Origin of the sequence: Microbacterium sp. T32 (genome assembly GCF_001619615.1) — a bacterium.
In the GTDB taxonomy this organism is placed as follows: Bacteria; Actinomycetota; Actinomycetes; order Actinomycetales; family Microbacteriaceae; genus Microbacterium.
In genome coordinates this window covers 1-56,819 of sequence record NZ_LQQP01000067.1, presented here as the reverse complement: position 1 = coordinate 56,819, position 56,819 = coordinate 1, and the positions used below count along the sequence as shown (strand labels likewise).

General features: G+C 71.2%; 52 protein-coding genes and 2 pseudogenes (1 of these 54 running past the window's edge). 21 read left to right on the top strand and 33 right to left on the bottom strand.

What is annotated here, in order from left to right; all coding sequences use genetic code 11:
- Nucleotides 1-3,222, bottom strand: partial view of a S8 family serine peptidase gene (locus AVW09_RS15630; protein ID WP_156496137.1) — the 5' portion only. The gene continues 351 nt to the left of window position 1, outside the view; only the first 3,222 of its 3,573 coding nucleotides appear in the window; the start codon lies at nucleotides 3,220-3,222; its stop codon lies beyond the left edge, outside the window.
- A gap of 151 nt (nucleotides 3,223-3,373) precedes the next feature.
- Between AVW09_RS15630 and AVW09_RS15625 the strand changes: the two genes are divergently transcribed.
- Nucleotides 3,374-3,928: an ECF transporter S component gene (locus tag AVW09_RS15625; RefSeq protein WP_063258926.1), complete on the top strand. Its 555-nt coding sequence runs from the start codon at nucleotides 3,374-3,376 to the stop codon at nucleotides 3,926-3,928.
- A 141-nt stretch (nucleotides 3,929-4,069) separates the two neighbouring features.
- Here the strand turns inward: AVW09_RS15625 and AVW09_RS17400 are convergent, their stop codons facing one another.
- From AVW09_RS17400 to AVW09_RS15605, 4 genes are read right to left on the bottom strand one after another with little or no spacing between them, the layout of a single operon-like run.
- Nucleotides 4,070-4,654 (bottom strand): hypothetical protein, encoded by a 585-nt coding sequence (locus tag AVW09_RS17400; protein WP_082823029.1) that lies wholly within the window; start codon nucleotides 4,652-4,654, stop codon nucleotides 4,070-4,072.
- A gap of 9 nt (nucleotides 4,655-4,663) precedes the next feature.
- Nucleotides 4,664-5,233 carry a hypothetical protein gene (locus AVW09_RS15615; protein ID WP_156496136.1) on the bottom strand — a complete coding sequence of 190 codons (570 nt, stop codon included), beginning with the start codon at nucleotides 5,231-5,233 and terminating at the stop codon, nucleotides 4,664-4,666.
- A complete protein-coding gene (locus AVW09_RS15610; protein WP_063258923.1) occupies nucleotides 5,230-5,577 on the bottom strand; it encodes a hypothetical protein in 348 nt (115 codons plus the stop codon). The genes AVW09_RS15615 and AVW09_RS15610 overlap by 4 nt, the downstream gene beginning before the upstream one ends.
- Nucleotides 5,574-7,355 carry a TIGR03767 family metallophosphoesterase gene (locus AVW09_RS15605; protein ID WP_063258922.1) on the bottom strand — a complete coding sequence of 594 codons (1,782 nt, stop codon included), beginning with the start codon at nucleotides 7,353-7,355 and terminating at the stop codon, nucleotides 5,574-5,576. Before AVW09_RS15605 ends, AVW09_RS15610 begins: the two co-directional genes overlap by 4 nt.
- Nucleotides 7,356-7,653: 298 nt before the next feature.
- Between AVW09_RS15605 and AVW09_RS15600 the strand changes: the two genes are divergently transcribed.
- Nucleotides 7,654-9,399: an ABC transporter ATP-binding protein gene (locus tag AVW09_RS15600; RefSeq protein ID WP_063258921.1), complete on the top strand. Its 1,746-nt coding sequence runs from the start codon at nucleotides 7,654-7,656 to the stop codon at nucleotides 9,397-9,399.
- Nucleotides 9,396-10,151 (top strand): energy-coupling factor transporter transmembrane component T, encoded by a 756-nt coding sequence (locus AVW09_RS15595; RefSeq protein WP_063258920.1) that lies wholly within the window; start codon nucleotides 9,396-9,398, stop codon nucleotides 10,149-10,151. Before AVW09_RS15600 ends, AVW09_RS15595 begins: the two co-directional genes overlap by 4 nt.
- Nucleotides 10,152-10,157: 6 nt before the next feature.
- Here the strand turns inward: AVW09_RS15595 and AVW09_RS15590 are convergent, their stop codons facing one another.
- Nucleotides 10,158-11,243, bottom strand: a complete 1,086-nt coding sequence (locus tag AVW09_RS15590; protein WP_063258919.1) for a M15 family metallopeptidase — start codon at nucleotides 11,241-11,243, stop codon at nucleotides 10,158-10,160.
- A gap of 126 nt (nucleotides 11,244-11,369) precedes the next feature.
- On the opposite strand from AVW09_RS15590, the gene AVW09_RS15585 reads away from it, so the two are divergent.
- A complete protein-coding gene (locus AVW09_RS15585; RefSeq protein WP_063258918.1) occupies nucleotides 11,370-12,752 on the top strand; it encodes an AAA family ATPase in 1,383 nt (460 codons plus the stop codon).
- Between the two features lie 47 nt (nucleotides 12,753-12,799).
- A complete protein-coding gene (locus AVW09_RS15580; protein WP_156496135.1) occupies nucleotides 12,800-14,935 on the top strand; it encodes an intein-containing Rv2578c family radical SAM protein in 2,136 nt (711 codons plus the stop codon).
- A 50-nt stretch (nucleotides 14,936-14,985) separates the two neighbouring features.
- Here AVW09_RS15580 and AVW09_RS15575 read toward each other — a convergent pair whose 3' ends face one another.
- On the bottom strand, nucleotides 14,986-17,148 hold the full coding sequence (locus AVW09_RS15575; RefSeq protein WP_063258917.1) for a DEAD/DEAH box helicase: 2,163 nt from the start codon (nucleotides 17,146-17,148) through the stop codon (nucleotides 14,986-14,988).
- 339 nt (nucleotides 17,149-17,487) lie between these two features.
- Here AVW09_RS15575 and AVW09_RS15570 point away from each other — a divergent pair, with 339 nt between their 5' ends.
- The 3 genes and pseudogenes from AVW09_RS15570 to AVW09_RS18290 form a co-directional block, all read left to right on the top strand.
- Complete coding sequence (locus tag AVW09_RS15570; protein WP_063258916.1) at nucleotides 17,488-18,111, top strand: antibiotic biosynthesis monooxygenase; 624 nt, start codon at nucleotides 17,488-17,490, stop codon at nucleotides 18,109-18,111.
- Nucleotides 18,108-19,013: an aldose 1-epimerase family protein gene (locus AVW09_RS15565; RefSeq protein ID WP_063258915.1), complete on the top strand. Its 906-nt coding sequence runs from the start codon at nucleotides 18,108-18,110 to the stop codon at nucleotides 19,011-19,013. Before AVW09_RS15570 ends, AVW09_RS15565 begins: the two co-directional genes overlap by 4 nt.
- A 163-nt stretch (nucleotides 19,014-19,176) precedes the next feature.
- Nucleotides 19,177-19,824: pseudogene (locus tag AVW09_RS18290) on the top strand (DUF998 domain-containing protein); the annotation flags it as partial.
- A 361-nt stretch (nucleotides 19,825-20,185) separates the two neighbouring features.
- On the opposite strand, the gene AVW09_RS15550 reads toward AVW09_RS18290, so the two are convergent.
- The 5 genes from AVW09_RS15550 to AVW09_RS15530 all read right to left on the bottom strand — a co-directional run bounded on the left by AVW09_RS15550 (nucleotide 20,186) and on the right by AVW09_RS15530 (nucleotide 26,011).
- Entirely contained in the window at nucleotides 20,186-23,350 is a 3,165-nt protein-coding gene (locus tag AVW09_RS15550) for an efflux RND transporter permease subunit (protein WP_063258987.1), read from the bottom strand.
- A 128-nt stretch (nucleotides 23,351-23,478) separates the two neighbouring features.
- Nucleotides 23,479-23,844: a fluoride efflux transporter FluC gene (locus AVW09_RS15545; protein WP_063258912.1), complete on the bottom strand. Its 366-nt coding sequence runs from the start codon at nucleotides 23,842-23,844 to the stop codon at nucleotides 23,479-23,481.
- A gap of 47 nt (nucleotides 23,845-23,891) precedes the next feature.
- Nucleotides 23,892-24,116 carry a hypothetical protein gene (locus tag AVW09_RS15540; RefSeq protein ID WP_063258911.1) on the bottom strand — a complete coding sequence of 75 codons (225 nt, stop codon included), beginning with the start codon at nucleotides 24,114-24,116 and terminating at the stop codon, nucleotides 23,892-23,894.
- Between the two features lie 60 nt (nucleotides 24,117-24,176).
- Nucleotides 24,177-24,617 (bottom strand): hypothetical protein, encoded by a 441-nt coding sequence (locus AVW09_RS15535; protein WP_063258910.1) that lies wholly within the window; start codon nucleotides 24,615-24,617, stop codon nucleotides 24,177-24,179.
- Nucleotides 24,614-26,011 carry a flavin monoamine oxidase family protein gene (locus AVW09_RS15530; protein WP_063258986.1) on the bottom strand — a complete coding sequence of 466 codons (1,398 nt, stop codon included), beginning with the start codon at nucleotides 26,009-26,011 and terminating at the stop codon, nucleotides 24,614-24,616. The genes AVW09_RS15535 and AVW09_RS15530 overlap by 4 nt, the downstream gene beginning before the upstream one ends.
- 68 nt (nucleotides 26,012-26,079) lie before the next feature.
- Here AVW09_RS15530 and AVW09_RS15525 point away from each other — a divergent pair, with 68 nt between their 5' ends.
- Both AVW09_RS15525 and AVW09_RS15520 read left to right on the top strand, forming a co-directional pair.
- Nucleotides 26,080-26,715 carry a TetR/AcrR family transcriptional regulator gene (locus AVW09_RS15525; protein ID WP_063258909.1) on the top strand — a complete coding sequence of 212 codons (636 nt, stop codon included), beginning with the start codon at nucleotides 26,080-26,082 and terminating at the stop codon, nucleotides 26,713-26,715.
- A 201-nt stretch (nucleotides 26,716-26,916) separates the two neighbouring features.
- Nucleotides 26,917-28,194, top strand: coding sequence for an MFS transporter (locus AVW09_RS15520; protein WP_063258908.1), 1,278 nt, complete (start codon nucleotides 26,917-26,919; stop codon nucleotides 28,192-28,194).
- A gap of 6 nt (nucleotides 28,195-28,200) precedes the next feature.
- Here the strand turns inward: AVW09_RS15520 and AVW09_RS15515 are convergent, their stop codons facing one another.
- From AVW09_RS15515 to AVW09_RS15490, 6 genes are all read right to left on the bottom strand, one after another.
- Nucleotides 28,201-29,658: an aldehyde dehydrogenase family protein gene (locus AVW09_RS15515; RefSeq protein ID WP_063258907.1), complete on the bottom strand. Its 1,458-nt coding sequence runs from the start codon at nucleotides 29,656-29,658 to the stop codon at nucleotides 28,201-28,203.
- A 10-nt stretch (nucleotides 29,659-29,668) separates the two neighbouring features.
- A complete protein-coding gene (locus AVW09_RS15510; RefSeq protein ID WP_231901863.1) occupies nucleotides 29,669-30,313 on the bottom strand; it encodes a class II aldolase/adducin family protein in 645 nt (214 codons plus the stop codon).
- Complete coding sequence (locus AVW09_RS15505; protein ID WP_063258905.1) at nucleotides 30,310-31,239, bottom strand: carbohydrate kinase family protein; 930 nt, start codon at nucleotides 31,237-31,239, stop codon at nucleotides 30,310-30,312. Before AVW09_RS15505 ends, AVW09_RS15510 begins: the two co-directional genes overlap by 4 nt.
- Before the next feature lie 114 nt (nucleotides 31,240-31,353).
- Entirely contained in the window at nucleotides 31,354-31,722 is a 369-nt protein-coding gene (locus AVW09_RS15500) for a fluoride efflux transporter FluC (protein WP_231901862.1), read from the bottom strand.
- Nucleotides 31,723-31,804: 82 nt separating this feature from the next.
- Nucleotides 31,805-32,770, bottom strand: coding sequence for a DNA topoisomerase IB (locus AVW09_RS15495; RefSeq protein ID WP_063258903.1), 966 nt, complete (start codon nucleotides 32,768-32,770; stop codon nucleotides 31,805-31,807).
- A gap of 2 nt (nucleotides 32,771-32,772) precedes the next feature.
- Nucleotides 32,773-33,042: a DUF7218 family protein gene (locus tag AVW09_RS15490; protein ID WP_063258902.1), complete on the bottom strand. Its 270-nt coding sequence runs from the start codon at nucleotides 33,040-33,042 to the stop codon at nucleotides 32,773-32,775.
- 219 nt (nucleotides 33,043-33,261) lie between these two features.
- On the opposite strand from AVW09_RS15490, the gene AVW09_RS18110 reads away from it, so the two are divergent.
- From AVW09_RS18110 to AVW09_RS15480, 3 genes are all read left to right on the top strand, one after another.
- Nucleotides 33,262-33,426, top strand: coding sequence for a hypothetical protein (locus AVW09_RS18110; protein WP_022878111.1), 165 nt, complete (start codon nucleotides 33,262-33,264; stop codon nucleotides 33,424-33,426).
- Nucleotides 33,427-33,779: 353 nt separating this feature from the next.
- On the top strand, nucleotides 33,780-34,631 hold the full coding sequence (locus AVW09_RS15485) for a DUF4097 family beta strand repeat-containing protein (protein WP_063258901.1): 852 nt from the start codon (nucleotides 33,780-33,782) through the stop codon (nucleotides 34,629-34,631).
- On the top strand, nucleotides 34,631-35,236 hold the full coding sequence (locus tag AVW09_RS15480) for a PadR family transcriptional regulator (RefSeq protein WP_063258900.1): 606 nt from the start codon (nucleotides 34,631-34,633) through the stop codon (nucleotides 35,234-35,236). The genes AVW09_RS15485 and AVW09_RS15480 overlap by 1 nt, the downstream gene beginning before the upstream one ends.
- Nucleotides 35,237-35,239: 3 nt before the next feature.
- Here AVW09_RS15480 and AVW09_RS15475 read toward each other — a convergent pair whose 3' ends face one another.
- Nucleotides 35,240-35,755, bottom strand: coding sequence for a universal stress protein (locus AVW09_RS15475; RefSeq protein ID WP_063258899.1), 516 nt, complete (start codon nucleotides 35,753-35,755; stop codon nucleotides 35,240-35,242).
- Nucleotides 35,756-35,918: 163 nt separating this feature from the next.
- On the opposite strand from AVW09_RS15475, the gene AVW09_RS15470 reads away from it, so the two are divergent.
- Nucleotides 35,919-36,101, top strand: a complete 183-nt coding sequence (locus tag AVW09_RS15470; RefSeq protein ID WP_022878118.1) for a DUF3073 domain-containing protein — start codon at nucleotides 35,919-35,921, stop codon at nucleotides 36,099-36,101.
- A 6-nt stretch (nucleotides 36,102-36,107) separates the two neighbouring features.
- On the opposite strand, the gene AVW09_RS15465 is transcribed toward AVW09_RS15470, so the two are convergent.
- From AVW09_RS15465 to AVW09_RS15450, 4 genes are all read right to left on the bottom strand, one after another.
- Nucleotides 36,108-37,325: an MFS transporter gene (locus AVW09_RS15465; RefSeq protein ID WP_063258898.1), complete on the bottom strand. Its 1,218-nt coding sequence runs from the start codon at nucleotides 37,323-37,325 to the stop codon at nucleotides 36,108-36,110.
- Nucleotides 37,322-38,788: an amidophosphoribosyltransferase gene (gene purF / locus AVW09_RS15460; protein WP_063258897.1), complete on the bottom strand. Its 1,467-nt coding sequence runs from the start codon at nucleotides 38,786-38,788 to the stop codon at nucleotides 37,322-37,324. The genes AVW09_RS15465 and purF overlap by 4 nt, the downstream gene beginning before the upstream one ends.
- Nucleotides 38,789-38,794: 6 nt before the next feature.
- Entirely contained in the window at nucleotides 38,795-39,937 is a 1,143-nt protein-coding gene (gene purM / locus AVW09_RS15455) for a phosphoribosylformylglycinamidine cyclo-ligase (protein WP_063258896.1), read from the bottom strand.
- 381 nt (nucleotides 39,938-40,318) lie between these two features.
- Complete coding sequence (locus AVW09_RS15450; RefSeq protein ID WP_063258985.1) at nucleotides 40,319-41,164, bottom strand: DUF559 domain-containing protein; 846 nt, start codon at nucleotides 41,162-41,164, stop codon at nucleotides 40,319-40,321.
- Between the two features lie 301 nt (nucleotides 41,165-41,465).
- Here AVW09_RS15450 and AVW09_RS15445 point away from each other — a divergent pair, with 301 nt between their 5' ends.
- Nucleotides 41,466-42,077 carry a hypothetical protein gene (locus tag AVW09_RS15445; RefSeq protein WP_063258895.1) on the top strand — a complete coding sequence of 204 codons (612 nt, stop codon included), beginning with the start codon at nucleotides 41,466-41,468 and terminating at the stop codon, nucleotides 42,075-42,077.
- 39 nt (nucleotides 42,078-42,116) lie between these two features.
- Here the strand turns inward: AVW09_RS15445 and AVW09_RS15440 are convergent, their stop codons facing one another.
- The gene (locus AVW09_RS15440) at nucleotides 42,117-42,452 is read right to left on the bottom strand and encodes a hypothetical protein (protein ID WP_063258894.1); all 336 of its coding nucleotides are present in this window, start codon (nucleotides 42,450-42,452) and stop codon (nucleotides 42,117-42,119) included.
- Nucleotides 42,453-42,525: 73 nt separating this feature from the next.
- Nucleotides 42,526-42,882, bottom strand: coding sequence for a sterol carrier family protein (locus AVW09_RS15435; protein ID WP_063258893.1), 357 nt, complete (start codon nucleotides 42,880-42,882; stop codon nucleotides 42,526-42,528).
- Nucleotides 42,883-43,076: 194 nt separating this feature from the next.
- On the opposite strand from AVW09_RS15435, the gene purD reads away from it, so the two are divergent.
- Nucleotides 43,077-44,348 carry a phosphoribosylamine--glycine ligase gene (gene purD / locus AVW09_RS15430; protein ID WP_063258892.1) on the top strand — a complete coding sequence of 424 codons (1,272 nt, stop codon included), beginning with the start codon at nucleotides 43,077-43,079 and terminating at the stop codon, nucleotides 44,346-44,348.
- 164 nt (nucleotides 44,349-44,512) lie between these two features.
- Nucleotides 44,513-44,851 (top strand): TfoX/Sxy family protein, encoded by a 339-nt coding sequence (locus AVW09_RS15425; protein WP_063258891.1) that lies wholly within the window; start codon nucleotides 44,513-44,515, stop codon nucleotides 44,849-44,851.
- Between the two features lie 89 nt (nucleotides 44,852-44,940).
- On the opposite strand, the gene AVW09_RS15420 is transcribed toward AVW09_RS15425, so the two are convergent.
- From AVW09_RS15420 to AVW09_RS15400, 5 genes and pseudogenes are all read right to left on the bottom strand, one after another.
- Nucleotides 44,941-45,429, bottom strand: a complete 489-nt coding sequence (locus AVW09_RS15420) for a putative Ig domain-containing protein (RefSeq protein WP_269454568.1) — start codon at nucleotides 45,427-45,429, stop codon at nucleotides 44,941-44,943.
- 66 nt (nucleotides 45,430-45,495) lie between these two features.
- Nucleotides 45,496-46,200: pseudogene (locus AVW09_RS15415) on the bottom strand (ice-binding family protein); the annotation flags it as partial.
- A gap of 247 nt (nucleotides 46,201-46,447) precedes the next feature.
- Nucleotides 46,448-47,983 (bottom strand): DHA2 family efflux MFS transporter permease subunit, encoded by a 1,536-nt coding sequence (locus AVW09_RS15410; RefSeq protein WP_063258888.1) that lies wholly within the window; start codon nucleotides 47,981-47,983, stop codon nucleotides 46,448-46,450.
- The gene (locus AVW09_RS15405; protein ID WP_063258887.1) at nucleotides 47,980-48,600 is read right to left on the bottom strand and encodes a PadR family transcriptional regulator; all 621 of its coding nucleotides are present in this window, start codon (nucleotides 48,598-48,600) and stop codon (nucleotides 47,980-47,982) included. Before AVW09_RS15405 ends, AVW09_RS15410 begins: the two co-directional genes overlap by 4 nt.
- Before the next feature lie 178 nt (nucleotides 48,601-48,778).
- Nucleotides 48,779-50,485: a BCCT family transporter gene (locus AVW09_RS15400; RefSeq protein WP_063258886.1), complete on the bottom strand. Its 1,707-nt coding sequence runs from the start codon at nucleotides 50,483-50,485 to the stop codon at nucleotides 48,779-48,781.
- A gap of 119 nt (nucleotides 50,486-50,604) precedes the next feature.
- Between AVW09_RS15400 and AVW09_RS15395 the strand changes: the two genes are divergently transcribed.
- From AVW09_RS15395 to nhaA, 3 genes are all read left to right on the top strand, one after another.
- Nucleotides 50,605-51,534 carry a phosphoribosylaminoimidazolesuccinocarboxamide synthase gene (locus AVW09_RS15395; protein ID WP_231901861.1) on the top strand — a complete coding sequence of 310 codons (930 nt, stop codon included), beginning with the start codon at nucleotides 50,605-50,607 and terminating at the stop codon, nucleotides 51,532-51,534.
- A gap of 151 nt (nucleotides 51,535-51,685) precedes the next feature.
- Entirely contained in the window at nucleotides 51,686-53,023 is a 1,338-nt protein-coding gene (locus AVW09_RS15390) for a uracil-xanthine permease family protein (RefSeq protein ID WP_063258885.1), read from the top strand.
- Between the two features lie 238 nt (nucleotides 53,024-53,261).
- Nucleotides 53,262-54,593 carry a Na+/H+ antiporter NhaA gene (gene nhaA, locus AVW09_RS15385; RefSeq protein WP_063258983.1) on the top strand — a complete coding sequence of 444 codons (1,332 nt, stop codon included), beginning with the start codon at nucleotides 53,262-53,264 and terminating at the stop codon, nucleotides 54,591-54,593.
- 35 nt (nucleotides 54,594-54,628) lie between these two features.
- Here nhaA and AVW09_RS15380 read toward each other — a convergent pair whose 3' ends face one another.
- Nucleotides 54,629-54,970, bottom strand: coding sequence for a hypothetical protein (locus AVW09_RS15380; RefSeq protein ID WP_156496134.1), 342 nt, complete (start codon nucleotides 54,968-54,970; stop codon nucleotides 54,629-54,631).
- 101 nt (nucleotides 54,971-55,071) lie between these two features.
- On the opposite strand from AVW09_RS15380, the gene AVW09_RS18105 reads away from it, so the two are divergent.
- Nucleotides 55,072-55,284: a hypothetical protein gene (locus tag AVW09_RS18105; RefSeq protein WP_063258883.1), complete on the top strand. Its 213-nt coding sequence runs from the start codon at nucleotides 55,072-55,074 to the stop codon at nucleotides 55,282-55,284.
- A gap of 21 nt (nucleotides 55,285-55,305) precedes the next feature.
- On the opposite strand, the gene AVW09_RS15370 is transcribed toward AVW09_RS18105, so the two are convergent.
- Both AVW09_RS15370 and AVW09_RS15365 read right to left on the bottom strand, forming a co-directional pair.
- Nucleotides 55,306-56,319: a LacI family DNA-binding transcriptional regulator gene (locus AVW09_RS15370; protein WP_063258882.1), complete on the bottom strand. Its 1,014-nt coding sequence runs from the start codon at nucleotides 56,317-56,319 to the stop codon at nucleotides 55,306-55,308.
- A 33-nt stretch (nucleotides 56,320-56,352) separates the two neighbouring features.
- Nucleotides 56,353-56,805, bottom strand: a complete 453-nt coding sequence (locus tag AVW09_RS15365; protein WP_063258881.1) for a helix-turn-helix domain-containing protein — start codon at nucleotides 56,803-56,805, stop codon at nucleotides 56,353-56,355.
- Between the last annotated feature and the right edge of the window lie 14 nt (nucleotides 56,806-56,819).

Below are 56,819 nucleotides of genomic sequence, written 5' to 3'. Positions count from 1 at the left end.
GACCGACAGCACGGTGCCCACGTCCTCGCGCTTCACGCGGTAGGTCGACGACGTCGCACCCGCGATCGGCTCACCGCCGCGCAGCCACTGGAACGCCGTGGTCACCTCGGCGGGATCCCACGTGCCGGGGGTCGCCGTGAGGGTGCGGCCGAGCTTCGGCGTGCCCGAGATCGTCGGCGCCTCCACGTTGACCGGAGCCGCCTGACCGGAATCGACCGTGAGCACGGTCTGTACGTTCGACTCGCCGTACTGCACGACGCCGAGGTACCGCGTCTGCGACTGCAGACCCTGCCACGACAGGTCGAACGTGGTGGCGACACCCTGCTCGGCCGGGATCGGGTTCGGCGTCGCGGTGAGCTGCCCCTCGCCGCCCGGAGTGACGTTCGCATAGGACATGTCCCACGTGAACGGCGCCGTGAACGAGTAGATGTTCGCCTCGACGAGGTAGGTGCCCGGCGTCGGGTTCGGGAGCGAGACGCGCTCGTCCGCCGAGCCGGTGGCCGAGGTGAACCGCTCGTAGTACCGCAGGTCGTCGGGGCTGACCACGCGCGACACGAACAGGTCGAGGTCGCTGCCGGTGTCGTCCGACGAGTCGAGGTCGAAGCGCGAGAGGGTCGTCCCCTCGGGCACGTCGACGACCCACCGGACGTAGCCGTCCGCGTCACCGGAGTCCTGGTTGCCCGAGTGCCCGTCGACCGGGTTGTCGGGGTCGGCCAGCAGCGTCTCCGCGGCGAGGCCCGACACCGTCAACGGCAGGTCACCGCTCACGCCCGGCAGGATCTCCACCGGGGTCGAACCCGACAGTCCGGCACCCGACACCTCGGCCGGAGCCTCGGCGGTCGTCGGGCGCACCGCGATCGGCGAGCGCACCTGGGTGTCGCCGCTCGTCCACGTCAAAAAGCCCGTCGTCCACTCCTCCGCCGCGGCGGTCGTGCGCGAGAACGTGACCGTGAAGTCCTGCGTCTCGCCCGCCGCGCCGAAGGTCAGCGTGGACGGCTCGACCGTGGCATCCAGGCCGGGAACGTCGATGGATGCCGTGAACGTCCCCGCCTGCGTGGACGTCACCGTGCGGGTGACGGTCTGGGGCTTCGCGAGCGATCCGATCGAGATGGACGCCAGGTTCAGATCGCTGCCGTCGATCGGCTCGACGCCGAAGTCCTCGAGGCCCTTGCCCTGCAGGAAGGCCGCCCAGTCGGCGGGTCCGTTGAGGTAGAGCAGGCCCGGGTCGAAGTACTTCGTCGGGTCGACGTGTCCCGCGCCCTGCGCGAACGGATCCTGCGCAGGAGCCCCGTCGACGTCGACCGTGTCGTACGCCGTGGTCATCATCGCGGACTTCACCTCGGCGGGCGTGGCCAGCGGCCGCTCCCCCAGGTACAGCGCCGCGAGACCCGCGATGTGCGGCGACGACATCGACGTTCCGGACAGGAACTCGAACGTCGGCGCGGCGCCCTCGGCGTTCGCGGCGGCGGCGAGAATCGCCACGCCCGGAGCCGAGATGTCGGGCTTCAGCACGTCGCTGCCGTCGGCGAGCATGGGGCCGCGGCTCGAGAAGCCGGCGACCTGCGGCGTCGGGGTCTCGACGCCGGTGACGTTCTCGCCGATCAGCGTGGCCGTGGCATCCGGAGTCCCCTGCACGTAGGCGAGCAGGTCGTCGCGGTACCGCGCGTCGATGTGCACGGTCGGCACCGCGTGGAAGTCGTTGTCGACCGAGGCCGGCGTGACGTTGACGAGGATCATGCCGACCCCGCCCGCCTCCTTGACCGCCTGCGACTTCTCGATGCGGGCGTTCTGCCCGCGGTCGCACACGACGATCTTGCCGGCAGCCTTCGCGGCGTCCAACGATCCGAGGAGGCACAGCGCGGCGTTCGCCGGATCCGCTCCGGATGCCGCGATGTCGCCGGCGTAGACGACCGGCGCGGTCACGTCCTCACCCGGGCGGACCGAGACGGACGCACCGGCCGCCTGGAAGCCGTTCGGGAGCTTGACGGTCCCCTCGTAGGTGGGGATCGTGGATGCCGCGACGGTGGTGTACCAGGGCGAGGCGTGGTCCGCGGTCGAGGCGTCCGGACCGGAGTTGCCGGCCGAGACCGACACGAAGATCCCCGCGGCGGCCGCGTTGAAGAACGCCGCATCCTCGAGCGCCAGCGTGGTGGTGGCCGCGCCGCCGCCGATCGAGTAGTTGATGACGTCGACGCCGTCGGCGACCGCGGCGTTGATCGCACCGAGCAGGTCGCTCAGGGCGCAGATGTCGTCGGTGGTGACGAGCGGGTCCGGGCCGGAGTAGCAGGCCTTGTACGCGGCGACCTTCGCGGCCGGCGCGACACCCGAGATCGCACCGAAGTCGATGCCCTCGACGCTGGCGTCGACGCCGTTGTTACCCGCGGCCGTGCTCGCCGTGTGGGAGCCGTGCGCGTCACCGTCGCGCGGCGACCGGTAGTCCGCCTCGAACGTGAAGCCGGTCGCGGCCGCACCCTGGTCGAAGTAGCGCGCACCGACGAGCTTCGTGGAGTAGTCGTCGACCGACCACCCGTTGCCCGTCGCGACGCGCGGCGAGCGGAAGTCGGTGCCGTCGGCCTTGCGGTACACGACGTCGTTGCCGTCGAGGTAGGGCTCGTCGCCCGGAGTCGTGCCGAGCGGGTCGCCCGCGAACGAGGGGTTCTCCGGCGCGATTCCGGTGTCGACGACACCGACGACGATGCCCTCACCGGCCGCGTCGATGCCGCCGACCTCTTGCCACACGCCGCCGTCACCCTCGAGACCGAGGAACTCGGTCGACGGCACGGCCGCGGGGTGGCGGATCTCGTCGGGGACGACCTTCTGCACGCCCTTGGTGGCGGCGAGCTTCGCGGCCTGGTTCGGGTCCATCGCGGCGCTGAAGCCGTTGACGGCGAGCGTGTACGAATAGTCGGCGTCCACCCCGGCCTCGGCCGCGACGTCCTTCTGGCGCTTCTCGAGGAACTCCGAGTACTCGCGGACCGCGTCGGAGCCGGTGTCGAGCCGCGCGTCGTCGGACTTCGTGGCGCGCAGGCCCGCTTCGCCGCCGTCGTAGGTGGCGACGGGCGCTTCATCGAGCACGACGATGTAGCGCCCGGTGGCGGATTCGATGGGTGTGGGAGGCGTCACCCCCTCGCCCACGACGGTGGCCTGCGCGGAGGTGACTCCGGCAGCGGTGAACAGCCCGGCCAATGCGATGACCGCGGCCGAACGCAGGGTACGACCCATGGTGCGCTCCAAACGGGGGGATGAATTGAGCGATGTGCGCGGCTTCGGTGGCGCGCGTCGCACAAACATAACTCACGGCAAATTCATCACCAACGTTTTCTTTTGGACGGCGTCCGGGAACCCGACGGCGCCGCCCCGATACGCTGACCCCGTGTCGTCGGCATCCCGTCTGTCCACCCGTGTCCTTCTCGTCTGCGCTGCGATCGGCGTGGGAACCGGGATCCTGGGGGGCGCCGCGGGCTGGTTGACCCTCGTCGTGCTGGCCACCGCCCCGTGGGCGTACGGCCTCGTGCTCGGCTCGCACGTGCTGCCCGGCATCATCGCGCAGCAGGTCGTTCGACGGCCGTGGGTCGCCCTGCTCACCCACGTACTCGCCGCCCTCGTCGCGAGCGCGATCGCGCCGCAGTGGACTTTCCGGTTCCTCGGCACGGCGATCCTGTTCGGCGGCATCCAGGAGGGCATCGCCGCGCTCACGCGCTACCGCGTGTGGGCGACGGCGCGCTTCTTCGTGTCGGCGGTGATCATCGGGCTGATCGTCGCGGCGGCCGTGTGGTTCGCGGCGCACCTCGGCGCCCTCGCGCCCTGGGCGCAGGCGACGTACCTGGTGATCAGCGTGCTGGGACCGGTCGCTTGGACGGCGGTCGGCATCGCAATCGGTTCGGGCCTGCGCGGCGCGGGCGTGGCGCGCGGGCTGGCGCGGCGCTAATCCATTCGGAGCCGCTGGCGCCGATCGTGTGGACAGGACCGCCGCGGGGGTGGCATACTGACTATGCCTCCCGTTACGACGGAGAAGGAAGAAGGCCTCAGAACCCAGCCGGACGACTGGATCTGAGGCTTTTCGCATGTGTCACAGCGACTGCGCCGTCCGAAGATGAACCAGGATGGTGTCACGCAGAGTGTCGAGATGTTCGGGACGGCCGCGCGCGGCGGCGTTCACAGCGCCGAGGAGAACATCGGCGATCCAGAGAAGTGGATCGTCCGCTCCCCGGACATGTCGAATGCGCAGCCTACGATCGAGGCCTTGGCCCTGCAAAGACACGATGTGGGCCCGATCACTCCTGTCCTGCGCCTCCGACCGTTGCTCGAGAACTGCGTCATGCACATGCATCGCGACGAGCTCGTGGTACAGCACCTCCAGACACTTCCGTCGACATCGTTCGGTCCTTCGCGCAGCCTCGCTCATCTGCGTCACAACGACGGTCATCGGCGCAAGCTCTGCGATTCGCCCGACGATCCACCGGCGCCGAGTCTCACTTTCATCCTTCCAATGCAGCTTGAGCTGCCCTGGAAGTGCGAGAGCCCGCAGGTGTCCTCGAACCTCATCGCTCGCGTCGTCGGCCACCAGGGCTGCTCCGATCAGGTACTCCTGCTGTCCGCGCGGACGCAGCGCCACGGACTCGTCGATATAGGCGCGCAGCAGTTCCGGGGGCATCCCTCCAAGCTATGGGTGCGCGTTTGACCCGGCCCGCCGCGGCGGCCGCGACGCGACCTGCGCCCAAGCCCGGGCGAGCACTGCGGCCACGGCGCCCACGACCACCCACGTCGCGAACGACCCGAGCCACCCCGTCACGAAGAAGCCGAACAGCAGCGCGGCGTCGGCGAGCACGACCAGCGCGACCGAGGTCACGACCGCGAGCAGGATCGCCCGGACCGGATGCCGCGCGAACGACCGCGGGCCGCTCCAGGCCGTGACATCCGGATTCCCGGCGGGTGAGACGAAGACGAAGGCGACCAGTGCGGCGGGGATGAGGGTGGCCGATGACAGCACCGCGAGCACGCCGACGATCACCAGCGCCAGAACCACGGCGGCGAGCGCGCGCCGCCACCGCGCACCGGCACCGCCCACCAGCACGACCACCGCCGTCGCCGCGGCGACGAGAGAGAGGACGGATGCCGCGAGCAGCGCGAGGAACAGCGGGGCCACGGAGGGCGTCACACCGGGGAGCACCCATAGAGCCTGCGCGACCGCGTTCGCCAGCACGACGGCGGCGAGGAGCAGCACCCGCCTCACGGGTTCACCCCCGCGGCCTGGTCGATCACGGCGCTGACGCTGCCGGTGAACACGGTGTCGGAGCCCACCGTCACGGTGAAGCTGTCGGGGTCGTCCGCGGGGGAAGCGGCAGTGACCGCGGCGCCGTCCGCCGTCGTCCCGGCGCAGGAGATCGCGCCGTCGGATGCGCGCGTGCACGTCGGCACCTCCTCGAGCGCGACGCCCTGCTGCTGCAGCACGTCGATGGTGGCGAAACGCACCTCGGTCAGGTGGTTTCCGCCGACGGGAGCGATCGCGGCGACCTGGGAGCAGCCGGCCAGGGCGCACACCGCGACCAACGGCAGCACGAAGAAGACCCGCCTCACAGTCCCCGCTCCTTCTCGTACGCGAGGATCCGCGCGCGCTCGGTGACGTGCTGCGCCTCGAGCTGCGCGTCGGTGATCACCGACAGGTCGAACGGCGCCGGCAGGAGCAGCTCGGTGTTGCGGTCCAGCGGCGATCCGCGCCGCATGAGCGGCGTCTCGGCCCAGTCGTTGGCGGCGAGCTCGCGGCTGCGCGCGGCGAGGTCGGCGACCGAACCCGAGTTCCCCGGGGCGGCGGGCGAGGCATGGTCGAGCACGGTCGTGAACAGCGACAGCGTGCCGTCGCGGTTGTCGACGATCTCCACGACCTGTTGCTGCTGCGGGAAGTCGATGCACGACGCGGTCGTGATCTCCCAGAACCCGCCGCCCGCGTTCGTGTGGGCGAGGATCTGGTTGAGGTGCGTGTGGCCGTTGAGCCACCCCACGACGACGGGGAACTCCAGCAGCATCGCGACGAACTCCTCCGCACCGTAGAGCTTCTCGTCGGCCCCGGGTCGGGTCGCGCGGTTCTCCAGCGTGAGGCTGTTGTGGTGGCTGAAGATCAGCGCGAGCACCTGGTCGCGCTGCGCGATCTCGAGCTGCGCGCGCAGCCACTGCATCTGCGACTCGGGCACCGCGCCGTCGGGACCGGCGACGGCGTTGCACGTGTCGAGTCCGAAGGCGCGCACCCGCGGGCTGAGGTCGGCCTGCCACCACGTCTCGCCCGACGTGAGGTTGTGGGTGGTGAAGCCGTGCCCGACGGGCCCAGGAGTCGGCTCGGTGCGGAAGTGTTCGGCCATGAAGTCGCGCTGCTCGAACAGGTAGCGCTCGGGGTTGGCCGTGACCTCCTTGAACCCCGGCCCCCCGGATGCCAGCCCCAGCGCCGCCAACACCTGCGCGAGGACGCTCGTCCCCGCGGCCCAGCCTTCGAGGGCCGTGGATGCCGTGGCATCCAGGGTGTACGACTTCCGGGCGCCGACGGCGAGCGCGCGCAGCTGCGGACTGATGTCGAACGTTCCGAGCAGGAGCGTGTCGTGGTTGCCGTACACGGCGTACCAGGGCGCCGGGAGGCCCACGGATTTCACGGGTTGCGCGATCGCCTGCGCGAGGAGGTCGGGGAGCCGCGGGAAGCCGTAGTCGCCGAAGTCGCCGCCGGTCGGGTCGCCGGGGCGGTACGCCCACGTGGCCTCGCTCCAGGCCTGGACACCCTGCCACTCGGGGCCGCCGGTGGCGGGGTCGACGGCGAGACCGTCCATGAGGTCGATGTACCAGCGCAGCTCGAGGTGCGAGTGCATGTCGGCGCTGTCGCCGGTGACGATCGCCGCGCTCATCGGTGCGCCCGTGAGGGGGCTGTAGCGCGCGTCCGAGAAGGCCTGCACCATCGCCGCCGTCGCGTGGGGGCTCAGCGGATCCTGCGGGTGGAAGGCCGAGCCCCAGGCCGAGTGGGCCTGCACGATCATCGGTTCGATGCGACCGGGCGACTGCGCCTCGATGACGTGCAGGTCGGACAGGTGCCCGAGGTACAGCAGCGAGCGGCGCGCGGTGGCGCGCGCGGGCGACGGCGAGCGCCGTAGGACGTCGATCCGCGGCAGGTACGGCTCTCCGGGCCCGGTCGTGAGCGTGCGGTACTTGCCCGACAGGATCGAGCCCTGTCGGATCGTCTGCAGCAGCGTCGACGGGATGTCGGCCGAGGGCGTGGCCGCGCGCGCGAGCTGCGGCGCGAGGAAGTCGAACCCGAGCCCCGTCGCGGCGGCAGCGGCGGCGGTGGCGTGCAGGAACTGACGGCGGGAAAGACCGGTCACGAGATCGTCCGTTCGGGCGGAGGAACCTCGAATGTACCGTTCGCGCAATTCGGCCGTCCAGAGCGCGCGGTCGCGCGTGAGGAGCGGAGGGCGAGGGACGGGCGGAGGAGCCCCGGCGGCGGGTCGGTCCTCCGCTCCTCACGGGCCCTCCCGCCCGCACACGGCCAGGGCCTCCCTCCGGCACAGGGCGGGCCGGACGCCATCGGCACACGCGCGGGCCATCGCCTCGACGTCGAGACGCCACCCGGCGGAGGTAAGGCCCGCCTAAATAGACTGAGGCTCTCGCCGAAGGACACCCGTGACCGCCCACCCGCACCCGACCGCCGCGGAGCCCCGCGCGGACGTCGACGCTCTCCTGCGCCTGCGGAACGTCGCCGTCACGCACCTCGAGGCCGACCGCCCGACGCCCGCCGACGTGAGTTTCGAGGTACGCCCAGGCGAAGTGGTGCTGCTGCTCGGGCCGAGCGGGTCGGGCAAATCGACCCTGGCGCTCACGATGAACGGGCTCCTCCCCCACGCCGTCCCGGGCGACGTCACCGGCGAGGTGATCGTCGGCGGGAGGGATGCCACGACCACTCCGGTCGCCGAGCTCGCCCGAACCGTCGCGATGGTGTTCCAGGACCCCGACGCGCAACTCATCACCGGCACCGTGCTCGACGAAGTCTGCTTCGGCCCCGAGAACCTGCGGATCCCCGTGGCCGAAGTGCTCGCGCGCGCCGAGTCGGCGCTGCGCCGCGTGGGGCTGTGGGATCGGCGCGACGACTCTCCCGACGTGCTGTCCGGTGGGGGCCGACAGCGTCTGGCGATCGCGTGCGCGCTGGCCATGGCATCCCCTCTCCTGGTTCTCGACGAGCCGACCGCGAGCCTGGATCCGGCCGGGGTCGCCGAGGTCTACGCGGCCCTGCGCGACGTCGTCGCCGCGGGAGACCGGGCGATCGTGCTGATCGAACACGACCTGGATGCCGCGGTCGAACTGGTCCACCGGGTCGTCGCGCTCGACGGCGAGGGGCGCGTCGTGGCGGACGGCGACGTGGACGAGGTGCTGCGCGGGCGGGCACGCGAGCTGCACGACCTCGGGGTGTGGCTGCCGACCGCGACGCTCGCGGCACTCCGGCTCCGGGCCCCCGGTTATGACCTCGGGCGACTGCCGCTCACCCCCGAGGAGCTGCGGGTGGCTCTGGAGAACGCGCCGCGGGGCGTGGCATCCCGCGCTCTTCCTGCCCCGCGGAGGCCCGGCGGTGAGCCGCTCCTTCGCGTGCGCGGGCTCGGGGCGAAGCGCGGGGGCGCGACGATCCTGCACGACGTGGACCTCGAGGTCGCGGCGGGCGAGTTCGTCGCCGTGGTCGGTCGGAACGGTGCCGGGAAGACGACCCTCGTGCAGGCGATCGCCGGCGTGCGGCGGCCGCCGCGCGGCACGGTGCGCATCGACGGGCTCGACATGCGGCGTCTGTCCGCGCGGGAGCTGTCCCGTCACGTCGGTTTCGTGTTCCAGAACCCTGAGCACCAGTTCATCGCGACCACCGTGGACGACGAGCTCGCCCACGGCCTGCGGCGATCACGGGTGCCCGAGGCGGAGATTCGGTCCCGCGTCGACGAGATGCTCGCGCGGTTCGGGCTCGCGGACCGCGCGGACGCGCACCCGTTCCTGCTCTCGGGCGGGCAGAAACGGCGCCTGTCCGTGGGCACGGCGCTCATCGGCGGGGCGCGCCTACTCGTGCTCGACGAGCCGACGTACGGGCAGGATCGCGCCCGCGCCGAGGAGATGCTGGCGATGCTCGACGACCTCCGCGCGAGCGGGACAACGATCGTCGTGGTCACGCACGACCTGCAGCTCGTCGCCGAGCACGCCGATCGGGTGATCGTGATGGATGCCGGCCGACTCGCCGCCGACGCACCCGTTGCAGACGTGTTCGCCGACGTGGCGCTGCTCGAGCGGACCGGACTGGGCGTCCCGCCCCTGCGTCGGGCGTTCGAGGGGCTCCGGCGGCATCCGGAGCTCGCGTCGATCACGCGGCTGCGCGACCTCCCGGGTGGTGACCGGTGACCGCCGTCGCGCCCGACACCGGTCGGGAGACGTACCTCGCGCGGCTGAACCCGCTCGCGAAGATCGCGGCGGCGCTTCCGGCGATGGTCGCGCTCGTGTTCACGCGCGACGTCGCGACCCCGGCGGCGTTCCTGGCCCTGGCTTATCTCGTGCTGCTCACCGGCGCCCGCTGGTCCGCGCGGCTCCTCGTGCTGCTCGGCGTCGTCGTGCCGCTCGCGGTCCTCGTCGTGACCGGCGGTTTCGCGCTCTGGGTCGATGCTTCGGGCGGATCCACGGTGGTGCGTGTGGGGTCGTGGGGCCTCACCGACAGCGCCCTCGCCATCGCGTGGGCGACCGGCCTGCGCCTCGCCGCCCTCATGACGCTCGCGTTCATCGGCGGCCTCACGACGACCGGCCCCGATTTGGTTCGGGCGCTCGTCCAGCAGCTGCGCGTGCCGTATCGGATCGGATACGCGGCCCTCGCGGCCATCCGCTTCGTCCCGCGCTTCGGCCGCGACCTCGAGACGATCCGGCAGGCCCACCGGGTCCGCGGGGTCGGCGGCTTCCCGCCGGCGCGATGGATGCGCACGGTCGTGCCGCTGCTCGCCGGCGGCATCCGTCACGCCGAACGCGTGGCCCTGGCCATGGACGCGCGCGCCTTCGGCGCCCACCCCGACCGCACCGAACGGCACGTCGTGCCCTGGCGACGCCGCGACACCGCGTTCGTGCTCGCGTTCTGGGCGGTGTCGGCAGCGGTGTTCGTGGTGGTATGACGCCGGTCAGTAGGTCGGGGCGGCGGGGAGGCCGAAGAACTCCTCGAGTGTCGTGTAACCGCCGTCTCGGTACGCCTTCGCCAGCTCGGGGCCGATGTAGCGCAGGTGCCAGGGCTCGGGCTCGTAGCCGGTGACGTCGATCCGCCCTTGCTCGTAGCGGGTGATGAAGCCGTACTCCCACGCGTGGTCGCGGACCCACGCGCCCTGGGTCGACCCGCCGACGTCGTCGAGCGTGCCGCACGACCGACTGCAGGGAACGATGTCGACCGCGAGCCCGGACTGGTGCTCGCTGAACCCGGCGCGCGCGCTCTCCTTGTCGGCCTCCGCGACGCCGCCGACCGCGACCCGCGCCGCGTACGTCTTCTGCTGCGTCTCGTACGAGCGGAACGCGCTGAGGTACCCGATCTCCCCGGCACCGGCATCCTCGGCCGCCTGCACGAGCTTCGACAGGGCGTCCGCCGCCCGTTGCCGCAGCGCCGAGTCCTCGAGCGCCCGCACGCCGTTCGGCATCACGAGGTCGTTCGGGCGGTAATTCGCCGGGTCGTAGGGGCGTTGCTTGTTGACGACGACCCATTGGCGGGTGGCATCCGCCAACGAGACGCACGGAGCTATCCCGGATGCCACGGCCGACCGGAACGCCTCCCCGCCACCGATCGCAGCGATCGTGGCTCCATCGTCGCCCGACGCCAGAGCGGAGGTGAACGCCGGATCGTCGCAGGGGCTCTTCGGAGCCGGCGCTTCGGCGATGACCGGGACGGGAAGCCCCTCGGCGGGCACGGCCGGCGGGCCGGCGATCGCCGCCGCAGCCTGTGGCTCCGTCGCCGGCGTCTGCCCGGAGGCGACCGCGGCTCCGATCGCCACAGCGCCGGACGCGACGACGACCAGGGCGATAGCGGCGACCGCGATGCGACGCCTGAGGAGGAGCGGGATCGCGCGGAGACGCGGACCGGAGTCGGCGCGGAGATTCCGCCGCGACGGCGGCTCCACGGCATCCGGCCCACCGTCGGGGAGGGTGATCGCCGCCGTCGCCCGTCGCTCGGCCTCCGCGCGCGCGGCGCGGCGGGGCGAGGTCTCGGGATCGTGGAACGTCACTCGCCCCATTGTCACCCGCGTCTCCGCCGAGGTCGAGCGGGGCGCACGGGCGTGGGGCGAATACCCGGTTGCCTCGCGGTCGCCGCAGCGGCACTCTGGAACGACGCATCGGACCGGGGGGCATCCATGATCGACGACGACCGCGAGATCCTGCGCACCGTCTACCGCTATCTGGAGCACGTGCATCGCGTGTCCGTCGACGACAGCGTGCACCGGCGCAGCGAACTGGCCGACGTCATCTCCGACCACCTGGGTGTGGATGTCACGACCGTCCCCGTCACCACGGAGGCGCTGTCGCTGCATCGCTACGTCGATGCCGACATCGCGCTCGACGAACTGAGCGCCTCGGGCGATGGCCGGGTGATCGGTGTCACGGGAGGCGACCAGCGGTGGCACCTCTCGGCATCCGACCTCCTCTCGTCCACGCACGGCCGCTTCGCGCCGGGACCCATCTCGTACGAGACGCGCGCGATCGGGCCCGGCGCCGAGCGACGTGTCGTCGCGTTCGGCGTGCGGCTCCTGACGTTCGACGGGCAGCCCCTCGCGGTGGTGCAACGAGCATCGTCACCCCACGCGATGCCGCCGACCGCGCGACTGGAGCTCTTCGGAACGGACGCGGATGCCACGGGCGCGGCACTCGCCGAGATCCGCCGCCTCATGGTCGAGAGGAGTGTCCTGCGGGGTCAGGTGCTCTCGTTCACGCCGACCGAGTACGGGTCGCACGCGGGCGCGACGTTCCTCCCCCGTCCCTCGGTGGATGCCGATGACGTGGTGCTCGCCGAGGGCGTGCTGCAGAAGATCGTCGATCACGTCGTCGGCATCGGCGACCAGCGCGACGTTCTGCGCGCCGCGGGACAGCACCTCAAGCGCGGGGTCCTGCTCTACGGTCCGCCGGGCACGGGGAAGACGCTGACGGTGCGCCACCTCCTGTCGCGCACTCCGGGGACCACCGCGGTCGTGCTCACCGGGTCGAGCATCCATCTCGTGCGCGCAGCCGTCGAGATCGCCCGGACCTTCGCTCCCGCACTGGTCGTTCTCGAGGACATCGACCTGGTCGCCGCCGACCGCTCGCATTCGAACGAACCCGTGCTGTTCGACGTCCTCGATGCCCTCGATGGACTCGAACCGGATGCCGATATCGCCTTCGTCATGACGACGAACCACGTCCAGATCCTCGAGGAAGCCCTCGCCGCCCGCCCGGGGCGCGTCGATCTCGGCGTCGAGATCGGGCTGCCGGACGTCGCGGCGCGGCGTCGCCTGTTCGAGCACTACGCCGGGACACTGCCCCTCTCCGCGGAAGCCCTGGACGCCGCCGCCGACCGGGCCGAGGGCACGACCGGCTCGTTCGCGAAGGAGCTCGTTCGCCGCACCGTTCTGCGGGCGGCGCTCCGCGGAGCGGATCAACCGACCGACGACGACCTCGAGGCCTCCCTCGATGATCTCCTGTCCTCCGGCGCCGCGCTGACCAGGCTGCTGCTCGGCGGGACAGAGTCACTTTCTTCTAACTGACGTACCCTCCGCTTGCCTTTTCTTCGAACGCATGTTCCCATGAAGAGATGAGGTGGCAGGGACAGAAGCTCGGAGTCGACGACACGGCGGCGCTCCCCGGTATGGAGCGCATGGACGGCCTCGTGCGCTCTGTCACCACCCCGGAGTTCGCCGGGATGACGTTCCACGAAGTGCTTGCCAAGACGGCACTCAACCGCGTGCCCGGCGCCTCCGCGATGCCGTTCGACTGGACGGTGAATCCGTATAGGGGATGCAGCCATTCGTGTACCTACTGCCTCTCGCCAGAAACGCTCATCCTGGCTGCGGACGGACGGCACATCCCCCTCGCGGACGTGAAGGTGGGCGACGAGATCATCGGCACCGAGCGGCGCGGCGCCTACCGGCGATTCGTGCGCACCGAAGTCCTCGCCAAGTGGCCTACACGCAAGCGAGCCTTCCGCGTGACCCTGGCCGACGGTACCGAGATCGTCGCGAGCGCGGACCATCGCTTCCTCGCGGAGCGTGGATGGAAGTTCGTTCGCGGCGCGATGCAGGGGCCGGACCAACGCCCTTATCTGACGACGTCGAATCGTCTGCAGGGCTTCGGCCTGGGAGAGCCGATGGCTCACCCCGGCGAGAGCGATGATCGCAAGCGAGGGTATGTCACCGGCATGGTCCGCGGCGACGGCATGATCTTCCATCGCACGTACGATGACGGGCGCCGGGCTCGTGCCATCCATAGGTTCCGTCTCGCGCTCGCGGATGCCGAGCCGCTCGCGCTGACGCGCAGGTACCTCGAAGAACTCGACATCCGGACACTTCAGCGCCCCTTTGCCGTAGCAGTGGGCCACCGACCGATGACAGCGCTCCATACCGCCCGCTCGGCCGATATCGCCCGTCTCGAGGAGCACATCGCCATCCCTTCGCACCGATCCTCAGAGTGGTACGCGGGGTTTCTGGGCGGCATCTTCGACGCAGAGGGATCGTGTTCCCGCGGCATCCTTCGAATCTCGAACGCCGACACCGAGTTGCTCGACCTCACGGAGGAAGGCTTCGCTCACTTCGGGTTCGACGCGTTGCGTGAGACCAAATCAGGCACCGATGTGTGCTCCGTGCGTCTTCGTGGCGGACTGGCTGCGCGTCAGCGCTTCTTCCGCATTACGCGCCCCGCCATGACTCGAAAGCTCGATGTCGTCGGGGCCGCGGTCAAGACCAGCTCTGACCTCCGCGTCGTCTCCGTGGAAGACCTCGGATACGAGATCGACATGGTCGACATCACCACGGGTACGGGTGACTTCATCGCCAACGGCGTCGTCAGCCACAACTGCTTCGCCCGCAAGACGCACGAGTACCTCGACCTCGACTCGGGTGCCGACTTCGACTCGCAGATCGTGGTGAAGGTCAACGTCGCCGACGTACTGCGCGGCGAGCTGCGTCGCGGATCGTGGGCGCGCGAGCCGGTAATGCTCGGGACGAACACCGACCCGTACCAGCGCGCCGAGGGGCGCTACCGACTGATGCCGGACATCATCGGCGCGCTCACCGAGAACCGCACGCCGTTCTCGATCCTCACGAAGGGCACGCTGCTGCGGCGCGACCTTCCACTGCTCACCGACGCGGCGAAAGAGGTCCGCGTGACGCTGGCGATGTCGATCGCGGTGTTCGACGACACGTTGCAGCGGTCGCTCGAACCGGGGACCCCCACCGCGGAAGCACGCCTCGACACCGTCCGCGCCGCCACCGAGGCGGGGTTCCGCGTGACGGTGTTCCTCATGCCGATCCTCCCGCACTTGACCGACTCGGTGGCCGCGCTCGACCACGCCCTCGGCCGCCTCCGTGCCGCCGGTGCGGCACGGGTCGTCTACGGCGCACTGCACCTGCGACCCGGAGCCAAGGAATGGTTCCTGCACTGGCTCGAACGCGAGCATCCGGAGCTCGTGTCGTCGTACCGCGGCCTCTACCCCGGGGTGTCGGTGCAGGCACCCCAGGCGTACCGGCGCTGGCTCGGCAAACGCGTACAGCCCCTCCTGCGGATGCACCGCCTCGACGGGTGGGACGAGGACGACCATCCGCGCGGCAGGCCCCAGCCCGGTCTCGCCGACCGCACCGCGACCACGCCGCGGCTCGGCCCCGTGCGCACCACCGGGCCTGCGGCATCCGCTCGCCCCTCCGTCGCCCCGGCGAGTGAACCCACCCTGTTCTGAGGACGCGAAAGCCCCGCCCGCACACGGCGGACGGGGCTCGCGACGGGGGCTCAGGACGTGACGTCGGAGAGCTGGCGACCGGCGAGTTCCTCGATGACGTCGTCGCCGAGCTGCGTCTCCTCGAACGGCGCCTCGATCTCGGCGCGGTCGAGGAGCTCCGTCATGCGGCGGCGGCGCTGACGCGTGATGAGCGTCACCACCGTGCCGCGGCGACCGGCGCGACCGGTGCGGCCGGAGCGGTGCAGGTACGTCTTGTACTCGTCGGGAGCGTCGGCCTGGATGACGAGGTCGATGTCGTCGACGTGGATGCCGCGGGCGGCGACGTCGGTGGCGACGAGCACGTTCACGCGGCCCGAGGTGAGCTTCTCGAGGTTGCGGGTGCGCTTCTGCTGATTCAGGTCGCCGTGCAGGGCGACCGCGGCGATGCCGGCCTCGTCGAACTGTTCGGCGAGCATCTCGGCGTACGCGCGGGTGCGGGCGAAGACGAGCGTCTTGCCCGCGCGGTCGACGAGCGAACCGAGGATCTCGGCCTTGTCGCGGTGGTCGATGACGAGCACGCGGTGGTCGATGGTGCCCGAGTCCTGGTCCTCGCCGGCGACCTCGTACACGGCCGGCTCGACGAGGAACTCGTCGACGAGCGCGGCGACCTCGCGGTCGAGCGTGGCCGAGAAGAGCAGCTTCTGGCTGCCGTCCGCGGTCGCACGGAGGATGCGCTGCACCGGCTCGAGGAAGCCGAGCTCGCACATGTGATCGGCCTCGTCGAGCACCGCGATGCTCACGTCGGACAGGTCGAGCTTGCCCTGGTTGAGGAGGTCCTCGATGCGGCCGGGCGTCCCGATGACGATGTCGACGCCCTTCTTGAGCGCACCGACCTGGCGCGCCTGCGGCACACCGCCGTAGACCTGCGTGGTGAATAGGCCGACGCTGCGCGCGATCGCCTGAACGGTGCGGTCGATCTGCAGAGCGAGCTCGCGCGTCGGCGCGAGGATGAGCGCCTTCGGGGCACGCCCGAATTCGCGGCGCTTGCCCGCCTGGGCGCGCAGGATGCTCTCGACGAGCGGCGCGCCGAACGCGATGGTCTTGCCCGAGCCGGTGCGACCGCGCGCGAGCACGTCGCGGCCCTCGAGGATCGGGGTCACGGTCGCGGCCTGGATCGGGAAGGGGCTCGCCGCGCCGAGACCGGCGAGCGCGCGGACAATGTTGTCGCCCAGCCCGAGGTCGGCGAAGCTGGCCTCGGCGACGGTCGCGGCATCCACGGCCTCCGCCTGAAGACGCTCGTGGACGACGTCGACGCGCTCCTCGTGCTCGGCCGAGCGCTTCGGCGAAGCGTTCCAGTCGGCGCGGTTCGGACCGTCGTTGCGGCGGGGACGGTCGTCGCGGCGCGGGCGGTCGTCGAACGACCGGGCCGGACGTTCGGCGCGGTCGAACGACCGGGCGGGACGGTCGTCACGAGCCGGACGCTCAGCGCGATCGAAAGAGCGCGCGGGACGCTCGTTCCGGTCGAACGAGCGCGCGGGACGGTCACTGCGGTCGAACGAACGGGCCGGACGGTCGTCACGGGCCGGACGGTCGGCGCGGTCGAAGGACCGCGCGGGACGGTCACTCCGGTCGAACGAGCGCGCGGGACGGTCACTGCGGTCGAACGAACGAGCCGGACGGTCGGCACGGTCGAAGGACCGCGCGGGGCGGTCATCGCGCGCCGGACGCTGATCGCGATCGAACGACCGAACAGGACGGTCGCTCCGATCGAACGACCGAGCAGGACGGTCGCTCCGGTCGAACGATCGAGCGGGACGGTCATCGCGCGCCGGACGCTGATCGCGGTCGAACGACCGAGCCGGACGGTCACTCCGGTCGAACGAACGAGCAGGACGCTCGTTGCGGTCGAACGACCGAGCCGGACGCTCATCGCGACCGCGGGGCGCGGCATCCCGCTCGGTGCGGGCGTAGCGCTCGTCACCGCGGGCGTGGTTGCGGATGCCGCGAGCCTCGTCGCGGCCGGCGCGCTCCTGCGAGGTCCAGCGACGCTTCGCGGGGGCGGTGTCGGCTTCGGGGGCGCGGTAACCGCGGTGGTTGGGGCTCTTGCTGCCGGGCTTGGCGGGCGCCTCGGTACCGGGACGGCGTTTGCGGTCCTGGAACGAGGTCTTCGCGCCGTAGCGCGGCTCGAAGTTCTTCGCGGCGCGGCCGCCGGCCGGCTTCTTGTTCTTGGGCATGGGTGTCCTTCTGGGTTCTGTTCGCGCGAAACAGCGGCACCGCGCGGCGGTGCAACCCGGACATCCGTCGGCCGGGGGCCATTCACTAGTGATGGTCGAGAACGCGATCGCGTTCCGTCCATCGGCCCCTTGGACTCACAAACCCATCCGCACAATGCGGTGTCCAGAGCCGACCTGTCAACGTTACAGGTCGCCCCTGGGAATGGCATCCATGTCCCACTCCGTGCACATTCGACCGCCGATTCCCGCACAAAGTGGGACACGCCTCCCCCGCAAGTGGGACGAGGCCGACAGAACCAGCGCGCAGCGCCCGCCCCGCCGCTGACCGAAGATGGAACCATGGCAGACACCGACGCCCACCCCATCACGGTGGCGATCGAGCGGCGCATCGACCCGACGCGCACCGCCGAAGCGACCTCCTGGATGCAGGCCGGCACCGACCTCGCGACCGCTTTCCCGGGCTTTCTCGGCTCGGGCTGGGTGCGCGCGGGCGAAGACAGCGACCTCTGGTACATGCTGTACCGCTTCCGCGACATCGCGACACTGGAGGGGTGGGAGACGTCCTCGCAACGCCGGTGGTGGCTGGACTCCGGCCGCCCGTTCGCGCGCGAGGAGCGCGTCGAGCGGCGTACCGGCATCGAGGGATGGTTCGACGCCCCGTTCGGTTCGGTCCTCGAGCCGACGGATGCCACGACCCAGACGGTCCAGCAACCGGTCCCGGTCGCGCCGCCCCGGTGGAAGCAGGCCGTGACGATCTGGATCGGCTTCTTCCCCACGAATCTGCTCGCGAGCTGGCTGCTCGGGTTCCTCCCGGGCTTCGCCGAGGTGCCGCTGCCGCTGCGCGTCCTCGGCACGACGCTCCTGCTCACGCCGGTGATGACGTACGCCGTGCTTCCGTGGGTGACGCGTCTCCTGCGACCCTGGTTGCAACGCCCGCCCCGCTCTCGAAAGGCCGCCTCATGACCGCCGATCCCACCGGCCACCGCTTCCGCCTCCAGGGCCCCCGCTCCTCGGCGGAGATCGCGCAGGTCGGCGCAGCCCTGCGGGCGCTGACGGTCGACGGCGTCGACCTCGTGCCGCGCTACGCCGACGACGTGCCGACGCCGGCGGCATCCGGGGTCGTCCTGGTTCCGTGGCCGAACCGCATCCGCGACGGGAAGTACACCTTCGAGGGCACGGAGCGGCAGCTCGCGATCAGCGAACCCGCGTTCGGCAATGCCAGCCACGGGCTGCTCCGTTTCGGGTCCTACTCGGCCGCCGAGCAGATCGACGACCGGCTCGTGCTCACCGCCGACGTCGTGCCGCAGACCGGCTATCCGTTTCACCTGCGCACCCGTGTGATCTTCACCCTGCTCGCCGACGGCTTGCACGTCGAGCACGTCATCGAGAACGTCGGCGCCGCGACCGCGCCGGTGGCGCTCGGCATCCATCCGTATCTGCAGATCGGCGGAGTGCCCACGGAAGACCTCGTCATCCACTCCTCCGGCACGTCGACGCTCGTGCTGGACGAGCGGAAGCTGCCCGTCGACGAGGTCCCCGTCGATGACGCGACCGACCTCCGCGGAGGTCGGCGACTGGGCGACGTCGCGCTCGACAACGCCTACCGGGGATTCGACCGGGACGCCGACGGCCGGACCCGTCACACGCTCACGGCGCCCGATGGCCGTCGGGTGGAACTCTGGCAGGATGCCGGCTTCCCGTGGGCGCAGGTCTTCACCACCGACCGCTACCCGGGGAATCCCGTCGCCGTCGCCATCGAACCGATGACCGCCCCATCGAACGCCTTTGCGACGGGGCAGGATCTCATCGCCCTCGAACCGGGCGGAGAATTGCGTCGCGAATGGGGTGTTTCCTACCGCGAATGAGGACCTTGTCCCCCAAATGGGGGACAATGAATTTCGCATACGATCTGGGGAATTCGCAGACAAGACCTTTCCTATGCGGGCGCGCGGAAAGTTACCATTCCCTTGACGGATTCCGTCGCCGCCGGGGAGACCGAGGACCATCGTTCCCTCGGCTCAAACCCGAATGAGCCGACGGGGGCTGGGGGTCTCGCGGTGTGGGGGGACACCCAACCCGTCCACGACGAAAGTGCCCGAAATGAGCATTGCGGTCCGTCCCGCCGTCCCCTCCGCCGTCCTACCCACCGTCGCGCGGCGTCTCGCCCGGCGCGTCGACGCGATCCCCACCATGCACCTCGCCGGGCTCGTCCTCGTCGTGCTCGTCGGCGGCATCCTCGCCTCGATCCTCACCACGAGCGACCCGTCGTGGTGGCAGCTCCACTTCAGCCAGCTCGGCACCTTCCACGACCTCTCGGCGGCATTCTTCAACACCACGCTCAAAGTCGGCGGGTCGCTCGTCGTGGTCTACGCGGTGCGCGTGCGGCGTGATCTGCGGCGTCTCGGGCGGCGCGCAGGACGCCGCGGCGCCCCCACCGCCGCCGCATTCTTCCTCACCGTGATCGGCGTGAATCTGGCCCTCGTCGGGTGCATTCCGCTCAACACCAACAAAGACCTGCACGACAAGGTCGCCGGAATGATGGTCCTCGGTTTCGCGGCGCTCCTGCTGACCTCCCCTTTCCTTCTCCACCGGCTGCCCAAGCGTCTCCCGCTCGCCACCTCGCTGGTGTTCGTGTTCCTCTTCGCCGGCGCGTGGCTGTTCGTGACCTCGACGATCAACCTGGCCCTGTTCGAGGTCATCGCCTTCAGCGCGATGTTCACGTGGTCCGGGATCTTCACGCACTGCCTGACCGGGGCCCACGCGCGTCCCGTCGCGGCGGTCGACGTCCCCGCGCTCACCACCGCGCGTCGCGCGCCGGCCGCCCCCGCGCGTCGCGAGCCGGTGGTCGCCACCCTCGCCACCGCCTCGCCGTTCATCGGCATCCCCGCCACCGGCATCGCGGCGGTGGCCGCATGGTTCACCGGCACGCCCGACCCCCGCACGACCCTCGCGGGCACGCCGGTCAGCCCCACGGCCCTCGGGTCACGCCCGGTCCGTCGCGCGCGCGTGAGCGCGGTGCGACGTCGTCCCGCGATCGTCAGTGGCGCTCGCGCAGCTCTCGCCGGCTCAGCGGGTGCTCGTCCGTCGTCGGCTCGACCTCGTCTGCGGCCGGCGTCGACCGCGCCGCGCGCCGAGCGGTACGGCGCTCCCGCGCTCCCTCGACGAGGTTGTACAACGTCGGTAGGACGAGCAGCGTCAGGAACGTCGACGACACGAGTCCGCCGATCACCACGACGGCCAGCGGCTGCGAGATGAATCCCCCATGCCCGGTGATCCCCAGCGCCATCGGCACGAGCGCGAAGATCGCGGCGAGGGCGGTCATGAGAATGGGCCGGAGTCGCCGTGAGCCGCCCACGACCGTCGCCTCGAGAACGCTGAGTCCTCGCGCGCGGTACTGATTCACCAGGTCGATCAGGACGATGGCGTTCGTGACGACGATGCCGACGAGCATGAGCGCACCGATCATGCCGGCCACCCCGAGCGGGACGCCGGTGATCAGCAGCATGAGGATCGCGCCGGTCGCGGCGAACGGCACCGACACCAGCAGCTCGAGCGGCTGACGCAGCGACTTGAACGTCGCGACCATCACGACGTAGACGATGAGGATCGCCGCGAGCAGCGCGAGACCGAGCTGACCGAACGCGTCCTGCTGGTTGGTCACGACGCCGCCGAGCTTCGCGGTCGCGCCGTCGGGGAGCGACACGTCGGCGAGGGCATCGCGCACGCTCGCGGAGGAGCTGCTGAGGTTGTCGGTCGTCGGGGTGACGGTCACCGTGGCGGTCCGCAGGCCCCGCGAGGTCGTGATGCTCGGGGGCGTCTGGCTCGTCTCCACGGTCGCGATCTCGTCGAGGCGGACCGCGCCACGGGCGGTGGGGATCTCCAGCGCCTTGAGCGTGTCGACGGTGGTCGGCGGGTCCTGCGACGCGATGTAGACGCTCAGGCCGCGGCCGTCGATCTCGACGGTGCCCGCCTGGCGCGGCTGCATCGCGCCCGACACCAGGGCGCCCACGGTGCGCTCGGACAGTCCGCGTTCGGCCGCGGCATCCCGGTCCACCTTCACCGAGACGAACGGGAGCGAGGCCGACAGGCTGCTCGTGACCTGCCCGATGCCGTCGCGGCCCTGCAGCCCCGCGACCACCGCGTCGGTCGCCTGCTGCAGCCCCTGGCCATCGGCGGCGGTGACGTCGACGGTGATGTCGCTCGAACCGAAGCCGCTGCCCTGGGCACTGACCTCGATGTCGCCGGCGTCGGAGATGCCGGACACCGCGTCGCGCACGCGCGCGCGCAGGTCGACCTGGTCTACTCCGGCCTCGGACGTGATGGAGTACGTGATGCCCGAACCGCCGCCGGAGAAGGCGTCGCGCAGCGCCGAGCCGCTGGAGCCGATCGACGTCTGCACGGTCTCGACGCCCGGGACGTCCTTCAGGACGGCCTCGACCCGCTGCGCGGCGGCGTCCTCGGCATCGAGGCTCGGCGCCGAGCCGATCTTCTGCGTCACGGTGAACGTGTTCTGGCCCGAGTCGCCGAGGAAGTCGGTCTTGAGCAGCGGAACGGATGCCACGGTCCCCGCGAGCACGAGAACGGCGAGGCCGAGGGTCACCCACGAGTGCCGCAGCGTCCAGCGGAGGATCGGGACGTACGCCTTCTGCAGACGCGAGGGCGGCGCGGTCGGCGACTCGGGGTCGACGGGGGCGCCCTCGGCATCCCGGATGACCTTCCCCGGCTTGAGGAACCACGACGCGAGCACGGGCACGATCGTCAAGGACACCAGGAGCGACGCGGTCATCGCGATCGTGACGGTGAGGGCGAACGGGCGGAACAGCTCGCCGGTGACGTCGCCGACGAACGCGATCGGCAGGAAGACCGCCACAGAGGTGATCGTGGATGCCGTGATCGCAGCCGCCACCTCGCGCACGGCGCGCACGATCGTGGGGATCTTCTCGGCGTCGCCGACATAGTGCCGCTTGATGTTCTCGATGACGACGATCGAGTCGTCGACGACGCGTCCGATCGCGATCGTGAGCGCGCCGAGGGTGAGGACGTTCAGCGAGTAGCCGAAGGCCTGGAGTCCGACGAAGGTCACCAGGACGCTGGTCGGGATCGAGATGGCGGTGACGAGCGTCGAGCGCACCGACATCAAGAAGATCAGGATGACGACGACGGCGAACGCGAGGCCGAGGAGGCCTTCCTGCGCGAGCGCCTCGATCGACTGCTCGACGAACGGCGCCTGGTCGAAGACGACCGTGAAGGTGGCGCCATTCAGCGAGGACTCGAGATCGGGGATCGCCGCGAGGACGGCCTTCGAGACGTCCACGGTGTTGGCCGCGGGGAGCTTCGTCACGGCGATGGTGAGCGCCGGCTGACCGTTCACCCGCGAGAGAGTCGTCACCGGGTCGGCCTGCTGGGCCACGGCGGCGACGTCGGCGATCGTCGTCGCGCCGGCCGCCGCCTGCGCGGCATCCGTCGGGACGAGCGGAAGCGCGGAGATCTCGTCGACGCTGGTGAGCTTGGCACCCGTCTGGACAGTGAGGGTCTGGTCGTTCTCGGTGAGCGAGCCGCCCGGAAACAGCACGCCGTTGGCATCGAGGGCGTCGGTGATCGCCTGCTGACTGAAGCCCTTCTCGGCGAGGCGCGTGGGGTCGGGGGTGATCGTGACGCGCTGACCGGTGCCACCGACCACCTGCGCGCCGTTGACCCCCTTCACGTCCTCGAGGGCCGGGACGACGACCGTCTCGAGCGTCGACTGGATGTTCTGCGCGTCCGAGTATCCGGTGACCGCGAGCTGGATGACGGGGAAGTCGTCGATGCTCGCCGACGCGACGGTCGTATCCGCCGAGTCGGGGAGCTGGTCCTTGATGCGCGCGATCGCCGCGAGGATCTTCTGCTGCGCGGCGGCCAGATCGGTGCCGTACGTGAAGGAGGCCGACACGATCGAGGAGTTCGTCGTGCTCGTCGCGGTGGTGGACTCGAGTCCCTCGACGCCGCGGATGGCGCCCTCGATCGGGGTGGACACGTCGGCTTCGACGACCTCCGGGGAGGCGCCCGGGTAGGTCGTGACGACCGCGAGCTGCGGGAACTCGATCGAGGGGATGAGCTCCTGCTTGAGGTTCGTCAGCGCCAGTCCGCCGAACACGGCGGCGACGATCGTGACGAGGGCGATGAGCGCGCGGTTGCGCAGACTGAGCACGGCCAGGTACGACACGCGGGGGCCTTTCGATCGGCCGACGACGGATGCCACGGGTACCCGTCCGATACAGGACTGTATCGAGCCTCAGTATCCCACGCGCTCCGGGGCGCACCGACGGCCGCGAGACCGCTCCCAGCGACCCGTTACAGAACGTGACCCAGGGCGAGGCCGAGCGCGGCCGCCACGACGGACCCCGCGAAGGAGGCGATCGCGTACGAGGTCGCGGCGCGCGTGCGCCCCTCCTCCGCGAGCAGCGCCGTCGTCACGGCCACCGCGCTGAACGTCGTGTAGCCGCCGAGGAACCCGGTGCCGACGATCCACCGCCACGCCTCGTCCACGACGAGCGGCGTGGCCACCCCGAGCGCGAAGGCGCCGGTGAGGTTCACCACCAGGATCCCCCACGGGAACCGGTCGCCGGTCCGACGTCGCACGACGACGTCCAGGACGAAGCGCGTGGCCGCGCCGAGTCCGCCGGCCACGACGACCGCGAGGAAGACGAGGGGCGTCACGCCGTCAATCTACGCGAACGCCGCGCGGCGACGGCGACGGCACGACCTCAGGCTTCGAGCGCCTCGACGCGGCGGCGGAGTTCCGCCGCCTTCTCCGCCCCCAGCTGCGCAGCGGCGAGCTGGAGCGCCGCACTCGCGGTGAGCGTACGCGCCACGAGGTAGGTCGGGCTCTTCTTCAGGTCCGGGATGACGTCGAGGATGATGGCCTCGGCATCCGGGTCGGTTATCAGGGCGCCCAGCTTGACCTTCGCCAGGTCGTATCGCGCGGCCATTTCATCTCCTGCTCCGGTGACGGCGTCGTCACTCGCGGCCATTGTTGCACAAATGTGCCGTCATTCGACGGTGATCTCGCCCGAATCCGCCAGGGCGTTCGTGGTGACGAGCCGCACCACCGCGGGCAGCCCCGCCGCGATCGAGCGGCCGACCAGGAGCCCGAACACCGGCGCGAGGGGGCCCGAGATCTCGACGGCGTGCGTCACGGACAGACCGTTCGGGGTCGCCTGCATCCGGTGCGGGAACGACAGCGAGGCCCCCGGCAGACCGATGCGGAAGTTCATCGCGTAGCCGGGCTGCAGCTCGGTGAACACGATCTTCTGCGGAGGAGTGCCGTGGTTCACGACGCGACCCACAGCCCCGACGCGGACCGGAACCGGGAACGTCGCCTCGCGGAGGTCGGGGTCGTCGGTCGCCCAGTCCTCGGGCGTGGTCCACCGCTTCCAGACCGCCTCGGCGGTCGCGGTGGTCAGGTGCGTGTACTCGCGGCGCCAGATCATGCGGCGTCTCCCGTCGTGTCGGTGTCACTCGCGGAGGCGTCGACGAGTCGCCGTGCCTCGAGGGCGGCGCGCTCCCCCGCGCGCACCGCCCCGTCCAGGAAGCCGGTCCACCGGGACGCCGTCTCGGTGCCGGCCCAGAGGATGCGTCCCACCGGCTCCGCCAGCGCGGACGCGTACGGGACGACCACGCCCGGCCCGGGCGCCGCGGTCGGGCCTCCCCCGACCCACGGCTCGGCACCCCAGCGCTGGTCGATGTAGCCCGTGGCATCCAGGGCCCGAGGGCCGAAGAGGTCCGCGAACGAGGACAGGGCGCGGGCGCGACGCTCGGCCGGGGGCAGGTCGTCCCACTCGCGCGCGTAGCGGGCGCCGATGAAGCCGAGGAGCACGCCGGGGACGTCGTCGCCGGGCGGGCTCGCGTCGAACGTGATGAACACCGGTCCCGTGTCGGAGAGCCCCTGGCCGGAGAGATCGCGCCGCCGCCAGAACGGCTCGTCGTAGATCGCGTAGGCCTTCGACAGCACGCCGGCGGGCCAGCGCTGCGACAGCTGCGCGTACTTCGGGGGCAGGGCCGGCGCGAACCGGATGCGCTCGCGGAGCGCCGGCGGCACGGCCACGATGACGGTGCGCGCCGCGACGCTCTCATCGGCGGTCGCGACCACGACACCCGCCGCGGACGTCTCGATCCGCTGGACCGGCGCGTCGGGGCGGAGCGCCGACCCGAGCCCGCGCGCGATACGGGCGGCGATCTCGTGCGACCCCTCGACGAAGTGCTCCTCCTGCGCACCGCCCTCGGTGTCGAGCATCGACGACAGCCCCCCGGCCTGGTGGATGTAGTGCAGGACGTGCAGGAGCGAGATCTCCTCGGGCTCGCACCCCCACGTCGTGCGGCCCGCGATCGCGATGAGGTCGCGCGCGGCGGCCGACGCGCGCGAGCGCGTCAGCCACGACCCGAGGCTCTCGGCATCCAGGCCGGCCGCGTGGGGAGCGGCGGCCGGGTCACCGAGCGGAACCGTCCGGGCCAGCCGGTCCAGCGACAGCTGGATGCGGCCGACATCGAGCAGCCCGGCCCCCACCGGCGGAACGGTGCCCCGGTAGCGACGGTGGCGCCCGCGCCAGCGGATGACGTTCTCGCCCGCGGCGTAGGTCCGGTAGCGCGCGACCCCCATCTCGTCGGCGAGGGCGAGGATGCGATCCTGCGTGGGGCCGACGAACGTGCCGCCGAGATCCACGTGCACCCCGTCGACAGCGGCGGATGCCACGCGCCCGCCGACACGGGAGGAGGCCTCGAACACGCGCACCGACAGGCCGAACTGCCGAAGACGATGGGCGGCCGTCAAGCCGGACAGGCCGGCGCCGACGATGACGACGTCGACCTCGGATCCGGGGCGAGTCACGGCTGCGGTCATAGGCTTGCTCCAGTTCGGGTGCGAGGTCGACCGGGGAGGTCGACGAGGAGGACGCGGTGAGCGAGACGACGACGCGATCGATGCGCGCGCGGGGGCGCGCACGCCGTGAGCTGTTGCTGAACGCGACGCTCGAGATCATCGCGGAGAAGGGCATCTCGGCCGTTACGCACCGGTCGGTGGCCGCGGCCGCCGGAGTGCCGCACTCGTCGACGACGTACTTCTTCGACTCCCTCGACGACATGATCGGCGAAGCGGTCGCGCACGCCATGGCCGCCGAGTTCGAGCGCCTCCAGGAGTTCCGGACCCTGCTCGAGACGACCGCCGGCGGCACGGGCGCGGCGATCGACGAGTTCGTGGAGATCGTTCGGCAGCAGTCCGACGAGAACGCCGTCGCGCAGTTCGAGATCTACCTCTTCGCGTCGCGGCATCCGGCGCTGCGAGTCCACGTCGAGCGCATCCTCGACGAGACCCGTCAGATCGCGGGCGCCGTCCTGCGCACGCACGGCGTGAACGATCCCCACGCCGCGGCCGCGGTGGTCGCCCTGATCGACGGCTACACCCTGCATCGCATCGCCCGTTCCGAGGTCGTCCAGTACCAGTCGCTCGCGCACGCCCTGCGCGCGGCCCTCATCGGCTTCGTATCCCTGGCCGCCACCTCTTCCCTGGGTGACGCGGCACCGATCACCGAGTAGTTGGCGCAAATGTACAGGTTTCTCGGTTCGGATTTCGAGACCGGGAACCGAATTCACACTTCCGATACAAAACACCGCACGTTTGTGCAATAAAGTGACCCGATAGTTGATCCCGATGCCGTGATCGACAGAAGGGCCGCCCGTGATCCGCTCCCACCCCTCCCGCCGCCCGCCACGGTGCGCGCGACGGTTCGGCCTGTCATGACCGCCGCCGAGCACCACGCGACGCTCGGGGCCTACGCCGAACCGACGCGCCCGGTCCGTGCGGGCTGGATCGCCGCCTTCGCGGGCGTGTGGCTGGGGCTGTGGATGGCGCAGCTCGTGCCCGTCCAGGTGCTGCTGCCGCTGCAGATCGAGGCGCAGCACACGTCCGAGGACTGGCTGGCCTCGCTCGTCGCCTACGGCATCGTCAGCGCCATCGCCGGCGCCTTCGTCGTCGTGGCGTATCCGATCATGGGGGCACTGAGCGACCGCACCCGTTCGCGGTTCGGACGCCGCCGGCCGTGGATCTTCGCCGGCGTGCTGCTGGTCGGGGCGGGCCTCGCTCTCCTCGGCATCCAGACCGAAACGGTCGGCACCGTGATCTGGTGGACCGTGACGATGCTCGGGTTCTGCATGGCATCCGCCGCCCTCACCGCGGTCATGGCCGACCGGGTTCCGGAGAACCAGCGCGGACTGGTGTCGGGCTGGATCTCGGCCCCGAACGCCTTCGGCATCCTGTTGGGGATCGTGCTGGTGACAGCGGTGTTCACGACCACGGCGTCGGGGTACCTCGCGCTCGCGGTGAGCGCGGTGGTGCTCGCGATCCCGTTCCTGCTGCGCCTGCACGACGTGCCGTTGACGCCCGACGAAGCGGCGATGCTCGGCCCGCTCACGCTCGGCGCGGTGCTGTCGTCGATCTGGGTGGATCCGCGCCGGCACCCCGACTTCGTGTGGACCGTCGTCAGCCGCGTCCTGATCAACCTGAGCAACGCGATCGCGACCACGATGCTGCTGTACTTCTTCACCTTCGCGCTGCGAATGGACGACCCCACGGGGTTCCTCGTCTTCACGACGGTCATCTACATGGTGGTGACGATCGTCGCGTCGCTGGGCTTCGGCAAGCTCAGCGACGTGCTCGGCCGGCGACGGGTGTTCGTGCTCGCTTCCGGCATCGCTCAGTCGCTCGCGGCGCTGCTGCTCGCGGTCGCCCCCGCGGAGGCGACCGCGATCGTCGGCGCGGTGCTCCTCGGGCTCGGCCAGGGCTGCTTCTTCGCGGTCGACCAGGCGCTCGCCACGCAGGTGCTGCCGTCCGCCGAGAGCCGCGGCAAGGACGTCGGCCTGATGAACATCGCGCAGGCCGGGCCGCAGGCGTTCGGACCGCTCCTGGGCGCCGGGGCCGTCGTTCTGTTCGGCGGCTTCACGGGCCTGTTCATCGCGAGCGGCATCGCCGGGATCGTGGGCTCCGTGATGATCCTGAAGGTGCGCTCGGTGCGCTGAGCGCCCTCAGCCGTACAGCGCGCGGATGATGCGGTCCACGATCCGGTCGACGCCGGCCGTGCGCCGCATCGTCGTCAGGGTGAGCAGCCGGAACCGCTGCCGCGTGATCGCCTTCACCGTGGCGAACTCGCGCAGGCCGTCCGCGCCGTGGATACGGCCGAAACCCGAGTCGCCCACGCCGCCGAACGGCAGCGCCGGGACGGCGGCGAACGCGATCACGGCGTTGATCGCGACCATGCCGCCGCGCAGGCGCGTCGCGAGTTCCTTCCCGCGTCGGCGCGAGAACACGGAGCCGGAGAGGCCGTAACGGACGGCGTTCGCGCGCCGGATGGCCTCTTCCATGGATGCCACCCGGTTCACGACCAGCGTCGGCCCGAACGTCTCTTCGCGGACGGCCGCCGATCGCTCGTCGACGTCGGTGAGGAGGATCGGGGGGATCACCGCCCCCTCCGGCGGCGGGCCGCCCGAGCGCAGGTGTCCGCCGGCGGCGAGCGCGTCGGCGACGTGCGCGCGCACGACATCGGCCTGCCGCGCCATCGTGAGCGGGCCGAGGCGGGCGGCCTCGTCCACGCCCGCGCGCAGGTCCGCCGTCAGCTCGGCGACCCGGTCGACGAACCGATCCGCGACGGCGGTGTGGACGTAGACGCGCTCGATGCCGATGCACGTCTGACCCGCGTTCGAGTACGCGCCCCACACGGCCGCTTCGGCCGCGGCATCCAGGTCGGCATCCTCGTCCACGAGGAGCGCGTCCTTGCCCCCGGCCTCGATCACGACGGGCGTGAGGGATTCGGCGCACGCGGCCATGACGGCCTTGCCCGTCGCCGTGGATCCGGTGAACGCGACCTTGTCGACGCCCGCACGGCACAGCGCCGCCCCCGTGGGTCCGAGGCCGGTGACGACAGCGAAGGCGTCCGCCGGGCCGCCGGCCCGCACGAACGCCTCACGCAGCCACACCCCCACCGCCGGGGTGTACTCGCTGGGCTTGAAGACCACGGCGTTCCCCGCCGCGAGCGCGTATGCGAGCGAGCCCATCGGCGTGAAGACGGGGTAGTTCCACGGACCGATCACACCGACCACGCCGTACGGCAGGTACCCGAGGGTCGCGGACTGGTTGAGCATGAGCAGCCCGGGGAAGACCGAACGGCGGCGCAGGACCCGCCGAGCGTGGGACGCGGCCCACGCGAGGTGGTCGAGCGCGAGCATGATCTCCAGGCGCGCGTCGCCCGCGGGCTTGCCGGTCTCGGCGCGCACGAGGGCGATGAGTTCGTCGAGGTGCGCGACGATGTCGCGGCGCCACGCGTCGAGCGCCCGACGGCGCCCCGCGAACCCGAGGGCGCGCCACCCCTCCGCGGCGCGGCGGGCCCGGTCGACGGTGGCGGCGACCTCTTCGGCGCCCTGCGCGGGGAACGTGCCGACGACGCGGCCGTCCAGAGGGCTGAGCGAGTCGAACGTGGGGGCGGTCATGGCATCCATTTCACACGGTCCGCTTCTGGCCGTAGTCGGTCGCGACGGCGGCGGCCACGACGGCGGCCTGCTGCTCGGGGCTGAGTTCCGCGGGCTCGGCCACGGCCCGCGCCCGCAGATAGATGTCGCACGCCCACTCCAGCACCGCGGTGTTCGCGACGGCGTCGGCGAGGTCGCGACCGGTCGTGACGGCGCCGTGGTGCGCGAGGATCGCGGCGTTCGCCGTCGTCAGCGCCGCACCGGTGCTCGCCGCGAGCTCGGGCGACCCGAAGACCGCGAACGGCACGACCTCGATCTCGCCGCCGAGGGTGAGCTGCTGATAGTGGATGCACGGCAGGCGGTCGCTCACGAGCGACAGGGTGATCGCGGCCGGCGCGTGCGTGTGGACGACAGCTCCGACGGCGTCGTCGGCGTACGCCGCGAGGTGCAGCCCGAGCTCCGAGCTCGGGGCGAGCGAACCGACCACGACCCGCCCGTCGTGGTCGACGACCGAGACGTCGTCGACGGTCGCCTGCGCGAACACGACGCCGGTCGCCGTGATCGCGATCCCCCCGTCGACGCGCACGCTGACGTTGCCCGCCGTCCCCTTCACCAGCCCGTCCGCGGCGAGCGCGCGGCACGCGTCGGCGATCGCGGCGCGGGCGTCCGCCGTCACCGCGCGGCCTGCGAGAGGAGCGCGTCGATGGATGCCGCGTCGTAGGTGCCGTGATCGGTGCCGACGCCCGCGACGACCTGGGCCGCCACGGCCGATCCGAAGCGCGCCGCCTCGACCGAGGTCTGTCCGCGGAGCTTCGCGAAGACGAATCCGGCGGAGAACGCGTCGCCGCCGCCGCTGGTGTCCACCGGGACGGCCGGGACGATCGGGATGTCGACGAGGTCGTCACCCTCGACGAGGACGATGTCATCACCCCCGTTCGTGATCGCGACGACGCGCGCCCCGGCCTCGGCGAGGACGTGCGCGGCCGCGTGCAGGTCGGGCGCCCCCGTCCAGCCCAGGGCCTGCTCCGCGTTGGGAAGCATGTAGTCGGTGTAGGGCAGCAGCGGCTCGATGAGGGCGTAGAACGCCTGCTCGCCGCCGATGAGGAAGTCGAGCGACGTCGTCGCCCCGTTGGCGCGCGCGTGATCGAGGATCTCGATGACGTTCTCGGGCCCGAGGAGCTCGGGCGCCCCGACGTGGACGTGGTCGGCGGCGGCGAGCGCGTCCCAGGGCACGACGTCCGCGGCGAGCGCGTTGGCCCCGACGACGTGGAGCGCGGGGCGCGAGCCGTCGGAGCGGATGGGGAGGACGGATGCCGAGGTCGGCAGGTCCCCCGTGCGCAGGTGTTCCACGTCGATTCCGGCGTCGGCCAGCAGCCCGCGGAGCACACGTCCCGCGACATCGTCCCCGACGGCGCCGCTCGTGATCACGCGCGCGCCGAGCTTGTTCAGCACGAGCGCCGTTCCTCCGGCGGGACCGGCGGCCGACATCACGATCTCGTCCACGAGCAGGGAACCCTGCCCCGGCGGGATCTCGTCGACGGGCTGGACGATCGTGTCGAGCACGTGGGCTCCGAGCGTGACGATGCGGGGGACGGCGGTCATCGTTGAGCCTCCGGGTCGGCACCGGCGCAGCGGGCCCACGTCGGCAAGTGGCACATTTGTACCATCTCGCGCGCGGGTGCGGCAAGGGCCGGGGCGCTCAGCGCACGCGGGAGGTCACCGCACGCGATGCCCCCGCCCGAGGAGCACGCCGAGCCACGCCGCGAACGTCCCGACGACCACGGTGACCGCGCCCCACCACAGCAGCGTCAGATCGGCCGACTCCACCGCGAGCGAGCTGTACGTCGTGAAGCCGCCGAGTACGCCGGTGCCGAAGAACAGCTGCGCCCGCTGGGCACGGGTCGACATCGGCATCCGGGCCCGGATCCCGAACAGGATGCCGATCGCGAACGCACCCACGACGTTGATGATCGGCACGAGGGCGGGGCCGAGACCGTCCGCGAGAGCGAGAGTCAGACCCGCACGCACCGCCGTCCCGATGGCACCGCCGACAGCCACCGAGACGAGATCGCGCCAGGACACCACGCTCGACACCCTACGCGCCCGGGCCCGGTCACTCGCCCAGGATCAGGCGCCGTCTCGCGGCGCCACCGCGCCCTGCGCGCCGTCACTCCCCCAGGATCAGACGCCGGATCGCGGCATCCTTCGACCCGCCCAGCTCCATCGTGCGCCCGCGCCGGTAGAGCGAGAACACGCGCGGATCGATGTAGCTCGAGCGCGCGACAGCCGGGGTGTTCCCGAGCGCCTCCGCCGCGGCCCGGACCGCGGCGAGCTCCCCCTTCTTGCGCTCGTTCTTGGTCGGGGCGACGCCGGCCTTCGCGAGCGCCTCGGCCGCGAGGATCGTCCCGCGCAGGGTCCGGAAGTCCTTGGCGCTGAACGGTCCGCCGGTGAGCGCGCGCACGTACGCGTTCACGTCGCCCGGCGTGAGAGGTACGCGACGGCGTCCGCGACGATAGCTGAGCAGGGCCGCGCGCGAACGTCCCGTCGCGAGCTCCGACATCAGCGCCGCAACCTCGGCGTCCTGCAGCGACAGCTCGGCGCGCTTCCCGCTCTTCGCGGGGAACGACAACCGGATGAGGTCGCCCTCGACCGTGGCATCCCTCCGCTGCAGGGTCGTGAGCCCACGGCTCCCGTTCGTCACGAAGTAACGGGCGTTCCCGACGCGCGGGGCCACCTGATCGAGCAGCCGGAACGACACGGCCAGCACGCGCTCGCGGTCGGCCTCGGAGCGGCGCAGCGACTGCGTGACGCGGGCGCGGGCCCGCGGCAGCGCCTCGGCCAGCTGCAGGGCACGCGAGAACTTGCCCTTGTCGCGATCCTTCGACCAGTCCGCGTGATACGTGTACTGCCGCCGCCCGGCCTCGTCGGTCCCGACCGCCTGGATGTGCGCGTTGGGCTGTTTCGCGATCCACACTTCGCGCCACGCGGGCGGGATGACGAGGCTCCGCGCCCGTTCCGCCTCGCGCTCCGGTACCGCGGCACCGGTGTGGTCCACGAACCGGAAGCCGGCCCCGGAGCGGACGCGGCGGAACCCGGGGTCCTCGTAGGGACGGACCCGGATGAGACGCGCCACCGTCAGTGGTTGCGGAGCAGGTCGATCAGCTCCGCCTTCTTCTTGCCGGAGTACCCGGTGATCCCGAGTTCCTTGGCGCGCTTCTTCAGCTCGTCGACGGTGCGGTCCTCGTAGTCCTCCGCGTGGCCGCCGCGCGCGCCGACCTTGCCGCGCCCCTGCGCGGCGGCCGCGTTCGAGATGCGCGCGGCCTTCTCCTTAGAGTCACCCTGTTTCCGCAGCTCCTCGTACAGGCCGGGGTCCTTCAGGCTGTTCGATCCTCGCCCCTGGGGCATGGCCGTCTCCTTCCGTCGGCCCCGACGTTACGACGCGCCCGGGCGGCTCACCCGCAGGGTTGACAGGCGGCATCCGGGCTCCTCCGATCGAGCGGTCCCACGGACTAACAGCGAATTTCCAGAAACGTCAACCCCCCGGCCGCCCGCGCGCCCGAATGCGAACGTGGAGGTCAACCACTCGCCGGTTGCCGCGTCAGCGGAAACAGCAAGGAGCCCCCCATGAACATCTTCCTGATCATCATCATCGTCGCGGCGATCGTCATCGCCATCGTCAGCGGACTGAGCCAGGCCGCGAGCTTCCTCCTCTGGATCGCGATCATCGTCGGCCTCATCGCGCTCATCGTGCTGCTGTTCCGCTTGATCAGCGGTCGCAAGCCGGTTTAACCCCCGAAGAGGGGCGTCGCGTTTCGGGTGCGCGACTCCCCTCATCCCCCCGCGGGTACGCCCGCCCCGGATGCCACGTCCCTCCCCCAGGGCGTGGCATCCGGCGTTTCCGGGGGCGGAGGGCGCCGCCCAGCGCTCACGATCGGGTCGAGCGCTCACGCTGCGGTCGACCGGATCGTGAGCGCTGGGCCGGATCGTGGGCGCTGGACCGGCGGCGGGGCCGAAGGGACCGCCCAGGGCGAACGGATGCCGCGACCCCCGGGCCCGCACGAAAGACCGGACCACGACCCCTTGACGAACTCACGATATATCGCGATACTCGACACAACGCGATATATCGTGAGTGAGGAGAGATCGCCATGGAGAAATGGATCGTCCACCCGGGCGAAACGCGGGTCATCGACGTCGACGGGCTGCGCGAACTGAAGATCGGCCTGGTCGGAGGCCAGGTCGACGTCATCGCGCACGACGACCCCGGCGCCCGCATCGAGGTGCACGGCGTCACGGTCAAAGACCTGCGCATCGAGATGAACGACGGCCGCCTCGAGATCGACCACCCGCAGCTGCGGTGGGACAACTTCCTCGAGGTGTTCCGCAACTTCGGCGCCGGCGGCCCCAAGGCCGAGGTGAGCGTGGCCGTTCCGCGGAACGTCGCCCTGACGCTCGGCGTCGTGAGCGCGAGCGCCCTGGTGTCGGGGCTCCGGACGGATGCCAAGCTCAACACCGTCTCGGGCGACATCATGGTCGACGGGCTCGTCGGCGACGTGAGCCTCAACGCCGTGTCCGGCGACGTGCAGGTGCGCGAGCTCCAGGGCGCCCTGACGGCCAACAGCGTCTCGGGCGACATCGCCGCGACCGGCGCCGTCACGAAGGCTTCGGTCGACACCGTCGCGGGCGCGCTGCTCGTCGACTCCACCGGCACGGTGCAGTCGATCAGCCTGAACTCCGTGAGCGGCTCGGCAACCATCCGGCTCGACCGCGGGCTGCCCGCGAACTACGTCGCGCGTTCGGTGAGCGGACGCGTGCAGATCGACGGACAGGTGCGTTCCGGCAACGGCCCCACGAACTTCACCGGCTCGACGGGCGCCCTCGCGGGATCGTTCGTCGACGTGCGGGCCAACACGGTCTCGGGCGAGATCACGGTCCTCCGGCGCGGCGTCTCGGGCCTGCGCCCCGACGAACTCGCCGGAGAGGAGGAGTGGTGATGGCCCCGGTCTTCTCGCACGGCGACCTGCGCCTCTACATCCTGAGCCTGCTGGCCGAGGGACCCCGCCACGGGTACGACCTCATGCAGGCGCTCACCGAGCGCACGGGCGGCACCTACTCGCCGTCCGCCGGCACGATCTACCCCCGTCTCGCGAAGCTCGAGGAGGAGGGGCTCGTCACCAAGACCGTCGACGGCCGCAAGACCGTCTACGAGATCACGGATGCCGGGCGCGCCGAGGTCACCGCGCGCGAGGGCGACCTCGCAGGCATCCAGGCCGGTCTCGCCGACAGCGTCCGACTCATCGCCGACGAGGTCCGCGGGAGCGTCCGGGATGCCATGCGCAGCCTCCGCGCCGACCTCGCCGCCGCCTCGCGCGACGAACGCGAGCAGGCGCAGAAAGAGCCCGCGGACGACGCACGCACACGCAGCCGCGAGCAGCTGCACCGCGCCGATGCCGCGATCACGGAGTTCCGCGGACGCGCCCGTGCGGAGTTGCGCTCCCACGTGGCTCGTGGCGGCGAGCTCACGGCATCCGGTGTGGATGCCATCGAGTCGGCGCTGCGCCAGGCGTCGGACGCGGTCTCCCGCGCCCTGCACGGCTGAGCGTCATTCCCAGACGAGCTCTTCCTCGGGCGCGAGCGGCTCACCCAGCGGGACCACCAGCACGGGACGGTGCTGCCGGTGGGTGAGCCGCGCCGCGACGGAACCGGTGAGGAACTCGCGCAGCGACTCCCCCAGCCCGCGCTTGCGCGTGCCCACGACCAGCAGCGACGCGTCCAGCTCGTCCGCGAGGTGGATGAGCGCGAGCGCCGGGTCGCCGATCACCTGCCGCACGCTCCACGACACGGTCTCGCCCGCGAGCGCCGCGTCCGCGGCCGCCTGTACCTCGGCGAGGGCGGCGCGCGCCGCCGCCCCGGCGACGTCGATGGTGGACGGGTTCACGTAGCCGTCCGGGTCTTCGAAAGCGACGAAGCGCGTCGTGTCGACGTGCGCGATCACGAGGTCCGTTCCCGCCAGGGCGGCTTGACGAGCGGCGGCGCGCAGGACGCGGGGCGACTGCCCGGGGACGACGCCCGCGATCACGGCTCCGGCGCGCTTCGGGGCGGGGGTGTTGTCTGCCATGGGGGGCTCCACTGCTCGCGCGGCCCGACCCCGCTCGACCGTCGGCAGGCGGGGTCAGAAAGCACCGTGATATCCTGGCTGTTACTCTTACCGGCTCGGTCCGGAACCGCAATACGCAGGGCCCGCAGCACGGCCCTCGACGTCGATCGTGAGGGGGTCTCGCATGGGGCGTGGCCGTCAGAAGGCGAAGAACACCAAGATCGCCCGTGAGCTGAAGTACGACACCTACTCGGTGAACTACTCCGCTCTCGAGCGCGAACTCGGCGCACCCGCTTCGGGTGAAGACGCGTACGTCGACAAGTGGGCCGACCAGTACGAAGACGAGTACGAGGACGAGAAGGCGTAACCCTTCTCACCACGCTCGACCGTGGCGGCGTTCCCACGCCGCTTCGATCGTTTCCGACCGCGCCATCACGATGGCCGCGGGGATCACGATCGCGATGACGGCACCCAGCACGGTCATCCCGGCGGTCCAGCCCCCGCTGAACTCGTGCGTCACGCCGAGCGCAAGGGGCATAAGCGCGGCGAGCCCGTATCCGGCCGCCTGGACGAATCCGCTCAGCGCCACGGCGGTCTCGTGCGACCGCGTGCGCAGCCCGAACAGCACCAGCACCATCGGGAACATCAGCGGCGGCAGCCCGATCAGCACCACCCACAGCACCGGCGCCGCCGCCGGCGCGAACAGCAGCCCCGCGACACCGGCGAGGCCGCCCACCACCGCCACGGCGTAGAACGGCGCGGTCCGGCGCAAACGCGCCACGAGCACCGGGACCACGAGCGCGACCGGCAGCCCCATGAACGAGAACAGCGCGAGCAGCCCACCCGCGGTCGCGGCGTCGACACCCGCCGTGTCGATGAGGATCGCCGGCATCCACGCGAACATGCCGTACGCGACGGACGAGTTCACGGCGAACGTGATCACGAGCGCCCAGGTCTGCGGGACCCGCACGACACGCGACAGCACCGACGCGCGTGGTTCCTCGACGATGTCGTCGCGACCCGCCCGAGCCCGCGCGGCCGTCACCACCCAGGGCACCACGGCCGCGACCCCGACGAACGCCCACACCGCGAACGAGCCGCGCCAGCCGATCGCCTCCGACAGCGGCACCGCCACGAGCGGCGGCGTGAACGTCGCGACCGCCATCGTCGTCGAGTAGACGGTGGTCATCAGGCCGACGCGGTCGGGGAAGTACTTCTTCACGACGGCGGGGAGCAGCACGTTCGCCACCCCGACCGCCGCGAACACCCCCGCGGTCGCGGCGAGGAGCGTCCCGGCATCCACCGCCACGGCCCGCAGGCCGAGCATCGCCGCCGCGGTCGCCGCGGCGATGAGGACGAGGCGCTCCAGACCGACCCGGCGCTCGATGGCCGGGGTCACCACCGCGGACAGCGCGAACGCCACGGGCGGCGCCATCCCGATGAGCCCCACCACCGGCGCCGGCAGCGGGAAGTCGCGCGAGATCGCGCTGAGCAGCGGCGACAGCGACGCCACGGCGATGCGGAGCGTGAGGGCGAGCAGCACGATGGCCGCCGCCGCCCACACGACCGTTCCCGCGCGGCGGGAGGTCAAGACTCCTGGCTGCCCTCGACCCAGGCCAGATACTCCTCCGACACGGTGCCCGTGACGTAGCGCCCGTCGAAGCAGCTCATGTCGAGGTCGACGAGGTCGCTGCCCTCCATGATCGCGGCCTTGAGGTCTTCGACCTCCTGGTACACGAGGTAGTCGCAGCCGAGCTCCTCGGCGATCTGCGGGATCGTGCGGCCGTGGGCGACGAGCTCGTGGCGCGACGGCATGTTGATGCCGTACACGTGGGGGAACCGGACCGGCGGAGCGGCCGACGCGAACGTGACGCTCTTCGCCCCGGCATCCCGAGCCATCTGGATGATCTCGCGGCTGGTGGTACCGCGGACGATCGAATCGTCGATGAGCAGGACGTTCTTGCCCTGGAACTCGGTCGACATCGCGTTGAGCTTCTGACGCACGCTCTTCTTGCGGACCGCCTGCCCGGGCATGATGAACGTCCGGCCGACGTAGCGGTTCTTGTAGAAGCCCTCGCGGTACTCGATGCCGAGCTTGCGCGCGACCTGCATCGCGGCGGGGCGCGAGGAGTCCGGGATCGGCATGACGACGTCGATCGAGCCGTGCGGGGTGTACTTCGCGATCGTGTCGGCGAGGCGCTCGCCCATGCGCAGCCGCGCCTCGTACACCGAGATGCCGTTCATCACCGAGTCGGGGCGGGCGAGGTACACGTACTCGAACGAGCACGGTGCGAGCGTCGGGTTCGTCGCGCACTGCTGCGCGTGGAGCGTGCCGTCGAGGGTGATGAACACCGCCTCGCCGGGCTCGACGTCGCGGACGACCTCGAAGCCGGCGTTCTCGAGCACGAGCGACTCGGATGCCACGACCCACTCCTCACGGCCGTCGCTGCCGCCGGCGGGGCGCTTGCCGAGGATGAGGGGGCGGATGCCGAACGGGTCGCGGAACGCGAGGAGTCCGTACCCCGCGATGAGGGCGATCGACGCGTACGAGCCCTCGACGCGCTCGTGCACGCGCGCCACCGCGCGGAACACCTGGGCCGGGTCGAGGTCGGGGCCGGAGATCTCGGACTGCAGCTCGGAGCCGAGGATGTTCACCAGCAGTTCGGTGTCGGAGCTGGTGTTCAGGTGCCGGCGATCCTTGTGGAACAGCTCGCTGGTGAGCTCGCGGGTGTTCGTGAGGTTGCCGTTGTGCACCAGGACGATGCCGTACGGGGCGTTGACGTAGAAGGGCTGCGCCTCTTCTTCGCTCGAGGCCGTGCCCTTGGTCGCGTAGCGGACGTGGCCGAGGCCGATGTCGCCGAGCAGCGCGCGCATGTCGCGGGTGCGGAACGCCTCGCGGACCTGGCCGCGGGCCTTGTGGATGTGGAAGACGCCGCTCGCCTCCGCCGTCGCGATGCCGGTGGAGTCCTGGCCGCGGTGCTGGAGGAGGAGGAGCGCGTCGTAGATCTCCTGGTTGACCGGGCCCTGCCCGGCCATGCCGACGATGCCGCACATGGGGTGTTACTTCGCTCCGTTCGCCGGAGATCCGGCATCCGCGTACGAGCCGACCAGACGCACCGCGCCCCCGTCGACGCCCTTCGCGCCCTGTTCGAACTCTCCGTCGGGACGCGCATCGTCGCGCACCACACCGACCTGCCAGGTGTCGATGCCGTCGGCCCGCAGCGCTGCGATCGCGGCATCCACGACCTCCGGGGCGACGACGGCGAGGAAGCCGATGCCGAGGTTCCAGGTGCCCTCGGTGGCCGTCAGCTCGAGGTCGCCGAGGTCGGCGAGCACCCGGAACACCGGCGGCGGGCTCCACGTCGACCGGTCGACGTCGACCCAGGTGTTCTGCGGCAGCACGCGCGCGAGGTTCGCGGCGATCCCGCCGCCCGTGACGTGGCTGAGCGAATGGATGCCGGTGCCGACCGCCGCATCGCCGAGCAGGCGCAGCAGCGGCGAGGTGTACAGCCGAGTGGGCTCGAGGAGCGCCTCGCCCCACGTGCCGCCGAGCTCGGCGGAAGCCGCGCCGTACGCGATGCCTCGGCCCGCGACGATGTGGCGCACGAGCGAGTAGCCGTTGGAATGCAGACCGCTGGAGGCGAGGGCCAGGACCACGTCTCCGCTCTTCACGCGCTCCGCACCGAGCACGCGGTCGGCCTCGACCACACCGGTCGCGGCGCCCGCGACGTCGTAGTCGTCGATGCCGAGGAGGCCCGGGTGCTCCGCCGTCTCGCCGCCGACGAGTGCCGTGCCCGTGAGCTCGCAGCCGCGCGCGATGCCCGCGACGATGTCGGCGATGCGGGTGGGGATGACCTTGCCGCACGCGATGTAGTCGGTCATGAAGAGCGGGCGCGCGCCGACCACCACGATGTCGTCGACGACCATGCCGACGAGGTCTTCGCCGATCGTGTCGTGCTTGTCGATCGCCTGCGCGATCGCGACCTTCGTGCCGACGCCGTCGGTGCTGGTCGCGAGGAGTGGACGCGCGTAGTCGCGCAGCGCGGAGGCGTCGAAGAGGCCGGCGAAGCCGCCCACTCCCCCGAGCACCTCGGGGCCGTGGGTGCGCTTGACGGCCGTCTTCATCAGCTCGACGGCGAGGTCACCCGCGGCGGTGTCGACGCCGGCAGCGGAATAGGGGTTTTCGTGGGGAGCAGAGGCCACCGGAACAGACTACCCGCAGGATCCGATCCGCCTCCCGCCGCTGCGCTGCGCGGGGGCGGGCGGGGGCTCGGTGGGGCCGCGGCGGCGTGACGAGGGGAGGGCTCGGTGGGGCGCCGCGGCGTGACGAGGGGAGGGCTTGGGGCGAGGGGAGGATGCCACGGCCTCCCGGCATCCTCCCCTCCTCCCCGACCCTCCCCTCCTCCCGCACGCCAGGGGTTCGGGGGCGGGGCGTCGAGCCGCAGTGGACACCGCGGCGATCGTGCCCGTGACGAGGGGAGGGCCTGGGACGGAGGGAGGATGCCACGGCCTCCTGGCATCCTCCCCTCCTCCCCCGCCCTCCCCTCCTCCCGCCGCGTCACGGGCGGGATGCCGGGGAATGAGCTAGTCGCGGGCCCGGTGAAGCCCCTGGGCGACCGCGTTCATGACGGTCATCTGCACCTGGGGCCAGTCGTGAATGACCTGTCGATAACCGACCCGTATGACGTGGTAGCCGTGAAGGGTGAGCAGTGCATCGTGCTGGATGTCTTGCTCGCGCTGAGCGTCGACGTGGTGGCCCCCATCGACTTGGAACACGAGCCGGTCTCCGATCAGGAGGTCAACGCGATGGTCGAGGATCCAGGCCTGAGGAATCAGACGGAGCCCGAGCCAACGAAGTCGGGCGATGAGATACGTCTCCAATCCCGAGTCCGCGAATGGTTGCGCAACCTCCGCAAGCGCGCGGGCTCTCGCGGGGAGCGGCAGGCGCGAGAGTTCCTCCAGCGAGATGAGCCGCTTGTTCAAGGCCGACTCCCACACGACCAGTGCGTCGTCATGAGGAAGACAGGATGCGACGGCGACGAGCGTGTTGCCGACGCCATCGACGAGTGAGTCCGGGTGCCGCGGAATCACGGGGCGCGTGCGGTGGACCCGTGTACCCGGGGCGACGTCCACCCGCCCCGAGTGCGGACCGGCGGCGACATGCGGTTCGGAGTGCGATGCGACCCAGAGGCCGTGATGCACGGCGGCCGTGACGCACGTCAGAATCACGCCCGCGCGCGCCGCGGCGGTGACGTACGGATCGGCGTCGGGCAGGGCCAACCACCGGCGACGCAGACGCACGAGTTCGCCACGGTCGATGGCATCGGCGACCGCGCGCCAGGAGACTCCCGCCTCGGCGAGTCGTACTCCGCGCACGACCCCGCCAGCCCGGCGAGCGAGGTCGACGGGATCGGTGCGGTGAGCTGGCATCCACATACTGTGCGGGATTCGGCACGAAGGCGTCCGGCGAGAACGCTCTTCTGTGGACGCAATGCCGGATTCCGCGACTGGGGAGGAACCGTCGCCCGCAGTCCGTGCGTGGATGCCACGGGACGAGCGGAGGAGTTGGGAGCTACGGAGGATGCCGGGAGGGGGATCGCTCCTCCCCTCGCCCCATCGCCTCCGGTCCTCATCGAGAAGCGGCAGGCGAGGCACGATCAGGGAAGCCCGCGCAGCGACGCCGCGCGCAAGGCCCGCCCTCCCGGGCCGCGCCCGTCTCTACAATTGCGCCATGACGGGCGGCCAGCCGGAGTGGACGATCCGCGAGGACGCGGCGGTCCCGGTGCTCGTCGCGCTCTATCTGCGCCAGGTCTGCGGCATCCGGGATCCGGAGGAGCTCCCCGCCCTCCGACGCGTCCCCGGGTATGACGGCATCCCCCGTTCCGACGACGAGCAGGCGCTGCTCGAACGCGAGTGGCGCGAGCTGTGGGCGATGAGCGTCGAGCCGCTCGCGCACCCGTCGCCGGTGCCGCTCGAGCTGGTGGAGGGCTTCGAGGACGTGCTCGCGCTGCCGGTGGGGCGGGCCGAGGCCCTCCGCGCGGTCGTCACTCCGTACGCCGCGGCGGCCCTGGAGTTCGCCCGCCATGCCCACGCGAGGTATCGGTCCGACCGCGCCGCGCGCCCCGGCGTCTCGTATCGCGCCTACGCGAGCGCGATCGCCGAGCACGAGCGACGCGTCGGTCGTCGGGCGCACTCGTTCGAACTCAACGTGCAAGTACTGCCGCTCGCTCAGCGCGGGGTGTGGTGGATCGGGTCACTGACCGTGGCCGTCACCGACGGGCTGCGCAGCGACGTGGTGGCGTTCGACACCGCCATCCATCCGATCATCGCCGAACTGGCGTGAGAAGAGCTGGCGTGAGAAGAGCCGGCGCGAGCGATCGGATCAGTAGCGGTAGCGCTCGTGGTCGACGGCGACGTCGCGGACCTTGCGACCCACGATCCGCTCGGAGATGAGGGCGGCGATCGCTCCGAGCGCCACACCGATGACGACGAAGATGAGCGCCGTGAACATGAAGACCTGCAGCTGCGAGTACACGACGTTCGTGTAGGGGCTGAGATCGGCACCGTCGATCGCGACGGTGAGGATCAGGGCCACCAGGATGCCGAGCAGTGCACCGGCGGCGAGGAACACGCCGTACTTCGGCGCGCGGCGGACGCGCAGCGTCACGATCTCCTCGTGCACGAGGGGCTTGCGTTCGGGGGCGGGCTGCTCAGCCATGGTCACATTGTCCCACCGCGGAGGTGCTCGCGGGTCGCCGATGCTCCGACATCGAGATCACGCCAGGGCGGGGTCACGGCCGCAGCGGCAGCAGCGCGCTGAGGTCGGCGCGGACACCGGACGCGACGATCCGGCCCGAGGCCGCGGCATCCGCCCAGCTTTCGGCTCCGGTGGCGACGGCGATCCAGGTCGCGGCGTCGGTCTCGACGACGTTCGGCGGGGTTCCGCGCGTGTGCCGCGGGCCCTCGATGACCTGTACGGCACCGAACGGCGGCACGCGCATCTCGACGGAGTTGCCCGGCGCCTTCTCGACGAGCAGCTGCAGCAGGTACCGCACGGCGGTCGCGGTCGCCGGGCGCGAGGCGTCGCCCGCGGCCACGGCGGCGAGCGCGGCGCGACCGTCTCCGGTGTCGATGCGGCGGGGAGGCATGGCATCCACGCTACTCGCGGGGTGCGACATCGGCCCTGTCCGGGCGGCGGCAGCACGGCGCCTTCCCGCCGGGGGGGCTTCAGTGTCCACGACACGCGGACACGACACCGCGGCATCCGCGTGTCCTGGACACCGAAGAGGGCGACCGCGCAGAGGGGGCGGGCGGTGTCGGAGGCGCTCGGTAGGCTGGCGGCGTGAGAATCCTGGTCCTCGGTTCGGGCGCGCGCGAGCACGCCATCATCCTCGCCCTGCGCTCCGAAGAGGTCTCGCACGCGATCTACGCGGCCCCCGGCAATGCCGGCATCGCTCGCGACGCCCACGTCGTCGACCTCGACGCGAACGACCCGGTCGCCGTCACCGAGTTCGCCAAGGCCGAGGCGATCGACCTCGTCGTGATCGGTCCCGAAGCTCCGCTGGTCGCCGGCGTCGCCGACGCGCTGCGCGAGCGTGGCATCCCGGTGTTCGGTCCGGGCAAGGCTGCGGCGCAGCTCGAGGGCTCGAAGACGTACGCCAAGCGGATCATGGATGCCGCGGGCGTACCGACCGGCCGAGCCGTGCGCGCGCACGATCTCGCCGGAGTCGCGGCGGCGCTCGATGAGCTCGGCGCCCCGCACGTCGTCAAGGCCGACGGGCTCGCCGCGGGCAAGGGCGTCATCGTGACGTCCGACCGCGCCGCCGCCCTGGCCCACGCCGAGACGTACCTCCCGACCGGCCCCGTGCTCATCGAGGAGTTCCTCGCCGGCCCCGAGGTCTCGCTCTTCTTCCTCAGCGACGGCGACCGCGTGCTCCCGCTCAGCCCCGCGCAGGACTTCAAGCGCCTCCGCGACGGCGACGAGGGCCCCAACACCGGCGGCATGGGCGCGTACTCACCGCTGCCGTGGCTGCTCGAGCGGTTCGGCGGCGAGGAGGAGTTCGTCGACCACGTCACGCGCGAGATCGCGGAGCCGGTGATCCGGCAGATGGATGCCGAGGGCACCCCGTTCATCGGACTGCTCTACGCCGGGCTGATCCTCACCGAGGCCGGCGTGAAGGTCATCGAGTTCAACGCGCGGTTCGGCGACCCCGAGACGCAGGTCGTGCTGCCGCGGCTCGTCGACCCACTGTCGACGCTGCTCATGGCCGCTGCCTCAGGCACGCTCGAAGACCAGCCGCGTCCCGCGTTCGCCGAGGCCACGGCCGTGACCGTCGTGCTCGCGAGCGAGGGATACCCCGAGGCTCCGATCACGGGTCGCCCGCTCACCGGGCTCGACGAGGCCGAAGAGGTCGACGCCGTGCACGTCGCCCACGCCGCGACGGCGCTGCACGACGGCCGGCTCGTCGCGACCGGCGGACGCGTGCTCAACGTCGTCGCCCTCGGCACGACGTTCCGCGAGGCCCGCACGGCGGCCTACGAAGCGTTGAGTCGTATCGAACTCGAGGGCGGTCAGTACCGCACCGACATCGCCGCGCGCGTCGTCGAGGACTGACCCCACGCGGCGCGCCGCGGCTCGCTGTGTCCGGCCCGCGCCACTGCATTCCGTCGACATCTCCCCCGCAGCCCGCAACCGAGATGTCAGTGCGCTGCAGTCTCGGCGCTGATCGGTGATTCGCCCCTCGCCCTGGCATCCGGTTCCCGGCTACCGTGTGCGACATGGTCGACCGGGATGCCATGGCCCGAGCACACGCGATCTTCGACCCGATCGCGGAGACGCTGTGTACGCTGCCCGACGTCGACATGGGCCGCATGTTCGGCACCGAGGGCGTCCGCGTGCGCGGAAAGGTGTTCGCGTTCGTGGCGCACCAGGGCGGGCTGGTCGTGAAGTTGCCGGAGCAGCGCATCGGTGAACTCGCCGCCGATCGCGTCGGCGCCCCGATGGTCATGCGCGGTCGCCCGCTGCGGGAGTGGGCCGAGATCTCGCCGGATGCCACCGAGACCTGGGCCGCGCTCATCGACGAGGCACACCGCTTCGTCGACGCCATCACTCCCTGACGGGCGGTCGGACCGCGCCGCGATGGCACCCGCCCACCGGCCGGATGTCGCCGGGGCGACCACCCTCGCCGAGCGGATGCCGACGAGCGTCAGCCTCGGCGGGCTCTGCGACGCACCGCGATCAGCGCGATCGCTCCGGCCGCGAGCAGACCTCCCGCGATCAGGAGAGTTGCCCCGGTCGCATCGGCGCCGGTGACGGCGAGCCCGCCCACGGGCGGGCGTGCGCTGCCGGACGGCGAGGGCAGCAGGACGGGCAGGGATGCCGACGGCGAGGGCGACGGGGACATCGTCGGCGTCACGGACACCGACGGTGAGGGGCTCGGCCCGGGAGCGGCCGGGCGAATCGTGAGAGTCACGTTCTGGGTCGCGTCGGGGCTCGTCCCGTTCGAGGCGATGATGACGAGGTCTTGGTCACCCGAGGCCGTCGGCGTCCCCGAGATGACACCGGTGGCGCCATCGAACGTCAGCCCGTCGGAGAGCCCCGTGACCGTGATGGTGGGAGTGGGGGTACCGGTGGCCGTGACCGTGAAGGTGTACGGGGTGCCCGCGGTCGCGGCATCCGGAGTTCCCGACGTGATCGCGGGTGCCGTCGTGTCGGACGGAGAGCCGGCGGGAGGGCAGCCGGTCGAGGCTGTGATGGTGTTCGTATCCAGCGTGACCCCACCGTTCTGAGCGAGCAGGCGGCCGTCCACCGTGGCGCCGGTGACGGCGGTGATGGATTGCTCGGCCACGATCGTGCCCTGGAACTGCGCCGCCGAACCGATGGTGGCGGAGCTGCCTACCTACCAGAACACGTTGCACGAGCTCGCTCCGCCCGTGATGACGATGCGGGTTCCCGAGCCGATCGTGAGGCTGGACGCGGCGCGGAAGACCCACACGGACTCCGCGCTGCCGGCGAGGGTCAGCTGTCCCGTGTCCGCGAGGGCGAGGGCGCCTCCGTCGTAGACGCCCGGAGTCAGCGACAGACCATCGAGTTCGCCGAGGCCGGTCTGCGTGGGGGTCAGCGAGGCGGCGACGCCGTACGCCTTCGCCGCATCCCCCTGGGCTCGTTCCGCGTCGGCATCCGTCTGATGGATCGCGCCGGTCACGACGCCGTCGGTGGGCCCGCCGAATCCGGTGATGGAGGTTCCCGGCGAGAGGCCGAGGTCGCCCTCGACTCGGGTGGGGCCGGTGTTGGTGACGGTGCTCGCACCGAGCACGCCGTATGTGGCGGCGGTGCCGAGATCGACGGGGCCGTCGATCACCGTGTCCGCGGATGCCGGGGAGACCACCGCCACCCCCAGGACGACGGCGAGACCGACACACGTGAGCGGTGTCGCGAAGGAGCGGAAGAAGCGGGACGCGGCCATGGGTGGCACCTGTCTGAGGGTGGAGCGCCACAGGGCAACGTCGACGACGTGGGCGCATCCAGTCTCCGCAGTATGCTCCTCATCCCGCACCGGAAACGGGATCGGCCGGGATTGGCGACCGATTGCCAGGATGAGGCCGCCCGACGAGTGGGTCCTTTCCTCGAAGACGCGTCGGTTCGGCCCCGTTCCCGCCCCCACACACGACGACGCCGCCACCCGGTGGGGCGGCGGCGTCGGGGCGAACCGGCTACTCGGCGGCGGCCGGAGCTGCCTGAGCCTCGGCCGGAGCGGCGTCCCGGGGCGACCCGTGGGGCCGGATCACCGACGGCCGCTTCATGAACAGCACGGCGATGAGTCCGACGAAGATCACACCGATCGGCAGGAACAGCGACTGCCCCATGGCGTTCGTGAAGCCCTCGACGACCTGCGGCGGGAGCGATCCGGAGCCGAAGCTCTGCGTGGCATCCCCCGCTCCGGGCAGGTTGGCCTCGAGGCGCGCCTGCATGAACGCGGCGATGGATGCCGAGCCGATCACCGACCCGACCGTACGGGTCGTGTTGTAAATGCCGGCACCGGCACCGGCCTGCCGGGGCGGAAGGTTGCGCGTCGCCGTGGTGGCCAGCGGCCCCCACATGCCGGCGTTGCCGATACCCATGAGCGCGCTCGGGATGAGGAACGCCCAGATCGGTGCGTCGTTGAGGATGAGCGCCGTGTAGAGGCCCAGCGATCCGCCCACGAGGAGCAGCCCCGGAACGAGCAGCACGCGCGGGTCGGTGCGATCGAGGAGCTTGCCCGCGAACGGGGCGAGCACACCCGACAGGATCGCGAGCGGAACGAGCAGCAGCGCCGACTCCGTGGGAGTGAGGCCGCGGGCCAGCTGCAGGTAGAACATCTGCGGCAGCGCCATGCTCGTCACGGTGAAACCGACCGCGGCGATCGCGAGGTTCGAGACCGAGAAGTTGCGGTCGCGGAAGAGGTCGAGCGGCACGAGCGGCTCGGTCTTGCTGCGCGCCTGCGTCCAGACGAACAACGCCATGACGACGACACCGGCCGCGACCATCGCCCAGATCCACGCGGCCCAGTCAAAGTGCTCGCCCTCCTGCAGACCGAAGACGATGAGGAACAGACCGACGGCGCTCAGCGCGACGCCGAGGAAGTCGAACTTGTGGGTCGACTGCGGCAGCTGCGGCACGAGGATCAGCGCGGCGATGAAGCCGATGACACCGACGGGGATGTTGATGAAGAAGATCCACTCCCACCCGAGGCCATCGACGAGCAGCCCGCCCGCGAGCGGGCCGACCAGCGTCGCGACACCGGCGGTCGCGCCCCACAGGCCCATCGCCGCACCGCGCCGCTGGGGCGGGAAGGTGCGGGTGATGACGGCCATGGTCTGCGGCGTCATGAGGGCGGCACCCAGGCCCTGGACGGCGCGGGCGATGATGAGCACCTCGAGCGACGACGCGAGGCCGCACGCGAGCGACGCGATCGTGAAGATCGCGAGTCCCACGAGGTAGACGTTCTTCGGGCCGAAGCGGTCGCCGAGACGACCCGTCACGAGCAGCGGCACGGCGTAGGTGAGGAGGTACGCGCTCGTGACCCACACGACGTTGTCGAGGTTGTTCGTCGACGGGTCGAGCGCCGCCTTGATGGCGGGGTTCGCCACCGAGACGATCGTCGTGTCGACCAGGATCATGAAGAACCCGATGACCAGGGCCCAGAGGGCCGGCCACGGGCTGCGTTCGGGAGGAGCGGATGCCGCGGACGCGGCGCGGGTGTCGGTCATACGAGGGGTTCCTTCGAGAGGCGGAGTCGTTCGAGGTGGTCGGGGAGGCCGTCGATCCCCCAGGGCAGGGAGCCGTCGGCCAGGCCTTGACGCAGGGAGTCCTGCCAGGCGAGCTCGGCGTCGAGGAGAACGGCTTGCCGTTCGACCTCGATCATGAACTGGTGCGGGACCGCACGCCGGTGCGCGCGGGACAGCCCGTCGCGGTGGACGTCGCGGGAAGCGACGAGGAGGTCCCGCCGCCGGTCGAGGAGCGCGACGACGTCGTCACGATCGAGGTTGTGCGCTTCGGCGAGCGCGACGCGGAATTCGCCGGGCCGGTCGATCCGCGGCAGTTCCGCGCGGACCCAGGCGTCCACGGCATCCTTGCCCGCGTCGAGCAGGGTGTAGGTCGTGCGCTCCGGGCGGTTGCCGTCACGATCCACGCCGACCTCGGCGATCAGCCCCTCGCGCTCGAGGCGGGCGATCGTGTGGTAGATCGTGCCCTTCTGCAGCGGAACGAGCCGATCGTCGCCGCGCTCGCGCAGGAGACGCAGGAGTTCGTACGGGTGCATGTCACCCTCGCGGAGGGTCGCAAGCAGCGTGACCGCGAGCGGGGTGAGGCGCGTGAGGTCCGGCATCCGTCTCCTTGGTCCGTGTCGAATAGTCCACATGGACTATACCGCAGCCGTGGATGCCACGACCCCGGCCGCGCGCGAAATTTTCGGTGTCCACAACACGCGGACGCGCCGCGGCACGGTCCGCGTGTCTTGGACACTCAAGTAACAGGGAGGCGCCCCGGCCCCGCACCCGGCGGCGTCACCCCACCGGCGCGTCGGCGTCCGCCGCGCGACGCCGCCGCCACCGGGCGGGGAGGCCGAAGATGCCGCGCTGGTTGGCCTCCTCGACCTCGAGTCCGTAATGCTCACCGATCTGGTCGCGCAGCTGCGCCCGCTCGACGCGGTCGTACGCCTTCAGCTCACGCCGGAACGCGACGACCGTGGCCGCGCAGATCGCCAGCAGCACGAGACTGAACGGCAGCGCGATACTGATCGCCGCCGTCTGCAGCGCCGTGAGTCCACCGGCGATCAGTAGGGCGAAGGCGATGACCGAGGTCGCGAGCGTGAAGAACACGCGCGTCCATCGCGGCGGCTCCTCCTCGCCGCCGGTCGCGATCATGCTCATCACGAGCGCGCCGGAGTCGGCCGAGGTGATGAAGAAGATCCCGATGAGCAGCAGGAACCCGACCACCAGGAACACCGAACCCGGGATCGTCTCGAGCAGCTGGAACAGCGCCGTCGACACGTCGATCGTTCCGTCCGCGCCCACGAACGTCGCGGAGCCCGTGAGCTCGGCGTAGATCGCGGATCCGCCGAGCACCGTGAACCACAGGATGCCGACGAGCGTGGGCACCAGGATCACTCCGGTGACGAACTCGCGCACGGTGCGTCCGCGGGAGATGCGCGCGATGAAGATGCCGACGAACGGCGCCCACGAGATCCACCAGCCCCAGTAGAACGCCGTCCACGTGCCCTGCCACGCGACACCCGCGTCGCCGGAGTACGCGCTCGTGGTGAACGAGAGTCCGACGAAGTTCTGGATGTAGTTGCCGATCGACTGCACGGCATCCCTCAGGAGGAACTCGGTCGGCCCCGCGAAGAGCACGAAGAGCATCAACAGACCGGCGAGCACGAGGTTGACGTTCGACAGCCACTTCATGCCGCGGCCCACGCCCGACAGCACCGAGAACAGGACGAACGCCGTGATGACGCCGATCAGCACCGCCTGGCTGATGAGGGTCGTCGGCGCGACGTCGAGGAACTCGAGGCCCGCGCTGATCTGGATGACGCCGAGACCGAGCGAGGTCGCCACGCCGAACAGCGTGCCGACGAGCGCGGCCACGTCGATCGCGTTGCCCCATCCGCCCTGCACGAGCCGGGCACCGAGGATCGGCTCGAGCGCCCACCGGATCGTCCGCGGACGCTTCCGACGATGGAAGGCATAGGCGAGCGCGAGCCCGATCACGACGTAGATCGACCACGCGTGCACGCCCCAGTGGAGGAACGTCTGCGACATCGCCTGCTGCGCGAGCTGCGTCGCCGTGCCCTCGACGCCGGGGCGGGGCGAGGCGAAGTGGCTGAGCGGTTCGCTCACACCGTAGAAGACCAACCCGATGCCCATGCCCGCCGCGAAGAGCAGCGAGAACCAGGACAGCGTCGAGAACTCGGGCTCGTCGTCGTCGCGGCCGAGCTTGATGCGCCCGAACCGGCTGAAGCCCATCGTCAGCGCGAACGCGACGAAGAACGCCGCAATCAGCACGTAGTACCAGTTGAACGCCGAGACGATCGCGGTCTGCAGCGTACCGAACGCCGTCTCGGCAGCATTCGGGAAGATCAGCGCGAAAGCGATGAACGCCAGCGCGATGGCGGCTGCGGGCCAGAACACCCAGCCGCGCAGAGTGCGGCGGTGGGCGCTTCCGTCGGGAGGATCGATGGATGCCGCGGTGTCGGGGGTCGCCTCGGTCATCCTTCGACCGTAGCGACCGGGTCCGACACCGCAGGGGGGCGGGCGCGCGGAGCCGCGATGTGGCAAAATCTGTGCTCGCGCGGCCATCGGCGCGCGAGCCGACCCGCGATAATGAGCGGGTGATCCCCGCTTCCCCCCTCGTCCTCGACGGCTGGCGCCACGTCTATTCGGGCAAGGTCCGCGACCTCTACGTGCCCGCCGACACCGCCGAGGACGCCGCGCCCGCGCACCTGCTCGTCGTCGCGAGCGACCGGGTGAGTGCGTTCGACCACGTGCTGAGCCCCGGCATCCCCGACAAGGGCGTCCTGCTGACGACGCTGAGCCTGTGGTGGTTCGACCGTCTCGCGGGCGCCGACGGGGGGCGTGGCATCCCGAACCATCTCGCCGCCGATCACGTGCTCGAGGGGGACGACGCGGTGGAGCTGATCCCGGATGCCGTGCGCGGACGCGCCATGCTCGTCCGGTCGCTCGACATGCAGCCGATCGAATGCGTCGTGCGCGGGTACCTGACCGGATCGGGCTGGGCCGAATACCAGGCGTCGCGCACGGTGTGCGGCATCCCGCTTCCCGAGGGACTCGGTGACGGCGACCGGCTGCCGGAACCGCTGTACACCCCCGCGTACAAGGCGCCGATGGGCGAACACGACGAGAACATCACGTACGAACGCTCCGTCGAGCTCGTCGGCGAAGACACGGCCGCGGCCCTGCGCGACCTGTCGCTCGAGATCTACCGCCGTGCCTCCGCGATCGCCGAGAAGCGCGGGCTCATCCTCGCCGACACGAAGTTCGAGTTCGGGTACGACGCCGCGGGAGTCCTGACCCTCGCGGACGAGGTGCTGACGTCGGACTCGTCCCGCTACTGGGATGCCGAGGCCTGGCGCACCGGCACCACCCCCGCGGAGCGCATGGCGAGCTTCGACAAGCAGATCGTCCGCGACTGGCTCGCCGCCCACTGGGACAAGCAGGGCGAGCCGCCCGCGCTCCCCGACGACATCGTGACGCGCACCCGCGCCCGCTACGCCGAACTGCTCGAGCGCCTGACGTCCTGAGGCCGCGGCCCGGCGTCCCGGGCCCGGCCGCCCCGCCGCCGAACGCCCACGATCGGGTCGGCGGCCCACGTTCCGGTCGCCCCGGCCGTGAGCGTTCGGCCCGATCGTGAGCACTCGGCATCCATCCCCCACCCCACCGCGAGGAGACCACATGTTCCGCTGGAAGCTGCACGGGAACGGGCGCACGGTCGCGCCCGGAGCGGTCGTCGCCCCGGGCGAACGCCTCAACTGGGGTGCGACGATCGCGATCGGGCTGCAGCACGTCATCGCGATGTTCGGCGCGACGTTCCTCGTGCCGGTGCTCACCGACTTCCCGGTGTCCACGACGCTGCTGTTCTCGGGCGTCGGGACGCTGCTCTTCCTCCTCGTCACCCGCAACCGGCTCCCCAGCTACCTCGGCTCGTCGTTCGCGTTCATCGCGCCCGTCACCGCCGCGACCGCGATCGGCGGAACGGGGTCGGCGCTCGCGGGCATCGTGGCCGTCGGCATCCTGCTCGCGATCATCGGCTTGGTCGTGCAGTTCGTCGGTCTCGGGTGGGTCGACCGGGTCATGCCCCCGGTGGTCGCCGGCGCGATCGTCGCCCTCATCGGCTTCAACCTCGCGCCCGTCGCGTGGTCCAACTTCCAGAAGCAGCCGCTCCCCGGCACGATCACTCTCGTCGCGGTGATCCTGTTCAGCGTCCTGTTCCGCGGGTTCCTCGGCCGCATCTCGATCTTCCTCGGCGTCATCGTGGGCTACGTCGCGACGGTGCTGATCCAGGCCGCATCGGGCGAGACCCTCATCGACTTCGCCCCGGTCGAGGCCGCAGCGTGGATCGGCTTGCCCGACTTCCAGCTCGCCGACTTCACGAAGCCCGCGAGCTGGTCGGTCATCGCGATGTTCCTCCCGGTCGTGCTGGTGCTGGTGGCCGAGAACGTCGGGCACGTGCGGGGCGTGGCGGCGATGACGGATGCCACGGCCAACCGCTCCACCGGACGCGCGCTCATCGCCGATGGCGTCGCCACGACGCTCGCGGGCACGTTCGGCGGCTCGGGCACCACGACGTACGGCGAGAACATCGGCGTGATGGCCGCGACCCGGGTGTACTCGACGGCGGTGTACTGGGTCGCCGGCCTCACCGCGATCGTGCTGAGCCTGTCGCCCAAGATCGGGGCGGTGTTCAACACAATCCCCGCGGGCGTGCTCGGCGGCGTGACCACCGCGCTGTACGGCCTCATCGGGATCATCGGCATCAAGATCTGGGTCGACAACCGCGTCGACTTCTCCCGCCCCGTCAACCAGTACACGGGTGCCGTCGCGCTGGTGCTCGCGATCGCCGGGTTCACCCTGCAGTGGGGCGACTTCCAGCTCGGCGCCATCGTGCTCGGCGCCGTCGCCGCCCTCGTGATCTACCACCTCGGCAACGTCATCGCCCGCGCCCGCAAGACCGGTGCCGACGACGGCGGCCCGATCCCCGCGGTGGGTCCGCTGGGCGGCGACCCGTCCTGACGCGCGTGGGTGGCATCCCGCCGCCGCCTCGGCCGCCACTTCACGTGACTTCGCCGAACGTACACGCCATGACCGGCCATAGCCCGTACGCTCGGCCAGATCGCGTGATCTGGCGCACCCACCTGGCGCACCCACCGCACGCACGCGCACAGATCACCCAGCCCGCCCCGGGTAAACTGGACGCGGCGTGTCGGGAAGTCTGGTCGACGACGATGTCGACGACCCCGAAAGGGATGCCATGAACGAAACCCCCGTGCGCGCGCCGAGCTGGCCGGGCTACCGCGAGGTCCACCGCGTCACCACGCTGCTCCGCCGCGAGTCGGTCGGCGGGATGCTGCTGGTGGTGGCCGCGATCGCGGCGATCATCTGGGCGAACTCCCCCGCCTCGGACGCGTACTTCGCGCTGCGCGACCTGCGGTTCGGGTACGAGCCGTGGCACCTCGAGCTGAGTGTCGGGTCCTGGGCGGCGGACGGGCTGCTCGCGATCTTCTTCTTCATGGTCGGGCTCGAGCTCAAGCGCGAGATCGTCGTGGGGAGCCTCCGTCGCTTCAGCACCGCGATCGTGCCGATCACCGCCGCCGCGGCGGGCGTCGCGGTCCCGGCGTTGATCTACGTGCTGGTGACGTCCTCGCAGCCGAGCCTCCTCGCCGGTTGGGCGATCCCCGCGGCCACCGACATCGCGTTCGCCGTCGCCGTGCTCGCGCTCGTCGGCTCGCACCTCCCCGGGCCGCTGCGCATCTTCCTGCTGACCCTCGCCGTGGTCGACGACCTCATCGCGATCGCGATCATCGCGCTGTTCTACACCAGCGACATCTCGCTCCTGCCGCTCGCGGTCTTCGCGGTGCTCGTCGCGATCTACGGCACCATCGCGCACCTCGGCCGCGCCTGGTTCGCGCGCCACGCGTGGGCCGCGTGGGTCGTGCTGCTCCCGATCGGTTTCGCGGCGTGGGCGTTCCTGCACGCGTCCGGCGTCCACGCGACGATCGCGGGTGTCGCGCTGGCGTTCACGATCCCGGTCGCTCCGTCGAAGCGTCAGCCCGAGATCCGCGGCATGGACCTCGCCGAACAGTTCGAGCACCGCTTCCGGCCGCTGTCGGCGGGCATCGCGGTCCCGATCTTCGCGTTCTTCGCGGCGGGCGTCGCGATCGGCGGCGTCGAAGGCCTCGCGCGCGCCGTCATGGACCCCGTCACGATCGGCGTCGTCGCGGGTCTCGTGCTGGGCAAGCCGATCGGCATCCTGCTCGGAGTCCGCGTGCTCACACTCGTCACCAGAGTGCGCCTCGACCCGGCGCTGAAGTGGATCGACCTCGCCGGCGTCGGCCTCCTCGCGGGCATCGGGTTCACGGTGTCGCTGCTCATCGCGGAACTCAGCTTCCCCGCCGGCTCGGAGCACACCGACGACGCGAAGATCGCGATCATGGTCGCGTCGCTCCTGGCATCCCTCCTGGCGGCCGGCGTCCTGCTCATGCGCAACCGTCGCTACAAGCAGCTCGCGGCGGAGGAAGAGGTGGATGCCGACGGCGACGACATCCCCGACGTGTACCAGCAGCCGCTCCCCCGCGACCGCTGAGCGCGAGGCGAGTCAGCCGCTGAGCGCGGCGCGGTTCAGCCGAAGATCTGCGCCGCGATGTCGGACAACCACGCCCGCGCGTTGACGTTGACGGTCTCAAGGTAGATCCACACGTCGTCGCGCGCGACGACCACGTCTTCGCTGCTGGCCGCGTCGCCCGGGCGCATGCAGTACTGCGCCCCGAAGTCTTGCGCGGCCTGGCACTGATACCCCTCGGATGCCAGCTGCTGGAGGCCGTCGTTGACATCGGCGGGGGTCGCGGTGCTGACGATGAGCAGGACGGCGGCCGCCTCCTCCTGGATCCAGTTGCATGACAGCTTCGTGGTGGCGTTCGGCGGCGAGGGACGGACGAACCCGTCGGCGTGCTGCGCCGTCAAGCCGCCCACGGTCTCGGCCCGGCTGCTCGCGGTGCCGAGCTCGTCGCAGGAGGGGGGGGATCCGGGACGCGTCGCTGACGGAGGTCTCGGATGCGGTCGGCGTGGGCGTCGCCGCGGGCGTCGGCGTCGCGACGGTCACCGTGGGCGTCGCGGTCTCGGTCGCGACGGGGGTCGCCGGCTCGGGAACGCAGCCGGCGAGACCGGCGATCGCGATCACGGCCGCGGCGACGGCAGCGCTTCTCCATCGAGGCATGGCGGGTCCTCTCGGCGCGCGCGCGAATGCGGGTGTGGGCGGCGCGGTGCGCCCACCCTAGCGGGTGACCGAGGCCCGTGTCTCAGGCAGACGCGCGCTCGATGATCTCGGTCGGCAGGATCGCGGCGTTCGCCGTCGCCCGGCCCGCGAGCACGTCGAGCAGCATCGTCGCCATCTGGCGACCCTGGTCGTGCGACGGCTGACGCACCGTGGTCAGCGCCGGCACGAGCGAGGTCGCGACCGCCGAATCGTCGAACCCGATGACGGCGATGTCGCGCCCCGGCTCATGGCCGTGCTCGCGCAGCGCGGTGTACGCCCCGCGGGCCATGAGGTCGCTCGCGACGGAGAGAGCGTCGGGAAGATCTCCGGATGCCAGGATCCGGCGCATCGCGTCGGCTCCTCCGGCCTCGGTGAAGTCGCCGTCCTCCACGGCCGCCGGCTCGAGTCCGGCTTCGTCGAGCACCTCGCGGAAGCCCTGCAGCCGGTCGATGCCGGCGGGCATGTCGGAGGGGCCGGATACGGTGGCGATGCGGCGGTGACCCCGGTCGAGGAGGTAGCGGGTGGCATCCCGCCCGCCCTGGACGTTGTCGACGTCGACATAGTGATCGGTGGGGCGCACGCGCGCGGGGCGCCCGCCGAAGACGACGGGCACGGTGTCGGCGAGACGGTCGACGAACGTGTCGCTGGTGTGGTGCGAGGCGACGATCGCGCCGTCGACGCTGCCGCTGCGCAGGTAGCCGAGGGCCTTGGCGCTCGCGTCGTCGCTGGCGATCAGCATGTTCATGACGTAGTCGGACTCGCCGATGACCTCGCCGATGCCCGCGACGATCGATCCGAAGAAGGGGTCGCCGAAGAACCGGTCCGTGTCTTCGGGGATGACGAGCGCGATGGCCCGCGTCTGGCGGCTGGCGAGGGAACGGGCCGCGCGGTTGGGCACGTACTGGAGCTCGTCGATCGCGCGCCGCACGGCTTCGAGCGCGGACGGCGACACCGCGGTCGAGCCGTTGACCACGCGCGACACGGTGGAGCGGGACACACCTGCTCGTGCGGCGACCTCTTCGATGGTCGCGGTGCCGCGTACGGGTGTCAGCGACATCGGGCTCCTCCCGGGATGAGCGACCGCGCCGCTTCACTCGCGGCGACGTTGCGAGCGTACCGCTCCCGACTGGTGTGGATCCGTTTCGCCGTGCTTGGCGAGTGCGTCTTTCAGAGCGCGGGCCGAGGGAAAGCCCGAGAGGTCCGCGATCTCGGCGCGACTTCGGTCGCGTTCGGTCGAGAGGAGACCCCGGGCGAGACGCAGCCGCTGGACGCGCAGGACGTCCCCCGGCGACTCCCCCTGCCGCTGGAAGGCCCGCTCCAACCGCCGCCGCCCGACACCCAGCCGTCGCGCCAGCGCGTCGACGGTCAGATCACGGCGCGCGGCTTCCGACTCGATGATGATCCGCGCGCGGGAGTACAAGTATGCGTTGTCTCCTTCACCCGGATGCCTCGGCACGCGGGGCCCCGACTTGGCCCGGATCTCGGCGTGCACCGCGGCGACGAGCGCCCGCAGCGCTGCCGCCACGGCCGTGGCGGTGCTCATTACCCCCCCCCCCC

Bases quoted from the DNA above. Each gene is read 5' to 3' on its own strand.
- AVW09_RS15535 (WP_063258910.1), bottom strand. From the start codon at position 24,617: ATGATCTGGCGCCGCGAGTACACGCACCTGACCACCGCGACCGCCGAG.
- AVW09_RS15425 (WP_063258891.1), top strand. From the start codon at position 44,513: ATGGTCGACCGGGATGCCATGGCCCGAGCACACGCGATCTTCGACCCG.
- AVW09_RS18110 (WP_022878111.1), top strand. From the start codon at position 33,262: ATGAACATCTTCCTGATCATCATCATCGTCGCGGCGATCGTCATCGCC.
- AVW09_RS15565 (WP_063258915.1), top strand. From the start codon at position 18,108: ATGACCGCCGATCCCACCGGCCACCGCTTCCGCCTCCAGGGCCCCCGC.
- nhaA (WP_063258983.1), top strand. From the start codon at position 53,262: ATGAACGAAACCCCCGTGCGCGCGCCGAGCTGGCCGGGCTACCGCGAG.
- AVW09_RS17400 (WP_082823029.1), bottom strand. From the start codon at position 4,654: ATGCCCCCGGAACTGCTGCGCGCCTATATCGACGAGTCCGTGGCGCTG.
- AVW09_RS15480 (WP_063258900.1), top strand. From the start codon at position 34,631: ATGGCCCCGGTCTTCTCGCACGGCGACCTGCGCCTCTACATCCTGAGC.
- AVW09_RS15515 (WP_063258907.1), bottom strand. From the start codon at position 29,658: ATGACCGCCCCCACGTTCGACTCGCTCAGCCCTCTGGACGGCCGCGTC.
- AVW09_RS15445 (WP_063258895.1), top strand. From the start codon at position 41,466: ATGACGGGCGGCCAGCCGGAGTGGACGATCCGCGAGGACGCGGCGGTC.
- AVW09_RS15405 (WP_063258887.1), bottom strand. From the start codon at position 48,600: ATGCCGGACCTCACGCGCCTCACCCCGCTCGCGGTCACGCTGCTTGCG.
- AVW09_RS15490 (WP_063258902.1), bottom strand. From the start codon at position 33,042: ATGCCCCAGGGGCGAGGATCGAACAGCCTGAAGGACCCCGGCCTGTAC.
- AVW09_RS15570 (WP_063258916.1), top strand. From the start codon at position 17,488: ATGGCAGACACCGACGCCCACCCCATCACGGTGGCGATCGAGCGGCGC.
- AVW09_RS15540 (WP_063258911.1), bottom strand. From the start codon at position 24,116: ATGGCCGCGCGATACGACCTGGCGAAGGTCAAGCTGGGCGCCCTGATA.
- AVW09_RS15475 (WP_063258899.1), bottom strand. From the start codon at position 35,755: ATGGCAGACAACACCCCCGCCCCGAAGCGCGCCGGAGCCGTGATCGCG.
- AVW09_RS15470 (WP_022878118.1), top strand. From the start codon at position 35,919: ATGGGGCGTGGCCGTCAGAAGGCGAAGAACACCAAGATCGCCCGTGAG.
- AVW09_RS15400 (WP_063258886.1), bottom strand. From the start codon at position 50,485: ATGACCGAGGCGACCCCCGACACCGCGGCATCCATCGATCCTCCCGAC.
- AVW09_RS15435 (WP_063258893.1), bottom strand. From the start codon at position 42,882: ATGCCTCCCCGCCGCATCGACACCGGAGACGGTCGCGCCGCGCTCGCC.
- AVW09_RS15365 (WP_063258881.1), bottom strand. From the start codon at position 56,805: ATGAGCACCGCCACGGCCGTGGCGGCAGCGCTGCGGGCGCTCGTCGCC.
- AVW09_RS15370 (WP_063258882.1), bottom strand. From the start codon at position 56,319: ATGTCGCTGACACCCGTACGCGGCACCGCGACCATCGAAGAGGTCGCC.
- AVW09_RS15580 (WP_156496135.1), top strand. From the start codon at position 12,800: ATGAGGTGGCAGGGACAGAAGCTCGGAGTCGACGACACGGCGGCGCTC.
- AVW09_RS15390 (WP_063258885.1), top strand. From the start codon at position 51,686: ATGTTCCGCTGGAAGCTGCACGGGAACGGGCGCACGGTCGCGCCCGGA.
- AVW09_RS15450 (WP_063258985.1), bottom strand. From the start codon at position 41,164: ATGCCAGCTCACCGCACCGATCCCGTCGACCTCGCTCGCCGGGCTGGC.
- AVW09_RS15520 (WP_063258908.1), top strand. From the start codon at position 26,917: ATGACCGCCGCCGAGCACCACGCGACGCTCGGGGCCTACGCCGAACCG.
- AVW09_RS15585 (WP_063258918.1), top strand. From the start codon at position 11,370: ATGATCGACGACGACCGCGAGATCCTGCGCACCGTCTACCGCTATCTG.
- AVW09_RS15440 (WP_063258894.1), bottom strand. From the start codon at position 42,452: ATGGCTGAGCAGCCCGCCCCCGAACGCAAGCCCCTCGTGCACGAGGAG.
- AVW09_RS15505 (WP_063258905.1), bottom strand. From the start codon at position 31,239: ATGACCGCCGTCCCCCGCATCGTCACGCTCGGAGCCCACGTGCTCGAC.
- purF (WP_063258897.1), bottom strand. From the start codon at position 38,788: ATGTGCGGCATCGTCGGCATGGCCGGGCAGGGCCCGGTCAACCAGGAG.
- AVW09_RS15410 (WP_063258888.1), bottom strand. From the start codon at position 47,983: ATGACCGACACCCGCGCCGCGTCCGCGGCATCCGCTCCTCCCGAACGC.
- AVW09_RS15575 (WP_063258917.1), bottom strand. From the start codon at position 17,148: ATGCCCAAGAACAAGAAGCCGGCCGGCGGCCGCGCCGCGAAGAACTTC.